Annotated in this window: 56 protein-coding genes (1 of these 56 running past the window's edge); 37 read left to right on the top strand and 19 right to left on the bottom strand. The window is 48.4% G+C overall.

From position 1 onward, the window contains the following. On the top strand, positions 1 to 210 hold the 3' portion of the coding sequence (gene ytxJ, locus HP401_RS14395) for a bacillithiol system redox-active protein YtxJ (protein ID WP_173605474.1). The gene continues 117 nt to the left of window position 1, outside the view; only the last 210 of its 327 coding nucleotides appear in the window; the start codon falls outside the window, past its left edge; it ends in the stop codon at positions 208 to 210. 72 nt (positions 211 to 282) lie between these two features. On the opposite strand, the gene HP401_RS14390 is transcribed toward ytxJ, so the two are convergent. Beyond that, the gene (locus HP401_RS14390) at positions 283 to 2,439 is read right to left on the bottom strand and encodes a cell division protein FtsA (RefSeq protein WP_173605473.1); all 2,157 of its coding nucleotides are present in this window, start codon (positions 2,437 to 2,439) and stop codon (positions 283 to 285) included. Positions 2,440 to 2,753: 314 nt separating this feature from the next. Here HP401_RS14390 and HP401_RS14385 point away from each other — a divergent pair, with 314 nt between their 5' ends. From HP401_RS14385 to HP401_RS14370, 4 genes are all read left to right on the top strand, one after another. Next, the gene (locus HP401_RS14385) at positions 2,754 to 3,851 is read left to right on the top strand and encodes a bifunctional 3-deoxy-7-phosphoheptulonate synthase/chorismate mutase (RefSeq protein WP_015892412.1); all 1,098 of its coding nucleotides are present in this window, start codon (positions 2,754 to 2,756) and stop codon (positions 3,849 to 3,851) included. Between the two features lie 126 nt (positions 3,852 to 3,977). Beyond that, on the top strand, positions 3,978 to 4,286 hold the full coding sequence (locus HP401_RS14380; RefSeq protein ID WP_007720961.1) for a metal-sensitive transcriptional regulator: 309 nt from the start codon (positions 3,978 to 3,980) through the stop codon (positions 4,284 to 4,286). Positions 4,287 to 4,403: 117 nt separating this feature from the next. Continuing rightward, entirely contained in the window at positions 4,404 to 5,414 is a 1,011-nt protein-coding gene (gene ccpA / locus HP401_RS14375; protein WP_015892411.1) for a catabolite control protein A, read from the top strand. 44 nt (positions 5,415 to 5,458) lie between these two features. Next, positions 5,459 to 6,391, top strand: a complete 933-nt coding sequence (locus HP401_RS14370) for a 5'-methylthioadenosine/adenosylhomocysteine nucleosidase (protein WP_173605472.1) — start codon at positions 5,459 to 5,461, stop codon at positions 6,389 to 6,391. A gap of 78 nt (positions 6,392 to 6,469) precedes the next feature. On the opposite strand, the gene HP401_RS14365 is transcribed toward HP401_RS14370, so the two are convergent. The 4 genes from HP401_RS14365 to HP401_RS14350 form a co-directional block, all read right to left on the bottom strand. Then, entirely contained in the window at positions 6,470 to 7,627 is a 1,158-nt protein-coding gene (locus HP401_RS14365) for an acetoin utilization protein AcuC (RefSeq protein ID WP_087346531.1), read from the bottom strand. Then, the gene (locus HP401_RS14360) at positions 7,624 to 8,268 is read right to left on the bottom strand and encodes a CBS and ACT domain-containing protein (RefSeq protein ID WP_015892408.1); all 645 of its coding nucleotides are present in this window, start codon (positions 8,266 to 8,268) and stop codon (positions 7,624 to 7,626) included. Before HP401_RS14360 ends, HP401_RS14365 begins: the two co-directional genes overlap by 4 nt. A 34-nt stretch (positions 8,269 to 8,302) precedes the next feature. After that, on the bottom strand, positions 8,303 to 8,935 hold the full coding sequence (locus HP401_RS14355; protein WP_047071930.1) for a hypothetical protein: 633 nt from the start codon (positions 8,933 to 8,935) through the stop codon (positions 8,303 to 8,305). A 71-nt stretch (positions 8,936 to 9,006) separates the two neighbouring features. Beyond that, positions 9,007 to 12,147: a penicillin-binding protein 1A gene (locus HP401_RS14350; RefSeq protein ID WP_173605471.1), complete on the bottom strand. Its 3,141-nt coding sequence runs from the start codon at positions 12,145 to 12,147 to the stop codon at positions 9,007 to 9,009. Positions 12,148 to 12,319: 172 nt separating this feature from the next. On the opposite strand from HP401_RS14350, the gene HP401_RS14345 reads away from it, so the two are divergent. Beyond that, positions 12,320 to 12,625 (top strand): GrpB family protein, encoded by a 306-nt coding sequence (locus HP401_RS14345; protein WP_309145127.1) that lies wholly within the window; start codon positions 12,320 to 12,322, stop codon positions 12,623 to 12,625. Positions 12,626 to 12,679: 54 nt separating this feature from the next. On the opposite strand, the gene rpsD is transcribed toward HP401_RS14345, so the two are convergent. Then, complete coding sequence (rpsD, locus tag HP401_RS14340; protein ID WP_015892403.1) at positions 12,680 to 13,279, bottom strand: 30S ribosomal protein S4; 600 nt, start codon at positions 13,277 to 13,279, stop codon at positions 12,680 to 12,682. Positions 13,280 to 13,571: 292 nt separating this feature from the next. Next, complete coding sequence (locus HP401_RS14335) at positions 13,572 to 15,860, bottom strand: S-layer homology domain-containing protein (RefSeq protein WP_173605470.1); 2,289 nt, start codon at positions 15,858 to 15,860, stop codon at positions 13,572 to 13,574. Positions 15,861 to 16,089: 229 nt separating this feature from the next. Between HP401_RS14335 and HP401_RS14330 the strand changes: the two genes are divergently transcribed. The 7 genes from HP401_RS14330 (at position 16,090) to HP401_RS14300 (ending at position 24,616) form a co-directional block, all read left to right on the top strand. Continuing rightward, a complete protein-coding gene (locus HP401_RS14330; protein WP_016742108.1) occupies positions 16,090 to 16,671 on the top strand; it encodes a histidine phosphatase family protein in 582 nt (193 codons plus the stop codon). Between the two features lie 38 nt (positions 16,672 to 16,709). Continuing rightward, on the top strand, positions 16,710 to 18,950 hold the full coding sequence (locus HP401_RS14325) for a sensor domain-containing diguanylate cyclase (protein WP_173605512.1): 2,241 nt from the start codon (positions 16,710 to 16,712) through the stop codon (positions 18,948 to 18,950). 66 nt (positions 18,951 to 19,016) lie between these two features. Further along, positions 19,017 to 20,015, top strand: a complete 999-nt coding sequence (locus HP401_RS14320; protein WP_015892399.1) for an MBL fold metallo-hydrolase — start codon at positions 19,017 to 19,019, stop codon at positions 20,013 to 20,015. 126 nt (positions 20,016 to 20,141) lie between these two features. Continuing rightward, positions 20,142 to 21,050, top strand: coding sequence for a DUF6612 family protein (locus HP401_RS14315; RefSeq protein WP_173605469.1), 909 nt, complete (start codon positions 20,142 to 20,144; stop codon positions 21,048 to 21,050). A 256-nt stretch (positions 21,051 to 21,306) separates the two neighbouring features. Then, positions 21,307 to 21,909 carry a forespore capture DNA-binding protein RefZ gene (gene refZ, locus HP401_RS14310; protein ID WP_173605468.1) on the top strand — a complete coding sequence of 201 codons (603 nt, stop codon included), beginning with the start codon at positions 21,307 to 21,309 and terminating at the stop codon, positions 21,907 to 21,909. A gap of 47 nt (positions 21,910 to 21,956) precedes the next feature. Further along, a complete protein-coding gene (locus HP401_RS14305) occupies positions 21,957 to 24,410 on the top strand; it encodes a septation ring formation regulator EzrA (protein WP_173605467.1) in 2,454 nt (817 codons plus the stop codon). A gap of 5 nt (positions 24,411 to 24,415) precedes the next feature. Further along, positions 24,416 to 24,616, top strand: a complete 201-nt coding sequence (locus HP401_RS14300; protein ID WP_016742115.1) for a hypothetical protein — start codon at positions 24,416 to 24,418, stop codon at positions 24,614 to 24,616. Positions 24,617 to 24,854: 238 nt separating this feature from the next. On the opposite strand, the gene HP401_RS14295 is transcribed toward HP401_RS14300, so the two are convergent. Next, a complete protein-coding gene (locus tag HP401_RS14295) occupies positions 24,855 to 26,156 on the bottom strand; it encodes a BaiN/RdsA family NAD(P)/FAD-dependent oxidoreductase (RefSeq protein WP_173605466.1) in 1,302 nt (433 codons plus the stop codon). Between the two features lie 78 nt (positions 26,157 to 26,234). Further along, entirely contained in the window at positions 26,235 to 27,074 is an 840-nt protein-coding gene (locus HP401_RS14290) for a GNAT family N-acetyltransferase (RefSeq protein ID WP_173605465.1), read from the bottom strand. Positions 27,075 to 27,227: 153 nt separating this feature from the next. Between HP401_RS14290 and HP401_RS14285 the strand changes: the two genes are divergently transcribed. After that, a complete protein-coding gene (locus HP401_RS14285; protein WP_173605464.1) occupies positions 27,228 to 28,307 on the top strand; it encodes a M42 family metallopeptidase in 1,080 nt (359 codons plus the stop codon). 19 nt (positions 28,308 to 28,326) lie between these two features. After that, positions 28,327 to 28,842 (top strand): hypothetical protein, encoded by a 516-nt coding sequence (locus HP401_RS14280; protein WP_173605463.1) that lies wholly within the window; start codon positions 28,327 to 28,329, stop codon positions 28,840 to 28,842. A 71-nt stretch (positions 28,843 to 28,913) separates the two neighbouring features. On the opposite strand, the gene HP401_RS14275 is transcribed toward HP401_RS14280, so the two are convergent. From HP401_RS14275 to HP401_RS14265, 3 genes are read right to left on the bottom strand one after another with little or no spacing between them, the layout of a single operon-like run. Then, positions 28,914 to 29,051: a hypothetical protein gene (locus HP401_RS14275; protein WP_167402441.1), complete on the bottom strand. Its 138-nt coding sequence runs from the start codon at positions 29,049 to 29,051 to the stop codon at positions 28,914 to 28,916. A gap of 21 nt (positions 29,052 to 29,072) precedes the next feature. After that, positions 29,073 to 29,219, bottom strand: coding sequence for a hypothetical protein (locus HP401_RS14270; protein WP_173605462.1), 147 nt, complete (start codon positions 29,217 to 29,219; stop codon positions 29,073 to 29,075). Next, on the bottom strand, positions 29,216 to 30,463 hold the full coding sequence (locus HP401_RS14265; protein ID WP_173605461.1) for an MFS transporter: 1,248 nt from the start codon (positions 30,461 to 30,463) through the stop codon (positions 29,216 to 29,218). Before HP401_RS14265 ends, HP401_RS14270 begins: the two co-directional genes overlap by 4 nt. Before the next feature lie 326 nt (positions 30,464 to 30,789). Between HP401_RS14265 and HP401_RS14255 the strand changes: the two genes are divergently transcribed. The 14 genes from HP401_RS14255 (at position 30,790) to HP401_RS14190 (ending at position 44,393) form a co-directional block, all read left to right on the top strand. Beyond that, positions 30,790 to 31,014, top strand: a complete 225-nt coding sequence (locus tag HP401_RS14255; RefSeq protein WP_015892387.1) for a hypothetical protein — start codon at positions 30,790 to 30,792, stop codon at positions 31,012 to 31,014. A gap of 132 nt (positions 31,015 to 31,146) precedes the next feature. After that, positions 31,147 to 31,458 (top strand): YtrH family sporulation protein, encoded by a 312-nt coding sequence (locus HP401_RS14250; protein WP_007720892.1) that lies wholly within the window; start codon positions 31,147 to 31,149, stop codon positions 31,456 to 31,458. Further along, positions 31,455 to 32,000, top strand: a complete 546-nt coding sequence (locus tag HP401_RS14245; protein ID WP_173605460.1) for a sporulation membrane protein YtrI — start codon at positions 31,455 to 31,457, stop codon at positions 31,998 to 32,000. Before HP401_RS14250 ends, HP401_RS14245 begins: the two co-directional genes overlap by 4 nt. A gap of 56 nt (positions 32,001 to 32,056) precedes the next feature. Beyond that, entirely contained in the window at positions 32,057 to 32,833 is a 777-nt protein-coding gene (locus tag HP401_RS14240; RefSeq protein WP_173605459.1) for a sporulation protein, read from the top strand. Between the two features lie 196 nt (positions 32,834 to 33,029). Beyond that, a complete protein-coding gene (gene codY, locus HP401_RS14235) occupies positions 33,030 to 33,806 on the top strand; it encodes a GTP-sensing pleiotropic transcriptional regulator CodY (RefSeq protein WP_064202195.1) in 777 nt (258 codons plus the stop codon). Positions 33,807 to 34,010: 204 nt separating this feature from the next. Beyond that, positions 34,011 to 35,504 carry a M81 family metallopeptidase gene (locus HP401_RS14230; RefSeq protein ID WP_173605458.1) on the top strand — a complete coding sequence of 498 codons (1,494 nt, stop codon included), beginning with the start codon at positions 34,011 to 34,013 and terminating at the stop codon, positions 35,502 to 35,504. Continuing rightward, positions 35,505 to 36,383 carry a MurR/RpiR family transcriptional regulator gene (locus HP401_RS14225; protein ID WP_173605457.1) on the top strand — a complete coding sequence of 293 codons (879 nt, stop codon included), beginning with the start codon at positions 35,505 to 35,507 and terminating at the stop codon, positions 36,381 to 36,383. Positions 36,384 to 36,407: 24 nt separating this feature from the next. Continuing rightward, positions 36,408 to 38,006 carry an ABC transporter substrate-binding protein gene (locus HP401_RS14220; RefSeq protein ID WP_173605456.1) on the top strand — a complete coding sequence of 533 codons (1,599 nt, stop codon included), beginning with the start codon at positions 36,408 to 36,410 and terminating at the stop codon, positions 38,004 to 38,006. 17 nt (positions 38,007 to 38,023) lie between these two features. Continuing rightward, a complete protein-coding gene (locus HP401_RS14215) occupies positions 38,024 to 38,944 on the top strand; it encodes an ABC transporter permease (protein ID WP_015892379.1) in 921 nt (306 codons plus the stop codon). A 15-nt stretch (positions 38,945 to 38,959) separates the two neighbouring features. After that, the gene (locus tag HP401_RS14210; protein ID WP_016742129.1) at positions 38,960 to 39,814 is read left to right on the top strand and encodes an ABC transporter permease; all 855 of its coding nucleotides are present in this window, start codon (positions 38,960 to 38,962) and stop codon (positions 39,812 to 39,814) included. Between the two features lie 23 nt (positions 39,815 to 39,837). Further along, positions 39,838 to 40,827: an ABC transporter ATP-binding protein gene (locus HP401_RS14205; protein WP_015892377.1), complete on the top strand. Its 990-nt coding sequence runs from the start codon at positions 39,838 to 39,840 to the stop codon at positions 40,825 to 40,827. Next, complete coding sequence (locus HP401_RS14200) at positions 40,824 to 41,831, top strand: ABC transporter ATP-binding protein (protein WP_173605455.1); 1,008 nt, start codon at positions 40,824 to 40,826, stop codon at positions 41,829 to 41,831. The genes HP401_RS14205 and HP401_RS14200 overlap by 4 nt, the downstream gene beginning before the upstream one ends. Beyond that, on the top strand, positions 41,812 to 42,924 hold the full coding sequence (menC, locus tag HP401_RS14195) for an o-succinylbenzoate synthase (RefSeq protein WP_064202199.1): 1,113 nt from the start codon (positions 41,812 to 41,814) through the stop codon (positions 42,922 to 42,924). Before HP401_RS14200 ends, menC begins: the two co-directional genes overlap by 20 nt. A gap of 32 nt (positions 42,925 to 42,956) precedes the next feature. After that, positions 42,957 to 44,393, top strand: coding sequence for a serine hydrolase domain-containing protein (locus tag HP401_RS14190; protein WP_173605454.1), 1,437 nt, complete (start codon positions 42,957 to 42,959; stop codon positions 44,391 to 44,393). Positions 44,394 to 44,463: 70 nt separating this feature from the next. Here HP401_RS14190 and HP401_RS14185 read toward each other — a convergent pair whose 3' ends face one another. Continuing rightward, complete coding sequence (locus tag HP401_RS14185; protein ID WP_173605453.1) at positions 44,464 to 45,771, bottom strand: MFS transporter; 1,308 nt, start codon at positions 45,769 to 45,771, stop codon at positions 44,464 to 44,466. Then, entirely contained in the window at positions 45,743 to 46,465 is a 723-nt protein-coding gene (locus tag HP401_RS14180; protein WP_173605452.1) for a transcriptional regulator, read from the bottom strand. Before HP401_RS14180 ends, HP401_RS14185 begins: the two co-directional genes overlap by 29 nt. 164 nt (positions 46,466 to 46,629) lie before the next feature. Here HP401_RS14180 and HP401_RS14175 point away from each other — a divergent pair, with 164 nt between their 5' ends. Continuing rightward, entirely contained in the window at positions 46,630 to 47,847 is a 1,218-nt protein-coding gene (locus tag HP401_RS14175) for an MFS transporter (protein WP_173605451.1), read from the top strand. 140 nt (positions 47,848 to 47,987) lie between these two features. Further along, a complete protein-coding gene (locus tag HP401_RS14170) occupies positions 47,988 to 49,244 on the top strand; it encodes an MFS transporter (RefSeq protein ID WP_173605450.1) in 1,257 nt (418 codons plus the stop codon). Here HP401_RS14170 and HP401_RS14165 read toward each other — a convergent pair. Then, positions 49,221 to 50,051, bottom strand: a complete 831-nt coding sequence (locus tag HP401_RS14165) for an SDR family NAD(P)-dependent oxidoreductase (protein WP_082910075.1) — start codon at positions 50,049 to 50,051, stop codon at positions 49,221 to 49,223. The genes HP401_RS14170 and HP401_RS14165 overlap by 24 nt on opposite strands. Before the next feature lie 52 nt (positions 50,052 to 50,103). Between HP401_RS14165 and HP401_RS14160 the strand changes: the two genes are divergently transcribed. Next, the gene (locus HP401_RS14160; RefSeq protein WP_015892368.1) at positions 50,104 to 50,328 is read left to right on the top strand and encodes a DUF1540 domain-containing protein; all 225 of its coding nucleotides are present in this window, start codon (positions 50,104 to 50,106) and stop codon (positions 50,326 to 50,328) included. Between the two features lie 58 nt (positions 50,329 to 50,386). On the opposite strand, the gene HP401_RS14155 is transcribed toward HP401_RS14160, so the two are convergent. Then, on the bottom strand, positions 50,387 to 50,977 hold the full coding sequence (locus tag HP401_RS14155) for a 5' nucleotidase, NT5C type (protein WP_016742140.1): 591 nt from the start codon (positions 50,975 to 50,977) through the stop codon (positions 50,387 to 50,389). Positions 50,978 to 51,074: 97 nt separating this feature from the next. On the opposite strand from HP401_RS14155, the gene HP401_RS14150 reads away from it, so the two are divergent. Further along, positions 51,075 to 51,656 carry a DUF1700 domain-containing protein gene (locus HP401_RS14150; protein ID WP_015892366.1) on the top strand — a complete coding sequence of 194 codons (582 nt, stop codon included), beginning with the start codon at positions 51,075 to 51,077 and terminating at the stop codon, positions 51,654 to 51,656. Positions 51,657 to 51,710: 54 nt separating this feature from the next. Here HP401_RS14150 and HP401_RS14145 read toward each other — a convergent pair whose 3' ends face one another. Further along, positions 51,711 to 52,241: a DUF84 family protein gene (locus HP401_RS14145; RefSeq protein WP_217366087.1), complete on the bottom strand. Its 531-nt coding sequence runs from the start codon at positions 52,239 to 52,241 to the stop codon at positions 51,711 to 51,713. Positions 52,242 to 52,383: 142 nt separating this feature from the next. Between HP401_RS14145 and dapF the strand changes: the two genes are divergently transcribed. Continuing rightward, positions 52,384 to 53,244: a diaminopimelate epimerase gene (dapF, locus tag HP401_RS14140; protein ID WP_142499000.1), complete on the top strand. Its 861-nt coding sequence runs from the start codon at positions 52,384 to 52,386 to the stop codon at positions 53,242 to 53,244. Between the two features lie 112 nt (positions 53,245 to 53,356). On the opposite strand, the gene HP401_RS14135 is transcribed toward dapF, so the two are convergent. Continuing rightward, a complete protein-coding gene (locus HP401_RS14135; protein ID WP_015892363.1) occupies positions 53,357 to 53,503 on the bottom strand; it encodes a hypothetical protein in 147 nt (48 codons plus the stop codon). Positions 53,504 to 53,780: 277 nt separating this feature from the next. Between HP401_RS14135 and HP401_RS14130 the strand changes: the two genes are divergently transcribed. Genes HP401_RS14130 through HP401_RS14120 form a run of 3 tightly spaced genes read left to right on the top strand, consistent with a single transcriptional unit; the run spans position 53,781 to position 56,994 of the window. After that, a complete protein-coding gene (locus tag HP401_RS14130; RefSeq protein ID WP_173605448.1) occupies positions 53,781 to 54,950 on the top strand; it encodes a cysteine desulfurase family protein in 1,170 nt (389 codons plus the stop codon). Positions 54,951 to 54,975: 25 nt separating this feature from the next. Then, positions 54,976 to 56,175: a tRNA uracil 4-sulfurtransferase ThiI gene (gene thiI / locus HP401_RS14125; RefSeq protein ID WP_015892361.1), complete on the top strand. Its 1,200-nt coding sequence runs from the start codon at positions 54,976 to 54,978 to the stop codon at positions 56,173 to 56,175. Positions 56,176 to 56,217: 42 nt separating this feature from the next. Beyond that, positions 56,218 to 56,994, top strand: a complete 777-nt coding sequence (locus tag HP401_RS14120; RefSeq protein ID WP_015892360.1) for a fumarylacetoacetate hydrolase family protein — start codon at positions 56,218 to 56,220, stop codon at positions 56,992 to 56,994. A gap of 67 nt (positions 56,995 to 57,061) precedes the next feature. Here HP401_RS14120 and HP401_RS14115 read toward each other — a convergent pair whose 3' ends face one another. Next, the gene (locus HP401_RS14115; RefSeq protein ID WP_015892359.1) at positions 57,062 to 57,343 is read right to left on the bottom strand and encodes a hypothetical protein; all 282 of its coding nucleotides are present in this window, start codon (positions 57,341 to 57,343) and stop codon (positions 57,062 to 57,064) included. Between the last annotated feature and the right edge of the window lie 328 nt (positions 57,344 to 57,671).

Here is a 57,671-nt window from a genome sequence, read left to right as displayed (position 1 = left end):
GAGTTTCAAACGTATTTGCAGGACAATCAAGTGGAATCTGCGGTCATTCTGGTACGGGAAGATCGACCTGTCTCCAACGCCGTTGCGGATCGTTTTTCCATCAAGCACGAATCCCCGCAAATCTTTTTGCTGGAAGACGGAGAAGTAAAGTGGCACACGTCTCACTGGAAAATTACAAAAGACGCGATTAGCCAGGCGCTCAACCTGTAATCAAAAAGCCGGGACACCCGATAAGCGAGGTGAGACCGGCTTTTTGCATGGAGAAAAAGAGCATTGGAGAAACTATTCCCAGAATAGCTCCAACTTGTCTCCACTTTTCAATTCTGTCTGGAAGTTGGCTTGTTCGCCGTTGACGAGCATCACAAATCCAGAGATACTCTCACGGTCGGGCTTTTCCAAGGAAACATCGACGAAACGGAAGACGTCGCTAAACACAGGTGTTGACGCAGGTGAGGACTTTACTATGATGTCGGCACCTTCGCTCACAGGATCAGAGGCATTCGCCGCTTTTCCGTCTACCGTAATCGTTATCTGTGCGACAGGCAATACGACCCGTTCACCATTGAAGTGGACGATCATTGTCTCCTGTACCCATTCTTCCAAGGGAATGACATCTTGTATAGGAGGGGCGGGGATTTCATCCAGTCGATAGACGAGGACATCACCTTGTCGGATGATATCTGTCAAAGCTGCTGGTCTTCCGTTCAGCTCGATCACCTCGACACGGGACGGAATCGAATAATCTTGTCCATTCATAGAAAAACGCAAGCCTGATTCCGTTGACGTTTTCAGTTCGGCGAGCTCCAGTACTTCATAGACAGTGCGAGGAAGGCGGATGTCCACCTCGGCACGATCTGTGATCAACGTATCGAGAGTAGCAGTCGCTCCATTAACATGTACGACTGGACCGAGCGAGTAGGGACGATCATTACAGACTACTTCAAGCGTGTCCAGCTCATCGAATAAATCTTTGGCAAACACACGTGCATCCTCGCCATTTGTACCAGCCACTACGGTGATTTGGTCCCCGTCATTGATTGGCGTGTCGAGACTGACGCCCTCTCCGTTGCGCTGAATCACTGGCGCTGTACCATGACCACCTGGAATCATTTTCATCCGTCCGTTTACGGTGACGGTCATCGCCAATCCGGGGCGACCATACAGACGTCGGATATCCAGTCCGGATGCAATGAGCGCATCACCCAACGTCATTTTTCGCAAGTCGAATATGCGCACAGGAGTGTCATTGACTGTAACCGTTACATAGCGCAATGGATGACGTCGAGCAGCAACAGCAATGCCGACTGGCGTTACAAACTCAGGTCCACTGAGCCCAGGATTGTCTCCGACGTATTGTTTAATCGCATCGCCGCCTCTAACGGCAACACGGGCGGCAGGAATATTCAAGACCTGAGCGACTTTTCCAGTAAGCCCAGGGGTGAGGCTGCCACCGCCGATCAGCATGACCGCTTGCGGAGCTTTTCCGTTGAGCTCCAATATTTTGAAGGCAATTTTATCAGCGAGCTGTTGGATGTCTGCTTCAATCGCACTGGTTACCTCGGCAGCGCTCATCGTATGCTCCATGCCGAGAATGTCGGTGAAGGTGACGGACTCCTCAGTGGATAAGAGACGCTTCACTTCTTCTGCCATCGGAAAATCCATGAGAAAGGCGTTCATGAGCGCATCCGTGATTTCATCGCCTGCAATAGGAACCATGCCGTAAGCAGTAATGGCCCCTTCCTCAGTCAACGCTACGTCAGAAGTACCTGCTCCAATGTCGACCAAAGCGATATTCAGTCGGCGCATCGTCACAGGAATCAGGACATTAATGGCCGCAATCGGCTCAAGCGTCAATGCCTGCATTTCCAGATCGCATCGTTTCAGAGCAGCGATCAGCGAGTCGACAACCACCCGTGGAAGGAAAGTGGCGATCACATCTGCGCTTGCTACGTCACCCCGCTGATCAATCAGACTCCCGATCAACTCTCCATCCAGATGGTAATGGACGACGCTGTAACCCACGCAATAATAGCGGGTGACGTCTTGGTCCTTTAGCTCCTGGGCTAATGCGGCTTGGGCCTCCTGTACAGCGGAAAACTCCAAAGCAACAACATCTTCACGCGAGATGAAGGCATGTCTGGCTAAGGGCATATCCACACGTACGCGGCGGGTTCGCAATGACCGACCGGCAGCAGCGACCGCTACCTGATGCAGCTTGCCGTATTTCCCCTCCAGCTCTTCTTTTATTTGTTGAATCACCTTAGCTACGGCGACAATATCGTGAATTTGCCCATCGAGCATGGAGCGTTCATCGTGCTCTCGAATGGCGCAGTCCAGTACGCGGTATTGCTCGCCGGTCGTTTCCACGATCAGGCCGACGACGCTGCGCGTTCCAATATCTAATGAAAAAATAAGCTCAGGGGCTGTGATGTCAGACAAAAGTAGGTCACTCCTTGTAAGAGGTTGTTCATGAAGTCTTTACAATACTTATCGGTAATTTTGGTCTGTATCGGAAAGGAACAATCGCTTTTAGCTAGAACATATATCCAAAACTATTCGATTTGAAAGGGAAAGAATCCTGTCGAATCAAGGAATCTTCTTCGTTTTGACGAATAATTGGAAAAGATAAAAAAACAGAAAAAATTTACTTTCGCGCTTTTTGGCGCTAAACTGCTGACAAGGGTCTTTGAATCGATTATAATTACCCTAATTTATCGATAAATCCCCATATAAAAAGAGGAGAGTGGAGAGAGATGGCACACGATCAAATCGAAACCATGCGCAAGCAGATAGACGAGATCAACCTGCAAATTCTTGAATTGATCAACAAACGAGCTACCTTGGTTCAAGAGCTCGGCAAAGAAAAAGAAAAACAGGGCAGCAACCGTTTTGACCCAGAACGTGAGCGCCAAATGCTCAATCTGCTCGTGGAAAACAATAAAGGTCCTTTCAATGACAATGCTATTCGTCATTTGTTCAAGCAAATATTCCAAGTTTCCTTAGATCTGCAAGACGACGATAAGAAAAAAGTACTCCTCGTTAGCCGTAAGAAAAAGGCAGAGGATACGGTTATCACGGTAAAAGGCGTAGAGTTCGGAGGAAAAAATCCGATTCTGATCGCAGGTCCTTGCTCCGTGGAAAGCTACGAGCAAGTAAGAGCCGTAGCAGAAAACCACGCAAAACGCGGACTGCGCACATTGCGCGGCGGTGCGTACAAGCCTCGTACCTCGCCATACGACTTCCAAGGTCTGGGTGAAGAAGGCTTGCAAATTCTCAAACGCATCGGGGACGAATTCAACCTCGTAACGATCAGTGAAATCGTGACGCCAGCAGATCTAGAGATGGCGACAAAATACATCGATGTCATCCAAATCGGTGCTCGCAATATGCAAAACTTCGAGCTGCTGAAGGCGGCAGGTCGTGTGAACAAGCCGATCCTCTTGAAGCGTGGCCTCTCCGCTACGATTGAAGAGTTCATCTACGCGGCAGAGTACATCCTGTCCGAAGGGAACTCACAAGTCATGCTGTGCGAGCGTGGAATTCGCACGTATGAAAAAGCGACACGCAATACGCTCGATATTTCTGCGGTACCACTCCTCAAGCAAGAGACGCACTTGCCAGTGTTTGTAGACGTGACGCACTCTACAGGTCGTCGTGATCTGCTCTTGCCTTGCGCGAAAGCAGGCTTCGCAGTCGGTTCTGACGGAATCATGGTAGAGGTTCACCCAGATCCAGATGTGGCACTGTCTGATGCGAAGCAACAGTTGAACATTCCGCAGTTCAACGAGTTCGTTGATGAACTGCTTGCTTCTGGCCTGTACAAAGACGAGAATGTGGCAACGAGAGTATAAGAATACCTTTCGGGTACGTTTTGAAGGTCCTTCCTGCGCGCGGGAGGACCTTTCTCATTTGACGAACCATTGGCGACCAAGTAAGCTAGAATTACGTGCTGATATTGGTGAAGGAGGATAGGCCATATGGAAGACAACCATCAATGCTGCTCGACGGATCGTTCCACTGAAAGGCCGGATAAAATCAAGTCTAATCTCATCTCCCGTCTGAATCGGGTAGAGGGACAAGTTCGCGGAATTCGTGGAATGGTAGAAAAGGATGTCTACTGCGACGACATTCTCAATCAAATTGCAGCGGTGCAGTCTGCACTGAATGCGGTTGGGAAAATGCTCCTCGAAGGACATATGAAAAGCTGTGTGATGGATCGCATTCAGCAAGGCGATCATGAAGTGATTGATGAGCTATTGAAAACGATGAACAAACTCATGAAATAACGGGTGCACAAGCCGTCAAAAACGATTGCAACGGCATACGGCTTGTCGTATCATAGGTGCATATATTTATGAAAACGCTTATGAAAACCAAAAAATAGGGAAAAGTGAGGGTGCATGATGCCGGTTACTATATACGACGTAGCAAGAGAAGCGGGGGTGTCGATGGCGACAGTTTCCCGTGTAGTCAACGGGAATCCCAACGTAAAGCCTTTGACCCGAAAAAAGGTATTGGCTGCGATTGAGCGCTTGGGATATCGACCAAATGCGGTTGCTCGTGGACTCGCCAGCAAAAAAACGACAACAGTTGGTGTCATCATCCCGGATATCTCCAGTTTGTTTTTCTCCGAATTAGCGCGGGGGATTGAAGATATCGCTACCATGTACAAATACAATATCATTCTGTGTAACTCTGACCAACGGATGGAAAAGGAATTGCAGCTCATTAATACTTTGCTCGAAAAGCAAGTGGACGGGCTTCTGTTCCTGGGGGCAGAAATCAAAGAAGATCATTTGCAGGCATTAACAAGCACGTCTGTACCGACTGTACTCGCTGCGACTCGCGATGCGGACAACGTACTCCCGTCGGTAAGCATTGACCATTTCCAAGCTGCATATGATGCAACAGAGGCATTGGTTGCACGCGGGCACAAGCGCATTGCGATGATCGCGGGTCCTGCAAACGATCCATTGGCAGGGTTGATGCGCTATGAAGGCTATAAAAAGGCGTTGAAGGATGCGGGTATCGAGCTGGATGAAGAGCTGATTGCCACAGGCAACTACTTTTATGAATCGGGCTTGTCCACTACAAAAGGGTTTCTTGCCCTTAAAAATCCGCCGACGGCGATTTTCGCTGCGAATGATGAGATGGCTATTGGCGCGATCCACGCCATTCAAGACTCTGGCTTGAACGTGCCAGGTGACATCGAAGTAATTGGTCACGATAATATTCGTCTGGTTGAAATGGTGCGTCCGCGACTGACTTCTGTCGTACAGCCCATGTATGATATTGGTGCGGTGGCGATGCGCCTGTTGACCAAGTACATGAATAACGAGAATGTCGAAGAACATGTCGTGCTGCTGCCGCATCGAATTGAGTATCGGGAGAGCACAAAACCCGAGCAAGCTTGATCGAAACGGAACGTTGGCAATTGACAGCAAGAGGGGGATGGGAAATGCGTTACGGAATTATCGGCGCGATGGATGAAGAAATCGCGCTTTACTTGGAAGCGATGCAAGAGACGACTACTGCCACCAAAGCAGGCATTACCTATTACACAGGTAAAATGGAAGGCAAGGATGTCGTGCTGTGCAAATCAGGTGTCGGCAAGGTGAATGCTGCCGTGACGACGCAAATCCTCATTGATTCCTTCCAAGTGGAACGTGTCATTTTCACAGGTGTGGCAGGAGCCGTTCACCCTGAATTAAATATTGGTGACATTGTGGTTTCGACGGATTGCATCCAACATGATATCGATGTGACACCACTTGGCTTTGAGCCAGGGCAGATTCCGTTTACAGAGCAATGGACCTGGCAGGCGGATGCTGAGCTGATGCAGCAAGCGATCGATGCGGGCAAGGAGCTGGAAGCGGGAGTTCAAGTAGTGAGCGGTCGTATCCTGTCTGGTGACCAGTTTGTTGCCAGTCGGGAAAAGGTTCAATGGCTATATGAGCAATTTGCAGCACACTGCACCGAAATGGAAGGGGCATCTGTAGGACAAGTATGTGCGATGAATGGCGTGCCGTTTGTCGTAGTTCGCTCGATGTCGGATAAAGCAGACGGCTCCGCGCATGTAAACTTCGTGGAATTTACCAAGCTGGCTTCCCAACGCTCCTACGCCATTGTCCGTAACATGCTGACAGCACCACAAGCAGCGACAGCTGCGGGAGTGATTGTCTACTCGACGAAAAACTGTGTGGATTGTGACATGGTTAAGAATTGGCTGACAGCAAAAGGTGTTTCCTTTGAAGTGCGCGATGTCATGACGAGTCGTGCCTATCAAGAGGAAGTAGAGCGCTTTGGCTTCATGGGTGTGCCTGTAACAGTCGTAGGAGACAAAGCGGTAAAAGGCTTTGCACCGTCTGAGCTGGAAGAGCTAGTGAAATAAGAGTTTGGAATAGAAAAAGCGTGCTGACCAGTACCCAAAGGTACGAGGGCAGCACGCTTTTTTTCGGTAGAGGTTTTCTTACTTCTCTGATCCAGTAGGTGCGTGCAGCATCGCACGTTCTAACGTAAGCCGATTTTTTTCCGTGATCTCTGCTCGTCGTGGGATTGTTGGGAATGGTTCGTCAAAAAGCCGTGGTGGCAAGGGTAAATCTGTCTCAGGTTGCCAGCGCTTGAGCCAGGCTTCGGGAAGAGAACCGTCCGTAAGAGGCTGGTCGCTCATCTCACTCCATACCAGTGTCCACGCCCGCGGCACCACCCGCCAAATATCGTAACCCCCGCCGCCTACTGCAATCCAGCGACCGTCACAATATTCATGAGCGAGACGGTGAGCAAGACGAGGAATCGCTTGATAAATTTTCATCGAGCAAGACAAATGGGTGAGGGGATCGTACGCATGAGCGTCACAACCATTTTGGGTCAGGATGACATCAGGCTTGAAGCCAGCCGCTAGCTTTGACACCAGCTCATCATATACTTCCAGAAAAGAATCGTCTTCTGTAAAGGCATCGAGCGGAACGTTGACAGAATAACCATAACCGCTTCCATCTCCACGCTCAGACAAATTTCCTGTTCCCGGGAATAAATACTTTCCTGTTTCGTGAATGGATACAGTTAGTACATGAGGGTCATCGTAAAACGCCCATTGTACCCCATCACCATGATGGGCATCTGTGTCGATATACAGCACGCGCGCATTCCAGTTTTTTCGCAAATAAGCGATCGCGACGGAGCAATCATTGTAGATACAAAAGCCAGAGGCACGTCCACGAAAGGCATGGTGCAGTCCGCCGGCGGGATTGAAGGCGTGTTCGGCCTGTCCACTCATAACCGCGTCCACTGCGTTTAACGTACCTCCGACGATCAGCGAGGACGCTTCATGCATGTTCGAAAAACAGGGAACGTCCTCTGTTCCTAAACCATAACTGGCAGCCTGCGGAAGCTCGTGTTCACTATGGCCCTGATCGCGAACAAATTGGATATAGCGTGGGTCATGCACCAGGGCGAGTTCTTCATCTGTTGCTGGTCGGGGTGCCAGGATATCTGCGTCTTTCAGTATTCCGTAACTGCTCATCAGATCGTGTGTGAGGAGCAGACGACGCTGGTTAAACGGATGATCATCATGAAAATAATATTGCGTGTAGTCTGGAGAGTAGATCAGACGAGCATTTCGGCTCACTGGGGTATCCCTCCTTCCGTAGGGCCGATTACGGAAAAGCCTTTTTCAAGGAGCAATTGCGTCACGATACGCGGATCAATGGTCTGTACCCGAAAAACAAGGTTCTTTTTCGCGGGCTTTTTCCCGGGAAAGACTACGACGCTCGTGACATTTACTTGTGCATCGCGAAAGACCTGACTGACTTCTGCCAGCATGCCGACACGGTCGTCTACTTCTACTTCGATATGGGAGCTAGGTTTGTTAACGCCGAACAGTTCAATCAGGCTAGAGAAAAGATCCGATTCCGTGATTAATCCTACGAGTCGATTTCCTTCGACGATGGGTAGTGAGCCGATTTTGTGCTCGTATAGTTGGAGGGCTGCGTCTTCGATGAAATCCAGTGGGTGGGCAGTGATGACTTGTTGATTCATGATATCGGCTACAGGCTTGTGCAGGACGGTGTCGTCATCGTCATGTGTCAGCAGACGAGAGGGGAGAGCGTCTCGTAGATCACGGTCTGAGACAATGCCTACGAGTGAGTCGTTTTCAATGACAGGCAAATGCCTGATTCTATTTGCACGGAGAAGAAGAAGCGCTTCTCCGATTGTAGTAGATGGCTGGATCGTAACCATTTTTTTTCGCATAATCTCTTCAATACGCATAAGAGTGACCTCCTGGAATCAAAAGGCATCCAAACTAGTAAAGAAAACGATTTTGAAACCGCATAGCATCAAAGGCAACGACTGTTTCTGGGGGTACACGCTTGCCGATTTTGGCCATGAGACAGTTGGCGGGATGCGAGCATATTTCCGGGTCGTCTGTCGCCATCCAGCTCAAGCCTGCGCTGCCCATGACCTTTTCCATGACCTTTCTGTATTGCCATACATCGAGTCCTGTTCCTTTCAGGTCCCAATGCCAATAATACTCCGTTGTAATAATGACGTAGTCTTCCATGGCGTCATCCAGGAAGGCGACTTCCAGCAGCTTTTTGCCTACGCCACCTGCTCTCACTTTATGGCTGATTTCAATCGCGCCCAGCTCCAGCAAATCGGGCAGTTGCGCTTGTGACCATCGCTCCAGAGGATCGGGGTGCAGAAAGGTTACGTAGCCGAGAACGAGGTCTCCTTCGCGTGCAATAATAATGCGCCCTTCAGGCAAATCAGCGATTTCGATGAGAGCTTCATGCTGCTGTTCAGGGATACGAAAAGCTTTCAGTCCCTCATCAAAGCGTAATGAGGCCAGATAACTTCCTGTAATCGGTCCTTCGACGAGCAGCTCCTTGTTGTTCACCATTAGGCTCAATGAATGATAGCGTTTGACGTGCTCCATCAGTTCCCCCCCTTACGATTGTAGAAAAACAGAGATGGCGTCTAACCATCTCTGTCAGTTGTCATTCCAGTTTATTCTGAGGTGTTGGCAGTTACGATGTTAGAATGTGGCGATTCTCCGTAACTGTTGACGGCTGTAATGTAATAGTTGCTGCCATTCGGTACTTCTGCTGCGTGAGTAAAGCTTGTACTAGAGACTGTACCGAGTAGCAAATAGCCGCTTGCTGAGTCTGGGCTAAAATACACGTTGTACATCTGCTCAGACGAGCTGCTTCCTTTCCACTTTAGCTGCCAACCGTTAGGCGTATTTTTGATAGACAACGATTTCGGGGCAGCAGGTAGTGAAGCAGAATCTGTGTTTGTATTCGTGCCTCCTGATCCATCTGTTGGGTCCGTCGGAGTTCCGCCTGGATCTGTTTGGCCATTCCCGTTATTGTCCATCGGATTCGGGATGCCTGTTTCCGCACCTTGATTTGGATCAGGCAATTGCCATGTCTGCGTTGAACCGACAGAAGCGATTGCGGAAGGCTGCGATTCATGGCCAGCGATATCTACAGAAGTGACATAATAGCCTAAATCCCGATGGATTGCAGTTGTATCGGCAAACGTCAATTCCGATGGATCTTTCACAGTCGCTACTTTGACAAAGCCGTTCTGCATATCAGCGCGGTAGATACGATAACCGACCAAGTCAGGCTCTTTGGCTGATTGCCAGGAAAGCGTAATTTGCTTGCCTGAGCCTGTAGCTGTTACACCACTTGGCGAAGATGGCGCTCCTCCTGCCTCTGTGCGAGGATCTTCTTTGTCAGGAAGGCGCTGCTCCCAATCTGGTGGTTGGGTGGAGACCCTACTGTTTTTCGCTTGAATTTGCTCCTTGGTAGGAAGTGGATCAGGTGAGCGGTAGAAGACGCCTTCGGTAACAAAATCCTCAGGTGTTCCTTCCTTCGCCAAATATCGTTCGCCATTATACGTAATCACGCGTGCTTTTTGGTGGGTATCGTCCACCTTCTTCGGAACGAACTTGCTGTTGAATATATCAGTGATCAAATGGCCAGCTTCTTTCGATAGCTCACTTGGCAAAAGACCTGATTTCGAGTCAACAGTCGCGCTGACAATTCCCGCCGGCTTTTTAAAGCTGGAGTCAGGAGCTGAAAGGTTCGGATGCTTTGCTATGACGTCCTTCATGACCTTACCCCATACGACCATCGGAACATATTTGTCTGCGTCTGGCATTGGATATGGCTCGTCAAAGCCAACCCATACCCCCATGGACAGCTCTGGCGTGTAACCGACGAAATAGAGGTCGTTGCTGTTGTTCGTTGTTCCGGTTTTACCTGCCACATCGACTTTGCGCGGCACGTATTTGCGGATGTGTGTACCTGTACCGTTATTGACAACGGAACGCATCATATCAGTGATCAAGTATGCTGTTTGCTCGCTGTACACTTGCACTGGTTTAGTCTCATGGCGGTAAATTACTTTTCCGGTGCTATCTTCAATTCGGTCAATCAGATAGGCATCCACGAAAGAACCATGATTTGCGAATGTCCCATAGGCGTTTGTAATTTCCTCAACAGTTGTTCCGTAGGTAAGACCGCCAATTACACCAGTTGCTGCGTAGTTGTCAGCATCTACCAATGTAGTGATTCCCATTTTCTTTACGTATTCGAGAGCCGTTGGAATGCCAACTTTCAAATACGTCTTGATCGCCGGAATGTTCCAGGACATCCGCAACGCTTCGCGGGCACTCATCATCCCTTGCCATTTGTTGTTCCAGTTCTTTGGTAAATGAGAACCGTTCTGGCCGTCAGCGAGTAGCACCGGAGCGTCATCGATTGGAGACGCTGGCTGGAGCAATCCCAGTTCAAAAGCAGGAGCATAAGCGGCAAGTGGCTTCATGGCAGAACCTGGCTGACGAGGTACAGTGGCGTGGTTTGTCTGTTCCACCGTGAAGTCCCGTCCCCCGATCATGCCGAGGATGGCTCCTGTTTTGTTGTGAATCAGCATTGCGCCGACTTCTTCCAGAGCATTTTCGATTTTTTCTGTTTTGCCGTTAGAGCGACGAATCGTATAGGTACGATTTTTACCGAAGTTTTTCGGGTCGGTTGCAACAGCCTGCATGATGTCATATACGCTCTTGTCGATCGTGGTATGTATCTTGTACCCTTTTCGCAGTATGTCGCGACGTTTCTCTTCAACCAGCTGTCGGTATTCGTTGCGGCCGATGGTTGATTTGTCACGTCCTTTTTCCAAGAGGTCTGCATCCACAAGTTGACGTGCGGCACGATCTTCAATTTCCATCATCAAGAAAGGTACTTCTCGATAAGCTTGCTGCGTCGGTTTTGCTAGCTGTGCCTTCAAATCACCGGCGATAGCTCCATCGTATTGAGTTTGTGTGATGTAGCCATTTTCCAGCATGCGATCCAGCACCATTTTTTGGCGTTCCTTCCCGCGCTGATAGCTTTCTGCACGGAATGGAGAGTAGGCACCTGGGTTTTGAATCATGCCCGCAAGATAGGAGCCCTCAGCAAGCCCGAGCTCTTTTACATCTTTGCCAAAAATCCCTTTCGCGGCAGCCTGAACGCCGTATACGTTTGATCCGTTGGCGTTTTTTCCGAAGTAAATTTCATTCATGTAGGCTTCCAGAATCTGATCTTTGGAAAACATCCGCTCGATTCGAATCGCGGTAAAGATTTCACGTGCCTTACGGGTGTGGCTAACTTCAGCAGAAAGGATTGTATTTTTTACAAGCTGCTGTGTAATTGTACTACCACCTGTTACGACAGGCTGGTTGGTAATTTCCTGAATGGCTCCGCGCATGGTAGATTGAAGCGAAACTCCGGAGTGGTGATAGTAGGTTTTGTCTTCCGTTGCGATGATGGCATTAATTAAATAGGGAGAAACGTCTGCTTTCTTCACTAAACGTCGATCGCCTTCTTCGGCCCGCAATTGGCCGATCAGAGAGCCGTCGTTGTAGTAGGCGAATCCAGTCAGATAGTTGGTGAAGATTTTATTCTCCAGTTCCTCCTTGCTGCGCACAGGCTCGTCCTTCACGAGTGCGGCAACATAACCTGTCACGATTCCTCCCGCGACTGCAGCACCCATTAGCCCTAGCACGAAGACGATTTGGAAGATGATCCAGAACGTTCTACTGCGGCTTCTGCGTCGCTTTTTCTTCGTCGGTTCAGAGGAAGATGTGTGGTTATTCGACATAATCTACGACCCCCTAGCATACCCCCTGATTATACCATAGGAGGAACCTAGAGGATAGAAAATGCGTAGGAGATAGCAAAATGTGTCAAAAATCGTTGAATGCTGTCAACGCCATGTGATGGATTGCGTTTCACAGGCATTGTTAAGCTTACAGAGTGGGATCAGACAATAGATTTCAGAGGAGGAGACAAAGGAACATAGACGAGCCGATTCATCTCGAAGGCTGTATTTTCGCAAAAGAGGTCAGCGCTCCTTTCATGCTCATGTCGTCTCTTATGAGGGAGCTTTGTGGAATGACAATCTCATCCTGCGAAATTATTTGCGGGCACATAAAGAAGAGGCCTTTCGTTACGGGGAGTTCAAGAAGCAGATTCTGCAAAAAGGGGCACAAACCCTGTTGGACTATTCCAATCAGAAAAATGAATTCGTCCGAGAGGTGTTGGCGCGGGCGAAAGCGTGGCATAAAGCAAATACATAAAAAAAGAGCAGGCCGACAAGCGGCACTACTCTTTTTCTTTTTATCCTCAGACGATTAACGGCTGTAGAACTCAACGATCAGAACTTCGTTGATTTCAGCAGGCATTTCTTCACGGTCTGGCAGACGAGTGAAGGTACCTTCAGCAGCAGCATCGTTGAATGTAACGTAGTTCGGCAGGAAAGTGCGACCTTCCAGAGCGTCCTTGATCAGTTGCAGACCACGGGACTTTTCACGAATGGAGATTACATCACCCGGTTGTACGCGGTAGGATGGGATGTTTACTTTTTTGCCGTTTACCAGGAAGTGACCATGGTTTACCAACTGACGAGCAGCTGGGCGAGTTGGAGCAAAGCCCATGCGGTATACCAGGTTGTCCAAACGGGATTCCAGCAATTTCATGAAGTTTTCGCCCACTACGCCAGCCATTTTGCTAGCATTGTCGAAAGTGCGGCGGAATTGTTTTTCGTTAAGGCCAAACATGTGGCGCAGTTTTTGCTTTTCTTGCAACTGGATTCCGTACTCGCTCAGTTTACGACGGTTGTTGTGACCGTGTTGACCTGGAGGGAAGTTGCGTTTGATGTCTTTTCCTGTACCATCGAGGGAAATACCCAGACGGCGAGCCAGTTTGTGGCGAGGTCCTGTGTAACGTGACATGTTTTCATTCTCCTTTAATATGGATTCGCAGGTGTTTACTTCCGGCAGGTTAGTTCCTACTTTATCTACACGAACTTCGGACGGTAGCGTTTCCGCATCGTGCTCCTCACAGATGATCAGCCGCAGTCTGTAAAGGGAGGGAACTAAGAGGGTACATCCTTCCGTTTTTACCTACAATCAATGCTACCCTGTACACATACATTCAATAATACTAGGCGCGATGTAGTAAAGTCAAGGGAAAAGAAGCACGCCATCCGCCGCAAGAAGTGGCATGGATGGCGCTTTTTGGGTGTTATTTTCGCAACAAAGTAGCCGGTCCGTCTTGCGTATCCCGTTTTTCGAGGAAACGGGTAAAGGTAATGGCTGCATCGGCACGAGGGACGATGCTTTGCGGCTGGAATTTCTGCTTATCGGTCGGCACAATACCGAGAGTAGTCGCGATCACGATCGAACCGCGGTACTTGGAATTGGCAATGTCTGAGAGCTCGGACTGGAACATGCCAGGGAAGTCCGTCAGTTTTTTGTAACCGAGTGCACGAACAATCATATCAGCGAGCTCTTCCCGTGTAATCGTCTCATTTGGGTTCAGCTTGGAAGCATTTTTATCGAGAAGTCCGCGATCAACAGCACCTTCTACGGCTGAGAAGAAGCGCGAACCATTTGCCACATCGCTGTAGGTGGCCTTTCGTTCCAGAGAGTACTGTGGATAGTGTCTGCCTTGGTTGAGACTGATCATGAGCATCTCAATCATTTCACCACGTGTGATCGGTTTTTGCGGCATAATATTACCGTTTTCAAGCGTTAGTGCATCGTATTCATACATCAGCGAGAGTTCCTTCTCTGCTGGATGCCCCTTCAAATCGGCAGGAGCGGGACGATGTAGCACAAGCGTTTTGCCAGTCGAGCTGGAGCTCCACTCGCCTGTTACAGCGTCTAGATAATACGGCTGCTCAAATGGCGTAATGGTCGCCCGATAAACGATCTTGGCGGTTCGTTTCGGTGTGTAGGATGGCTGCTCTTTTACGCGTTTGGCATCCTCAGGAGTAAGAGGGACGAGGGCGTATACTGCCTCCGCTTTTGTCTCGGTCCACCACTTCTCGCTCGCTTCGGCAGCAGGCAGGTGCTTGGGAACTTGTGTCGGGTATGTTTCGCTGCCCAATTCAGTACTGTAACTCATTAGCTCGCCCGTTTCTGTGTCAAACGTGAAGAAGGCAGAGCCGCTAGCTGCTGCTATTCCATTGATAAAACGCTCAAATCGGATCTGCGTCCGCTCGGAATCAACGGGTTGGTATTTGACTTCCTCTTCAAAACGCTCTGTCCAGTAAAGCTGGTGGGCCATGGTTGGCGCCAATTCCCGTATCGTTTCCATCGCTTTTGCCTTGAATTTTTCCATGTCTGGTTTTTTAGAAGCGGTTGTTTTTTCTTTATGGTTGCGGAAGTCCTTGTTCAACCGGTAGATGTCCCCAGTTACAGCATCCACAGAAACGTACGCAAACCCTTCTTCGCTGTTGCCTTTTTCGCCGAATTCGAGATCCCAGACAGGACGATTGCCACGGTTGTCTTTTTCATTGTAATTGGCAGAACGAAGCTCGTAGTTGGACAGCTTCAACGCTTTCAATGCCCATTGTACAGCCTCCTCTTGGGAGAGCGGTTGTCCGCTGCGGCGTGCAGGAAGGACTTTGCTGGTTACAGGCTCAGGATCCTTCGCTGGTTGAAACTGGGTCAACGATTGTGTCAATGCTTTGCCAGTCTCCGCATCAATGTAGAAAGGGAAGGGATTTATATACCCGAGAGATGGCTTGTTATTTTGTGTCTCCATCTGCTCCCACGGCAGCAGGTAAACTGGTTTTGGATTCGCTTGTTCTTTAAAAAGCTTCTCGGCTTCCTCTTCTGAGATTTGTGTATCCGTATCCGCGAAGGTCACGTCGTTCCAGGACAGAGAATAGTTGATCACTTTGCCGGAAGCATCTACGGTGATATCCGCGCCGTTGTCGGGAAAGAGAATGCCGTCCACATCACGAACAAAGCGGAAATTATAGTAAACTTCCGAGTTCAGCGGAGTTTTTGGTTCTGGCATATCGCGTGTATACAGTCTTGTTTCCGCTGCTTTTCCTGCATTGTTTTTCTCGAAAAAGTGCTTCGCCTGCTCTTGCGCCTCCGTATAGGAAATTCGCTTTGCATAGGGAAGCGAGGATGCTTCCTGCTCTTGACGTGAGTAGGAAGTCAGCTCGCCTGTATTAGCGTGGATACTGACGCTATAGGATAGAAGGACTCTGCCGTTTTCTGGATCCTTCTTCACCCAACTAAACGACCATTCAGGAAATGAGCGCCAGCTATCTGCTGAACGAAATGACACATTTTGCACCGTCATCCCAGCGGTAGGCACAATTTTTGTAGCGAGTGCCAAGGCCGCTTCCTTGGAGAGCTTTGCTTTGGCTTGTGCCACAGAGTCTGCTTGTGCCACAGAAGTCGCCATTTTACTGGTACTCACATGAGGTGATTGTGCATGCGCTTGTGCGACAGGCAGCAACAGACTGGCAGATAGAACAAATGAGCTAGATCGAATGATCCACGGTTTCATAGGAACCCCTCCAACGATGTCATATTCTTCTTATCACCTCTGACGAGGGGAATTGAAAGTTCGTTTCAGTTCAAACCCACGAAAAAAAGTCCTGGGTATTTGCAGAAAGAAATGAAATATAGGAATTTTGTACCAAATGTTTTTTTATCAATCTAGAATTGTGAACAGGCATCTTATATAATAAGAAATACTATCCAAAGAATACAGAACGGTAAGGAGATAAATCGTTTTGGAAACCATCATGTATCTCATTCGTCATGGAGAGACGGAGTGGAATCAGATTCGTCGTATACAAGGCCACAGTGACATCGCGTTAAACGAGCTCGGGGTACGTCAAGCCGAGCAAGTAGCAGACAGGTTGCGAGGCGAGAAGATTCACGCTTTTTATTCGAGTGATCTTAGTCGCGCGCGTGATACGGCTGCCAAGATTGCTGGTAACTTCCAATCCTCTGTTTCTACGCGGACAACCTTGCGGGAGCGCTGCTATGGGGAGTGGGAGGGGCTCACCTATGAAGAAATACGTGAGCGATTTGAGAATCAGGATGAAGCCTCCTGTGGAATAGAGACATTCGAAGACATGCAGCGTCGAGCTGTTGCTGCCATGACAGAAATAGCAGGGAGCCATCCGGGTGAGGCGATTGTCGTTGTCTCGCATGGCGGTCTCATTAATAGCTTCTTGCATTATGTGACGGTAGGAGAACAAGGAACAGGGATTACACGTATCGATAATACCGGTATTACCATATTTCGGTATGTAGATCGCAGGTGGGAACTTCTATCCGTTAATGATACAGACCATTTGAAAGCTTGAGAAAATGCTGAGAGAGGGAGTTTCTCGTGTCAAGTAAAATGTTGGGGAAGTTAGAGACAGTCTTTTCCTACACGGCCCATTTTATCTTACAATCTTGGCCGGAAAAGCGCCCAGGCATCCTTTTCTTGACAGATTCCGGGGGCCGTGTAATCAACTTCATGGAAATGCAGGTTGGTCCATCTCAGAATTCTCAAGGGCTTACCCTGCAACACGATGTATCGATTGGCAAAGTCTTTGATTTTATTGTAGAGGCACTTTCCTCCAAAGAGATCGTAGTCAAAACGAGCAGTGAAACGAACAACGTGTGTGGAGCCTTTCCTTTGTGTGAAGAAGATGGAAGGGTTCGAGCTGTCATAGGCATGTTAGTGCCCCAAGACCAAATTCATTTCGAATTGTCATCTTACATGCGCGGGTTAGAGCCGTTAATTCGCATGGGATATGATGCTTATATTCAACACGTAACAAGCCAGATTGTCATGGATTTGACGCTGCACGATACGACCAAAGAGCTGCTGCAAAGCTTGACGAGTCAGATCAGTGACATTATCCAAAAAGGCTATTGTTCCGCCGTGAAGCTCGCGGACGACGCCACGTTGATTCCGCAGGAGAGCGTAACAACGCAGGAGGTCGAAGGTGGACAAACCCACATTGCCCAACTGGTTTCGAGATTCGGTACGACGCAAATCATGCCATCCATTTTGGATGACCACAGGCTTGTCGTCGTTCCTGTCTCCTTGAATCAAACTCCGCTCTACGCACTGTTTTTGCATCTGCCACCCGAAGAGACAGATTGCGTGTACGACGAACGGGATGTGGCTTTTTTGCAGGAAATAGGCGCGAAGGCAAGCTGTGCGCTTTGGCGTTCGATCATGTCGGACGACCTGCGTCGTGAAGCGAGCAAAAAAGACTTATTGTATCAGTTGATGTCAAAAATTCAGGCATCGATTGATGTAAATGATGTTTTGCATGAAATCGTGACGAGCATTCCCAGCCTTTATCCGTACTTGTCGGCAGAGCTTTTCCTGACGGTTGAACCCAATGCAACCACCCCGGTCAAACAGCTTTCTTTTCAAGAAGTAGAGCCGTCTACCAGTACCAAGGCCTATTTAGAAGGACGTCTCATTGCCGAAGAAGTGGGAGAAGGGGAGCAGCAGGTCACGGTGATCGCAGCGCCACTCTTGGGCAAGCAAGGCATCTACGGAGTTTTGCAAGTGACCTCCGATCAACGAATTACCTTGAATCAGCATGAAAAGGACTACATCTCGATCTTGGCTGATACGGCTGGCACTGCGTTTGAAAACGCACAGCTCTATCAGCAATCGCGCAATTTAATTCGAGAATTGCGTTTGATTAATGAGATGGCACGCCAGTTGAACAGAAGTCTTGATTTAAAGGAAATTCTCGATTTTGTTACGACGATGATGCGGGCTACCTTTGATGCGGAGTTTTGTGCCATTTTGCGAAAAACGCCGGGAGAAGATTGCTTCGATGTGCTCTCTTCCTCCATACCAGCGTTCAACGGCAAGGTTATCGATTCGAAAGAAAAGCCATTTCAGCAAATCTTGCAAAACAAGCAGGCATTGTTGCTGGCTCAGCCAGGGGCAGGACCGCTCCCTTTTTCGCTCTTTTCGTGCTGTTCCTTCATGGGGGTTCCGCTCGTTGTCGAGGGTGAGATTAGTGGAGTCCTGTTAGTCGCAGATTCCCGTTATCATTTTTTTAGTTTTGACGACTACAAACTCCTCGAAATATTTGGCCAGCATGCGAGCTTGGCAATGACCAACGCCGTCCTGCATAATGAAATGGAACGAATGGTCATTACGGATAATTTGACAGGCCTGTACACGAGAAGACATTTGAATGAACGAGTAAGAGGATCCTTACAAAAAGACAACTATGGCTCGTTGATCTTGATTGATATTGATTATTTTAAAACCGTGAATGATACATTTGGCCATCAGGTAGGGGACGAGGTGCTGATTCAGGTCTCCAATCTGATTCGACATAGCATTCGAGACAGCGATATCGCAGCAAGATGGGGCGGAGAGGAACTCGCTGTTTATTTGCCTCGTGTGGACAAAAACACCGCGCATTCTGTAGCAGAGCGCATACGGGAATGCGTCGAGCAGGAGACGTCTCCACAGGTCACGATCTCGTGTGGACTAGCGAAATGGAGCAGGGAGATGGATGTAAACTTGAGTGTAGAAGCGCTGTTCCATCAAGCAGATATCGCTCTGTATGAGGCCAAAAATTCTGGTAGGAATCAAGTTGTTCTCGCCTAGAGCCAAAACAATGGCTCTTTTCTCTTTTCGGAAAAAAAGGCAATTAACTTGAGAGGTAGATAAAAAATGACAACGAACGATGGCAAGCAAAGGATCGCGACGCTGGTAGCGCCTGATATTTATTGTCTGGAGATACCCACACCTTTTGATGTAGGGGCAGTAAACGTCTACTTGCTAAAAGGGGAGCGTTTGACCTTAGTTGATGTGGGGCCATCGACAGATGATGCGTGGGCGGCCTTAACAAACGGCTTAGAATCAATTGGGGTAAGCGTGGAGGATATCGAGCAAGTCATACTGACGCATCATCATGTGGATCATTGCGGGCAGTTAGAAAAAGTACGCGAATTATCGGGAGCGAAGACATTTGCCCATCCGCAGGCAACGCCTTATGTACAGCAGGATGAGCAGTTTATGACTTTTCATGATCAGTTTTTCGAAGAGCTGTACATCCAGAGCGGTGTACCAGAAAAAAAGATGGTCATTATCTCGAAATTCCACAAGCTGATGAAGACGTTTTCTGCGCCAAGCCAGATTGACTTTCATCTCAAGCATGAGCAAAAGGTACCATACTTGGAGGACTGGCAGGTACTGTACACGCCGGGACACAGCCAAAGCCATCTGTCGTTGTATCGGGCAAAGGATCAAGTCATGATTGGTGGAGACCATATCATCAAGCGAATTTCATCCAATGCGTTTATTGAGCCACCCCGGAATCGCACGAGTACAAGACCACTGACTTTGATTCAATACCGCACAGCGCTGCAAATGTGTGCGGACATGGAGATCAAACAAGTCTTGAGTGGACACGGTGAACCGGTTTACAACCATCGAGAGCTCATACTCGCTCGGTTGCAAAAGAACTGGGAGAGAACAGACACGCTCCGCAGGCTTCTTGCAGATGGCGAAAAGACAGCTTTTGAACTGAATGCTCTCTTATTTCCAGGCTTGTACCAAAAAGAATTGCCATTGACGTTATCCGAGACATTGGGGCATATTGATTTGTTAATGATTCTCCATCAGATTGAAGTGAGAGAGCAGGATCGAGTCTTGTATTACCACCTGTAAAACGTGATTATGCAAGAGAGGCTTGCAAGTAGAATAAGCCTATTCCTCCCCGGAAACGCTAAAAGGGACTATTACCCTGAGCCCCTACATGAGGCTGACCAGGGTAGCCGAGGGAGGGTAGCATCTATGCAGAAGTATTGGCCCATTTGCGTGATGGCTCTAGTGTGCACTGTTGTTGTAGGTGGCTGTAATCAAATGCGTGTGAAGCAGGATGCGAATACAACGTTTGAGCAAGTCCGGGACAAGTTCGATGCGCAGAAATCGTATGCGTTCTACGGGCAAACCAAGCTGCTGACGGCGAACAGTGCCAATGCGAACATGGTTAACTTTTCGGGCAGAAAAGACGGAGAGGCTGTTTACATGAACGTGAAGCTCTCTGTACCAGAGGAAAACAGAGTGGACGACTTATCCTTGCTCAGACATGGAGACAAGCTGTATACCAAGGATGGACAAAACGAAGGCTGGAACCATGTCGCAGGGGACAGCCCGGCCCTGCATCAAGAAATGAACAACTGGAACCCCGTCGCTTCGTTTCAGCAAATCGACGGTATGAAACGAAACGTCCGGATGTTGCCTGATGAGAATCCAAAGGACGATTTTGAAGCGCTTGGAGTTGTATTGGATTCTGCCAAACTAAAAAGCTGGCTTGTTGCTCAAATGCAAGAACAAACAAAGTCGGGAGCAAAAGTCCAATCGATAGCAGGGCGAGAGAAACCCTACATACCGAAGCTAAAGCTAGCGATGTCACTCTCAGAAGGAAATTGGAGAGGAGCGCCTGCCCATCATTCTGGACCCACGATTCAGTCCAAGAAAAAGGTGGACGTAAATGAGCTCGTGAACCAGATGGAAGTGGAGGCAGAGTACACGATTCACTACAACAAAAAAACGATGCTCCCCACGAACATGACGATGTCCATTCGATCTGCTTACGATTTGAACGATCAGCGTGTAAAAGAGCATACGCAGGTAGAAACGTATTTGCAGCAATACGGAACAGTAGCCCCCATCACAGTTCCAGAGGAAAAAAGCAAATAGGGAGTAAGAGTAATCAAGTGAGACGTTCCTCTTGCAAAACAGACAGGAGCGTCTTTTTTTTGTCAGGGAAAATTGAGTAAATGAGGTAACGTCCTCGATGCTTTTTACGTACTTCTTATGTGGAAGAAAATCTATGCGGTAGCGGTATTTTTCGATGGAATCAGCATGATGAGAAGGAATCATGGAAAACATTGTCGAACATACAACAAGACTATCTTTTTTCGTCGAATAATCTGTACAATGGGAAAGATGCCTGATGGATCAGACGAAAATGCGTATTTTATCCGCAGCAGCGAAGCTTTTTGATGTTCATGGCTATAAAGGAACCTCCGTAAGACAAATTGCCTCTGTTGCTCAAGTAAATTCCGCGCTGATTTCCTATCACTTTGAAGGGAAGCAAGGAGTCCTGGAGACGCTGATTGCTTCTTACTTTGAGACGTTGTTTCGCCTTTTGGAAGAACTGGAAAACGAGCAGGAAAACATCCCTGCCTATCAACGATTGGAACAAGTTGTGCAGCTATATTTGCAATTTCAATGTGAGCATGCGGCTATCACGCGGTTGATTCACCGTGAGCTGAGCGTAGAATCCATGCTTGCTCGTGAAGTGATGACGCTATATATGAGCCGATGGAAGCACGGGCTTTCACGTGTAATCGAGGGCGGTGTCGTCTCCGGTGAGTTTTTGCCCGTCTCTATTGATCGTACAGTACTGGCTATGACGAGTCAGATGATATATCCATTTTTGCAACCACAAATGGTTCGCCAGGTCTATGATCTGGAGCCATCTTCCGAGGAGTTCGTCCAATGGCTGCAAACCTCGATTATGTGTTATCTGCGAGGTTCTTTGCTGCCTGCTTAGGCGTGGCCTCTCCCAATGAATGATTCTAGTAAGGGGATGTATGACAAGTGAAACGAAAACTATTCATGCTCTGTTTGGCAGGCATGTTGTTATATACGAATCCGGTTTATGCAACACCGTTTCCAGATAAAAAAGATGAAGTTGTTCAGGACGCTGACAACTATTTGAAAAAAGAAGACAGAACCGCCTTTGCAAATTCATTGAACGGCCTACCAGGCAGCTACAAAGTCGTGGTAGTGGAAAGCACTGCACCAGAAGCTGAATCTCCAGATATGTATGCACAAAAGCTGTTTGACAATTACAATTTGGCCGATGATGCACTAATGATCGTACTTGACATGAACACCGAGCAGCTGGGGATTTATGCAGGTCCTTCTTTGCAGGAAAAAGGTGCGACGATGACATTACTGCATGAAAAGATCGCGTCTTTTTATGACGCATTTCGCACACAAAAGCAGTATTTGACCGGTATACAAACTGTAATCGCGGAAGTAAACAGGGAGCTAAGCCGCATTGAAAACAAGCAAGCAACAGCAATACCGGATGCGACCGACGCTAGTAAGGCACCAGAGAGCGAAAGCAGTAGCGCACTCGGAGGTATTCCGTGGTGGATTTATCTGGTTGGGGCGGTATTTGCTGGGTTATCGATCGGCTTGATTTACGCGATGATCAGACGCCGTGCTATTTTTGCCCAAGTAGATGATGTAGAGGATTGGAAGGAAGAGCTCGTTGAGAAGATCAATGTCATCGAGGTGGAAAAACCGCTTCGCCGTTCCAGCGGCATGACAGAAGTACGTTACCACCACTTGGCAGACAAAAAAGAGAATCTGTTGCGCATTCGCATCCCTGATGTAGAAATGATGATTCTCGATGCGGAAGAGGCTTGTGATCGTTTCCGTTTTACGTTGGCACTTGGCATGTTGAATGAGGCGAGAGAGGCCATTACAAAAATTGAGGATGAGCTGGATGAGCTAAAAACAGACACATCCAAAGTGGCAGTTACCAAGCAAGAAAATAAGGTTGTTGTTCCTGAGATCGGAAAGCAAGTGGAGCAGATGGAACGACGTTTGTCCGATTTGCGTCTGGAGTACGGATTGTCTTTCCATGAATTGAAAGCATCGCTGGATGAAGTAGACACGATGCGAAAACTCGTGAAAACTGCGCGGGCAGCAGGGGACGACATTGCTGCCTACGAAACCACACAAAAAGCTCAGCAAGTACTGGAGCAGGTAGGACAAGCAATGGAGCTTATTCCAAAGCTTGTGCAACGCGTGAAAAAAGAATTGCCAGAAGAATTCAAGCATCTGGAAGAAGGAATTGAGCAGGCCGTTCGCGATGGCTTTGATTTAAAACAGGATTCCTTGGACAATGCCCTCTTGCAGGCGAAGCAATTGGTCATGTCCGCGAAGAGCGCTTTGGAAGAGGGCAGCCTGGAAATGGTGTTGACTCATGTCAAAGCGTTCGAAGTGCTCATTGATGCGACGTATCAAGCGATAGAAGATGGCGTTCTTGCACGTGATGAAGCCGCAGCGACGGTGTATGCAGAAGTTGAATTGGAACCGCAAGCAGAAGGAAATCAAGGTAAAGATGAAACAGAATTTGTGCAGGAAGAAAAGAGTGCAGAAGTAGGCGCGGTGGAACAGGATGATTCGCTACAGCAAGTAGCTGCGACGTCCACGCCTGTGGAGCCGGAGATTCGTACACCGGAGCCGACTCTAGCTAGCGAGATCGAGCATTCTGCCAGCGAAGAAAATCCAGGAATGACAACTTCTTTCCAGCAGACGAAAGTGGAAGAAGAGCGAGCGGTGAGAGGAAGATCCTCAGAGCTGAGTGAAGCTGAACGTTCCGTGTTGTTGCAAGCAATTCCTCAGCTTTTCAACAAAAAAGCAAAAAAGCCGGCTCCAGAAGTCAAAGCTGAGGAACCTGTGTACGAAGAAGAAGAGTACGAGTTGGTCATGCCGAAGAATCAGCCTGAACAGGAAGAGATGATTCCGGAAGAAGAAGAGCAAGCGTATTTAGTCATCGAAACGGAAGACGATGCGCTGGATGAACTGGAGCGCATTTCTAACACATTAGTCCGCGTTCGTCAGCAAATCAAGCGTAGCTACTTGCCAGGCATTCCGGATCAATTGAAATACATGTTTGAAGAAGTTGTGCAAACGTTGGGCCGCGTGCAAACGATCATGGAACAGTACCGCTATGATCTGGAAGAGGTCGCCATGCTGGTCCAGGACGCGAGTGATTTGGTCGGCGAAACAGAGCGAATGGCAGAACGAATTATCGCAACTTGCCAGATGGCAGAGGGTGCCATCCAGTATACAAACCGGTATCGCCGCCAAAATCGTCAGGTCAATGAGTTGTTAACGAAGGCAGAGATATCATTTCGACAACTAGCTTTCGCAGAAGCGTATCAGCTTGCCGAGGAGGCCCGGCTGGTAATTGAAGGCGCACCAGCCGAAGATGATAACGGTTGGCTTCTCCGTCGTAAGAAAAAGGGTTGAGCCAGATGATGGTCTTTCCTCTCTTCTTACTGGCAGTTGGGATTCTCGTCATGGTACAGCCGCAGACAAAACGTTGGCAATCGCGGATGAACGCTCATTTTCAGGGAGACGAAAGGCGCGTTAAGCAGCGTGCCAACACGTTTTTTCTGTTGGGCCTAGGCTTTTTACTCGCTGGATTTGCGTATTTGTTCCGCCTTGTTGGATAAACCGATCATCAATGATAAAGCACCTGCTATAAAAAGATGGATGTACCATCTTTGGTAGCAGGTGCTTTTTGTTGGGCAAAAAAAAGAAGCATCGCTCACGCAGGCGATGCCCCATCTAGGAAGATAAAGGGAGTAAGGTCTGTTAAATCAGCACATTACAACTAGGGGGGAGTAATGTGCTGATTTCTCTTTTCATGAAAAGAGAACCTGATTCATAGTTTCCCCATTCCCTGATCATCTAAACGTCATTCTCGTAAAAAAATTCAAATGCTTCCTGCGCACTATGCGTACCAGCAGAATAGCCAGACGAAAAGGCGATGGTGATGTTGTAGCCACCTGTATGGGCGTGGACGTCCATGACCTCTCCCGCAAAATATAACCCATCCATGAGCTTGGATCTCATCGAGCGTGGATCGATCTCTTTTACACTCACACCGCCACCTGTAATGAACGCTTCCTCAAGAGAGAGCGTCCCCGTAATGGTGAGTGGAAAAGCTTTGATCAAGTTCGTGAACTTGCTCCACTCTTGTTTCTTCATATGGCTGTAGGTCGTTTCATCCGAAATTCCTGCCAAGGAAAGCAAGAGTGGAATAATCCGTTCGGGGAGGAAGCCTTTTATTGCATTTTTTACTGCCTTTTTTGGCTGCTCCTCAATCAGCTGCCAGCTTTCCGCCGTAATTTCATCGGCCGTTTTGTTAGGCATGAGATCGATCGTCAGAGATAGAGGAACCGCTCCGTATTTTCGTTGCGACACAGAGACATAATGTCCCATGCGCAGGGAGGCGGGTCCTGATATTCCGAAATGAGTGAAGATCATATCGCCTTCCTGTGTATTGATCTTTTTCCCATTGGGCGCATACAACGTCATCGTGATGTCACGCAGCGACAGACCCTGGATCGATTTATCACGAATAAAAGAGTCATTGGCTGTAAGCGGTACTTCAGTAGGATACAGCTCTGTGATCGTGTGCCCGGCTGCTTTTGCCCATGTATAGCCATCGCCCGTAGAGCCTGTCTGTGGTACAGAACAACCCCCGACGGCAATAATCACACAAGGCGCGGTTATTTTCTCACCAGACTGGAGCATGATGCCACCGACTCTGCCTTCCGAGTAGAGAACTTCCTTTACAGCGGCGTTTAAATGAATGCTGACACCTCTTTGCTTCAACAAATCAATCAACGCTTGGGCGACTGTCACTGCTTTATCTGTGACGGGAAACATACGGCCCCGATCCTCTTCTTTTAGCGCGACACCCAACTCCTCAAAAAACTGGATAATCTCTCGGTTGCCGAATTGGGTGAGAGCACTGTACATGAAGCGACCATTTCCCGGCATTTGTTTGATTAATTCATCTTGTTCCTTGGCATTGGTTACATTGCAACGACCGCCGCCCGATATGATGAGCTTGCGTCCGAGCTTCGAGCCTTTTTCCACGAGACAAACTCTTGCCCCTTGACCAGAAGCAGCAATAGCAGACATCAGCCCAGAGGGGCCACCGCCTATGATAATAACGTCATACTTGTATTGTGATCGATTCATTTCATTCTCGTCCTTTGTTGTATAAGGTTGGGCAAACACCATTTTACCACAACCTACCCACCCGGCGCGCCATTCTAGCTAGGATAGAGAGGACGAGGCACCTAAAATATCAGTCAACGGCTGCTTTTCTAAGACGTAACGAACGGTGGATTGATCACGGAGGATATTCGTCACGACATATCCTTTGGCAAAATAGGCTGTGAACAATTCGCGCGTCATCTCGCGCCACATGGAAGCGACGGTCATATCAGCTCGTTTAACATCCTGGAAGAAGGCAGGGACAGGTAGCAGCACGATAGGCTCTTCGCGTGACAAATCGATTTCGATAGGATGTGGAATGCCATCTTTGATTTCCAGACGCAACAGGTCTGGTGCATGTTCAAGAGAGGGAGTAGGGTTGTTCCCTGCCTGACGCGATTCCACACGATCGCTTCCAATCAACCATTCCACGAGGAAACGGTCTGTCGGCAGTCCTCGATTGAAGTCGTCATCAAGCTGTCCGTAGCAGTTTGGCAAATACGTTCGAACGATACCTCCCAACTTGGCGATGTTCAGAACTCCGTTTACAGTCTCTAGCGGATCATAGGTCCATGTGATTTTGGAATAGCCCGCAGCAGCCGCTTCTTCTTTTTGCAGCCATTTCATTTGTACGCCCAGCCCTTGCTTGCGATACTCTGGCAAAAAGCCGAGCATGTGCGAACAAAGATGGGGTTCTCCATTGGTGAAGCCCGGGAAGCTGTACAAGAAGCCGATCATTTTCTCGTCATCGAATGCCCCTAAAAACAGACCGCCAAACTTTTGCATGGTGAGTGTCATATGGTGGGGAATAGCACTAGAAGGGTCCCATATTTTCCCCTCCATTTCTTCTAATTGTTCAATCTCACTGAATTCGGACAACTTTCGTAACGTGATTGCCATCTGCTTTTTCCTCCTCAAACCATTCGTGTTTTTTTCTTCATTCGGGAAAAGCTCTTGCATTCCTGCTTGGGAGTAGTTGCGTCTGAAATCTCTCTCGCGGATAATAGAGAAGGGTAACAGGCATGAAACTAGGGTCGAGGAGGATTTTTGGCAATGGAAAATAAATTTCAAGCTGAACTGTGGAACCGTTTGACGCAGGCACCAGGAGCGCCTGGCTTCGAAGGTCCGGTACGCGAGATTATGCGGGAATACATAAGCAGCTATACGAGTGAACTCATGTACGACAATTTGGGCAGTATTTTTGGCGTTATGCGTGGTGACGAGAACGGTCCTAAAATTATGGTAGCGGGTCACATGGACGAAGTCGGCTTCATGGTCACCCGAATTTCTGATAAAGGATTTATTTCATTTCAGACGCTGGGAGGCTGGTGGGGGCAGGTTCTGCTCGCACAACGTGTACAAATTATAACGGACAACGGCCCAGTTGAAGGCGTAATCAGCTCGATTCCACCGCATGTCTTGAGCGACGATCAGCGTAATCGCCCGATGGATGTGCGCAACATGTACATTGATATCGGCGTGGATTCACGTGAGGAAGCAGAACAGGTAGGGATTCGGGCTGGCCAGCAAATCGTACCGGTTTGCCCGTTGCAGGTCATGTCCAATCCGCGCCGTATCATGGCGAAAGCATGGGATAATCGCTATGGTTGCAGTTTGGCAGTGGAGCTCGCAAAAGAACTGCATGAAAACCCCAATCATCCGAATGTCGTCTACGTCGGGGCTACTGTACAGGAAGAATTGTCCGGGCAGCGTGGCGCGAAAACTGCCGCTGCGTCCATTGATCCGGATTTGTTCCTGGCATTGGATGCGAGTCCAGCCACAGACATACCAGGGGTAAAAGATGATGGCGGCAAGCTCGGCGGTGGACTGTTGATGCGCATCTACGATCCGATGTACGTCATGCCGGTAGGATTGCGTGAGCTTCTTATCTCCACGTGCGAAGAAGAGAACATTCCATACCAGATTTACGTGGCAAAAGGCGGGACGGATGCAGGTGTCGTTCAGTACCATGGCAAGGGAGTGCCGTCTGCCGTTATTGGAATTCCTTCCCGTTACATTCACAGCCATTCGTCGATCATTGACCGCGAGGATTACGAGGCAGCCAAGCGTCTCTTGTTCAGTGTCATTCGCAAGCTGGACCGTGCGACGTGGGAATCTATTTTGCCTAGATAAGTGAGTAGAAAGCGGAGGAATGCTTTTGAACGCGATCATATTGTATACACGGCGTCAGGGCGAAGCGACGTCGTTTGAATTTAATGTGTTTGACAATCAATTTGCTACGGAGAATCTGGCAGTGCGCAAGGTGTTGATGGCGATGCTTGCAGCCGTTTCCAACAAATTGACCGATCTGGAAGTGGAGTACAACGACAGCATCCTGGTGGAGAAGGTCGGGGCGAAGCGTGCCGGTGAACTGCTTCGTTTTCTCGGGGCAACAAAAGAGAACATGCGGGAAAATCTGAGCAATGGTGTAGTAGTCAGCCGGATCTTTCATGCGCCTTTTACACAGGAGCACTATGAATACTTTTACAACCTGACGGACATCGCACAACTGTCACACTATCGCTTACAAGAGGGCAAAGAAGATCGCATCGTGTTTTATTTCACACGCTATCTCCAACTGATTGCGCCTGATGAAAAGTCTCGCCAAGCGTTTTTGGAGGGGCTAGAAGAATTCTCCTTGCCGTACAAGCTCGTACCGATTTCGTAAAGGAAATGAAAAAAGTCATTTTGCCCTTGCATGAAGGCGCAAAATGACTTTTTTTATTGATTGCCTAAGGGTTAGGTGGAAGGACGATTTGGCCCCTCCAGTTTTTTGTCTCCATAGCCCGGCGCATCGTTTTGAACGTTTTTGGGCTGGCGATTGCGTTCGTCTGGTCGATTTTGCTGTACGGAGGAATCCTTGTTTTGCTTAGTCATGTAACTACCCCTTTCTCAGAGTCATGGCTGCCAAGGCGAATTTGTTTTTTGGCGAATGCGGGAGGATACATGGTCCTCCAGTTGGATGAACAGGGAGGTGAGCGGCACTCGCCGAAGCACTTCCATCTGCTTTTCGAGTTGATGCTGTGCGTTTTCCTCTACGTTCATGTGGCCCCTTCCTTTCTGGGAGTTTTTGAGGGGGAGTCAAGTACAGCATTTTTGTGGCGAGGGATGGCGTATAGGGCAAACAGACCAAGAATCGCCGCCAAAAACAGTGTAATTACTCCGTAGCCAATCCACGGATAGATGCTGCCGACTCCCCCAAGCTTTTCAACCATTGCTCCACCCAATCCTGTCCCAAGAGCCGTCCCAAGACCAGATACGAAATTGGAAAAGCCAAAGTACGCCCCCAGCCATTCTTCTTTTGCGAAATGAGTGACGAGACTGTCCAGCATGGGCATAAATAGCATCTCACCCAAAATGAATAGAATCGCAGCCCCGGACAGTGTGAGGAAGTGGTTTGCCCATCCCATGAGCGTTAGCCCTGCACCCAACAAGATCGTTCCCATTGTGACAGACAAGTACGGATTGATGCGCTGTAGTACAAAACGTGAGATCAGCCCTTGCAAGACGACGACACTGAGCGAGTTGATCGTCCAAATGAGGCCAATCATCGTAGCGGAATGCAGGACATGCTCTCCCCGTAGCGGCAGGATCATGGCGAATTGAGCGTAGATCGCCCAGATTAAGAGCGAGATCGCGGAAAAGAGCAGAAAGCTGCGATGGGTCAAGATGTGACGATACTCCTTGAGCGGCGTTTGCTTACAATCAGTTCCCACACAGCGATCATCGGGAAGGATGAAGCGAGAAAAAACAGCAAGTGCTCCGTACACAAAGGCAGCTACGAGAAACGGCTGTTTCCCACCCGCAGTCATCCATGTAATGATCAAGCCTGCGACAATAATCCCGCTGTGAGCGAGTATCCCTCTCCATGAGAAGGCAGCCGTTCTTTGGCCCTCATCCACTTCATCCGCGATCATGGCTTTTATGGTAGGAGCGAGCAGACCAAGACCCAAGCCGTTGACTGAGGAGAATAACAAGAAGAAACCATAGGAATGGCTGAAGTGATAGCCTGCCATGGCACATCCTTGAAGGAATGCCCCCAAGGCTAGAATGGTGCGTTTGCCCCAGCGATCTGACATCAAGCCGCCTGCCAAGCTTCCGATTTGGTATGTGATGCTTCCCGCTGCCAAAATGATGCCGACTTGAGAGAGTGAAAGAACCCGTACCTTTTGCAAAAAGACGGGGAAGACGGGAATGACCAGGTAAGAGGCCATGTGCATGAAAAAGACGACTAGCAGTAACAGCAGGTAAGGCTTGTTGCGTAACAGAGATCCAGTAGAGGCTGTCATGTTCGTCTCCTCTTTGATTCATTCCTCTCTAGTATGAGTGGAAAAGGAGTGTCCCTATGCGTCGTTTTTCACAACAAAGTAGGCCAGCACACAAAATCAATATGAAGGCAGGCAAGTGTCCAATCCAACAAGCGTGGAACCACATATACCTATAGGGAAAGGTACCATGGGCGGTATGGAATGGTGCGAGGAGCGCGGCAGGATGAAGGGGGGATCTGACGTGAGAGGATTTGGTTTCTTCAACGAGGAAGGTTTCGAAGTGATCATCTGGATCATCGTGATCGTTTTTCTCCTCGTTATATTTTTTGACGAAGGGATAGATTAAGATGAGTGGATATCGACCGGTTCGGCAATTGAATCATTATTACAAAACAAACGATGCTTTCAAGAAATGGATCCGTGCCAATGAGCAATGGTTCAAGCAAAATCCAGAGGTTTTTAACCAGATGCTGCGAAATCCGAAAATGGTCAACTTGTTTACGGATCTTATGATCATGAACTCGCCGCGCATTGAAAAGAAACTGAAAAAATGGAGAAGGAACCAACGCTGATCGACCCGGCATGCTGCCCAATCTAGCATGCCGCTTTTTATTTGAAACGCTGGCGAGTTCTGTTATAAAACCGGGATGACGAGCGTAGGGATAAGCATATACTGCTTGTTCGAAGAAAGGATGAAGCACAACATGGCACAAGTCATTTTGACGTTTTTCGTGGCTTATGGCATTGTGGTGGGCGGAGCTCTCTCAGGTGGAGTGGGCGCTTTTCTCACTGAAAAGCCTCCGCTGTTATCGATGGCCCAATTGGCTGACCAGCTCAAAATATGGGGATTGGTTGGGGCATTGGGCGGAACGTTTGATTCGTTTTTGCAGATCGAAAAAATACTGATGGGAAATTTGACACCTGTCTTTAAACAGCTCGTGATGATCGTCGTCGCATTCTTGGGTGCCCATATCGGAACGATTTGTGTACATTGGCTGGTACAGGTGCGCTCATGAAAGTGATTCTTTGGAAGCGTTACCTCGCGCTTTTGCTCATGGGGTGCGTGTTGGGCGGAACCGTGATTTTATTTACATACGGACGCGAAATGGAGCAGATGATGCTGATCAAAAAAAGCTTGGAGCTGCAAAACAAAAAACTGTACGAGGAAAATCTGGAGCTGAAGCAAAATCAGCGGGTCTATCGCAAAAAGCAAGAGACTGTCATCGAAGACGTACGCGCCTCTGTACTCACCGCAGATCAGAAGCAGCCGCTTCATGCCACCATTGTGGTACAAGTAGTTGATCGCGTGGAAAAGGATCTCGCTTTGTTAAAAGGGAAGAAGGTTGAGCAGGTTGCGGAGGTTCATCAGGTCTTGCATGAAATGCTGCGGCGCCGCGAATATATTTTGTCTGATCGAACGACAGTGGAGGTACGAATCAAAACAGTCGTGATTAGTAGAACGTTGCATGTGTTCGTGACAGCGGACGTTATACCGGATGATGTTTGGCAAAAGATTGCGCGAAACTTTCTATTTCTTCCACCGTATATTTCAATATAGAATATCTGATAGCCAGATCATGTAGGTCTGGGTCGGTATAAAGGAGAGGCGAACACATGTCCATGTTCAAAAAATTATTGGCTAGTGTAGGTATTGGCTCTGCGCAAGTAGATGCACGTCTTGAGCAGGATTCACTCATTCCCGGAGATATGGTCAGAGGTGAGGTCCATATCAAGGGAGGAGATGTCGCCCAGGAAATCGACGAAATCTACATGTATGTCGTCACACACTATGAAAAAGAAAGCAACGACTCTAAGACGAAGGAAGAATGCACACTTGTCAAATACCGTCTGTCTGAGCGGGTACAATTGAAACCGAAAGAGGAAGTCGTTCTGCCATTCGCTTTTCAATTGCCGTATGAGACGCCATTGACAATGGGGCGTCAACCCGTTTACTTGCGGACAGGTCTCGATATTAAAAATGCGATCGACCCAGGTGATTCCGATTTCATCGAGGTTCGCCCACATCCGTTAATGACCAAAGTGTTGGATGCTGTTCAACAGATCGGATTCCAGCTGTACAAGGTAGACTGCGAATACAATCGCCACCTTGGCCGCAATCATCCGTTTGTACAGGAATTTGAATTCCGTCCGACAGGGCCATACCGCAGTCGATTGGAGGAGCTCGAAGTAGTCTTCTACCTTCGCGATGGCGAATTGGAAGTTTTATTGGAATTGGACAAACGTGCGCGCGGCTTTATGGGGGCACTTGAAGAAGCGTTTAACCTTGATGAACGCTATGTCCGTTTCCGCTTAACGAATGCAGACATGAACAGACATACGCATGTCATTGCCGAAGCGATTGAAGCGCTCATCAAGAAGCAGCTTCGCTAGAGAATGATACCAAAAAGGCCTGACGGGGTGAAAATAACCACTCTGTCAGCCTTTTTTCTTTATGAAGGTCTTCTCGCTTTTCTCCCTACCTAAATTCCTGTACACAACCTTCTTTTTAATTTTTCGATTTGGATGTATAGGGCTGGATTTTTCTGACAATACTGTGAGCATGAAGAATCCAGAGGAGGATATTATAATGAATTTGTTAGAAAAAACGAGAAAAATTAATGTGATGCTTCAAAAAACAATGGGTGGCAGCGGAGTAGGCTTCCAAGATCTCGCAAGACTATTATCTGAAGTGATTTCTGCAAATGTTTACATCATTACCGCAGATGGCTCAATCCTGGGAAGTGGAATGAATCAGGAGATTTCCCTGCAAGAAGAAGGGCGTTCATCCACGCAGCTACAGGAAGGTGTACATCAGAAGCTGCTAGAAGCTTCACAAACCTTGGCCAACGAGCCGGTTACCAGCCCGTACAGCCTTGTTCCAAAAGAGTTGAATTCGATTTTCCCGCAAATGATGACGACGATTGTTCCTATCAACGCAGGGGGAAGCCGCCTTGGCACACTCGTCCTGCTGCGTGCTTACGGTCAGTTTGAAACAGAGGATCTGATTTTGGGCGAGATCGGTGCTACCGTGATCGGTATGAAAATCGTCCGGCAGCGCACAGAACAAATTGAAAATGAAGTGCGTGACAAAACCTTTGCCAAAATTGCACTCTCGTCGTTGTCCTACAGTGAACAGATCGCGATTGAAAAAATTATGGAGCAATTGGATGCACGCGAAGGCTTGCTAGTAGCTAGCCAGCTGGCAGATCAAGCAGGTCTGACACGTTCGGTCATCGTGAACGCTCTTCGCAAGCTGGCAAGCGCAGGTGTGCTAGAATCCCGTTCGTTAGGAATGAAGGGTACCTATATCAAAGTGCTGAATGACAAATTCCCATCTGAATTGGCGAAATGGAAAACCTCATAATTTGCCACGAGCTACGAGAGAAGCTCTCCCAGAACGGGAGGGCTTTTGTTTATGAATCAACAAGTATAGCAGAAGCGATAAAACGTTCATAATTTAGCGATTGAACAAATGATTTTCTTCCCTTTATAATGTCCACAAAGGTTGAAACTTCAAAAAAATGAAAAAATAAAGTTTATACTTCAAAATCGAATGGAGGGTCTAAGAATGAAGGTGATTATTGGTGGGATTGCGCATGAAACGAACACGTTTTCCAATGTGCCCACGACGCTTGAGATGTTCCAAAGCTATGAGTGGGATTATCACGAAACGATTGTGAATCGCAATCGGGGCGTTCGCAACTTTCCAGGAGGGATGGTGGATCGCGCCGAAGAGCTGGGCATCGAGCTTTTGCCGACCTTTCTCACCTTTACGTATCCAGCGGGGACGATTTTGCGAGAAGCGTATGACCGGATTAAAAAGGAGCTTCTTGACACGATTGCTGCGACAGAAGGTGCAGATGCCATTTGTCTGGGGCTTCACGGAGCGGGGGTTGTAGAAGGAATGGATGATTTGGAGGGCGACATTCTGGCGTCAGTGCGTCAGTTGGTCGGTTATGACATTCCCTTAATTGTTACGCTCGATCTCCATGCAAACATGACACAAAAAATGGTGGATGAGGCCGATGCGCTCCTGGGTGTTCATCTTTACCCCCATGTGGATTGCTATGAACGCGGTATTGAAGCGATCGATCTGGCGCATAAGATGGTTACGGAAGGGATCAAGCCAACCATGCATTTGACCCGACTGCCGCTACTGATTCCGACATCTGCTACTCATCATTCCCCGGCACGCGAAATAAACGAAGCCTGCTGGGCGTGGGAGAAGGAAGAAGGCGTCATCGACTGTGCATTCTTCCACGGTTTTCCGTACACGGACATTCCTGAGCTGGGCGTCTCCGTTTTGAGCGTGACGAATAACGATCAGGAGCTCGCCAAAAAGGTGAGCGAGGATGTCGCCTGTCTGATTTGGGAAAAGCGGGATGAATTCGAGCTGAACATGCCCACTCCTGCCGAGGGAATTGCGATGGCACTGGAAACGGAAGGCATGCCCATCGTAATCAATGAGACTTCAGATAATCCAGGCGGAGGCACACCCGGAGACGGAACGCATTTGCTGCGGGCGATGCTGGAAGCCAAGTTGACAAATGCATGCTTTGGATTTATTTACGATCCCGAAGTGGTCCAGATTGCCCACCAGGCTGGAGTAGGCGCTACCGTACAGCTATCACTGGGTGGAAAGACAGACTACCTGCATGGAGAACCACTTGAAGTAACAGCCTACGTCAAAGCTTTGACAGATGGAAAATTCATTGCGACGACGCCGATGGGGCAAGGGGGACATGAGAATTTTGGCAAGTCCGTTCGCTTGCAAATCGACGGGGTTGACGTCCTGGTTTGCTCCGTGAAATCGCAAGTGCTGGATGAGCAAATTTTTCTGTTGCACGGAATGGACGTGACCAAATACAAGATCGTGGCCTTGAAATCAAGCACACATTTCCGAGCATCCTTCGAACCGATCAGCGCACGCGTCATTACCGTCGATTCGCCGGGACTGACGACGCTCAACTTCCGCTTCTTCAAATACGAGCGCGCCATTCGCCCGATTTACCCGTTAGACCCAGCCACAGAGTGGAACCTACATCAATTGACAAGGAAGTAGATGATCATGGAATCCGTACAGGAGCGCATCCGCAAGCATTATCCGGAATTGACCAACCAACAAAAACTCGCAGCCAAATACATTCTCGCCGAGCCGAAGTCCGTTGCACTGCAACCAGCCAAAGTTGTCGGGGCATTGAGCGGCACAAGCGAGACGACAATCATCCGACTATCCTACGCTCTCGCCTACTCCGGGTACAGCGAACTGCAAAGTGAGATTCGCAGCTCCTTATTGGAAAAAGTCCCAAAAGCTGATGCCATCCACAGTTTTCGTACAGCGGCAGTGGAGATGAAGGGAAAACAAGACCTGATTTCTTATAACATGGAGCAGGATGTTGCGTATATTCGGCAAACGTTAGGGGAATTGCAAAAGAACCATCTTTTGCAAGCGGTTTCAAGTATTATGGCAGCCAAACATATACTCGTTGTAGGGTTTCGCAGCTCCTATGCTCCAGCCCACTGGCTCGCCTTTACACTGAATGTCGTCAGAGGAAACGCGCATCTGTACAATGGGCCAGTTGATGACGTCAACTATTTGTTGACCCAGATCAATCAGGATTGGCTCGTGATCGCACTCTCCTTCCCCCGCTATACGAGTGAAACGATCCTGTTTGCAAAAGCGGCCAAAGAGAGAGGCGCCAAAATCATCGGGATTACAGACGATGAGCTATCTCCGATTGGACCAGTAGCTCATCAAATTTTAAAAGTCAGCGCACCTGCTCCTACTGCCTTAAAAGGAATGACGGCGATCTTTTCCATGCTGAATATTTTGATCAGTGGTGTGGTTCAGGCAGATGGAGAACAGGTACAACAAAGACTGAAAGAATACGAAGAGACAAGTCGACAAATATACCCGTTTGCGGAAGGGACAGAAGTGTAGCGGCAATTGATAAGGGGGATGGACATGAAGATTCACAGGTGGAAGCAAGGGGCCTTGAGTGTATTTGTAGCAACGGCGTTGATTGCAGGCTGTTCCTCACAGCCGACCAATCAAGCGGGGAATGACACGTCGGCCAAAGGGAACACATTAGTCATCGCTTCCTTGACGGACCCAGACTCGCTTGATATGCACAAAACGAGCTGGCTGAGCATGGAAAACAGTCTAATATACGAGCCTCTGTTAACCCGTGATGCAACAGGCAAACTTCAACCGCGTTTGGCAGAGAAGTACGAAATCTCGCAGGACGGCAAGGTTTGGACATTTATCCTCCGCAAAGATGTCCGCTATCACTCTGGCGATCCAATGACGGCAGCATCTGTAAAAGATTCCTTTGACCGTTTGCTCACCATATCGCCTGTGAAGGGGCTTGCAGGTCCGATTGAAAAAGTGGAAGCAACAGACGAACATACGCTCAAGGTGCATTTTAGCCAGCCGTTTGCCCCGTTTGTTAACGTCATTGTCGGTGGATTAGTCTCGCCTCTTGACGCCAAAAAGGCAAAAGAATTAGGGGATGGCTTCGCAGATAACCCATCTGCAACGGGGCCGATCATTTATGACAAACGCGAGCGGGGGGCTTCGCTCACCTACAAGAAAAATCCCGATTATAACTGGGGACCGGAGTACGCTGCCAACAAAGGTCCTCTGCAATTCGACAGCATGATGTTCCGGTTTATGAAAGACGACGATACGCGCCTGATGGAATTCAAAAAGGGTACGGTCCATGTGTTGTATGATGCGCCGCCGAACTCGGTTGCGGAGCTTGAGACACTGCCCGGAGTCAAGATTGAGAAAGTGATGGACATTGGAAACAAATACATCGCATTGAACAATAAGCACCCGTTGTTTTCAGATGTCCGTCTGCGCAAAGCAGTAGCCCTCTCCGTAGATCGCGATCCACTTGTTCAGGTAGCGTTGAACGGCTTCGGCAAGCCGGTCTATGGTCCTTTGGCACCCACGATTTATGGCTACAGTGAAGCGATTGAAAGCAAGGCAAAGCAGTTGTATACGAGAGATTTAGGCAAAGCGAAGCAGTTGCTAGCAGAAGCAGGCTGGACGGACAGTAATGGGGATGGCATCGTAGATAAGGACGGAAAACCGTTGTCGGTAGAAATGCTCGTCTCTCAAGAGCCAGCATTTCAGCGAGCGGTGCAGATATTGCAGAGCCAGCTGAAAGAAGCAGGGATTGATATGAAAATTAGCGTGCAAGAAATGACAACCATCAAAGAGCGCATTTCGAAAAAGTCGTATGATATGGCTTTGATGTACTACGGCTGGTTTGATGCGGATATCTTGTACCTCATCTTTGAAAAGAGCAATTCAACAAGCCGTACTCATTACAACAACCCTGAATTGGATGTTTTACTGAACAAAGGACGTTTGGAAATGAATGAGCAGGCGCGTCTCAAGATTTACGAAGATGCACAGGAGATTTTGGTGAATGACATGCCGTGGGTTCCGTTATGGGTGAGCGAGACGGTGATAGCGACACGTGGTGTCAAAGGCTTTACGGTCAATCCGTACACGCAAAACATTACGTTGCATGATGTCACGCTTGAAAAATAGACAACGGAGGTGAAGGAATGCGCCGATATGTAATAAAAAGATTACTTTCCCTGGTGGGTACACTGCTTGGCGTATCCGTCCTGATCTTCTTGATGGTACACCTCATTCCGGGCGATCCCGCAACACAAATACTCGGACAGTTTGCAACACCAGAGGCCATCAGTCAAATGAGAGCGAAGCTTGGTCTTGATCAACCACTGTGGCAGCAATACATGCGGTTTGTCGGAAACCTGTTCACTGGCGATTTGGGAACATCGTTATTCACTGGTGAAAAGGTATGGGATCAGATCATGAACCGTTTCCCGATCACCATGCAGCTTGCCATCCTTAGTGTAATCATTGCCGCAATATTCGGCATTTTGTTAGGCACGATTGCTGCCGTCAAGCAAAACACCATCATCGATCGGCTTGTGGTGCTTACCTCCTTACTCGGTATTTCGGCACCCGGCTTCTGGATTGCCTTGTTTCTCATCTGGATTTTTGCTTACAAGCTGGCCTTGTTTCCGATTTCCGGCTACGAGGGGATTCACTCCCTGCTTCTGCCAGCGATCACCTTGGGTATGGCGGAAGCGGGGATGATCGCCCGTATGACCCGCTCCAGCATGCTGGAAGTCATCAAGCAGGATTACATGCGGACAGCCGAGGCCAAGGGGGCGGCGCTTTTCCGAGTCATTTTGAGCCACGGCCTGCCGAATGCCATTATTCCTGTTGTCACGATGTTAGGTTTGCAGTTCGGTGCGCTCATGGCTGGAGCTGTGGTGGTGGAAACGGTGTTTTCTCTGCAAGGGATCGGCAGCCTGGCGATTGAGGCGATCAGTAAACGGGATATGCCGACCATACAAGGCATGGTGTTTTTCATGGCGTTGATTTTTGCCTTAACCAATTTGATCGTGGATCTCATTTACAGCCGGATTGATCCGCGTATCCATTTCGACTAAGGAAGGAGCCGATGAATGGTGAACAGTAATCGTCCGGAGTCGTATTGGGGAGGGATGGGCAAACGGCTGAAACGCAATAAGACAGCAATGGCGGGTGTAGTCATCCTGATCGTCTTTACACTTGGATCGCTTCTTGCTCCAGTCGTTGCCCCTCATCCTGTCGAACAAATGAACTTTAACAGCCGATTAAGCGCTCCGAGTCTGACGCATCTTCTCGGAACGGATGATTTCGGCAGAGATATTTTTTCCCGTCTGTTGCACGGGGGGAGAATTTCCTTGCTGATGGGTTTGATAACGGTTGTACTTTCTACCTTGATAGGTGTAACGCTCGGTATTATCGCTGGCTATTATCGTCGTGTGGATCTGTTTATCATGCAGGGCATGGATATTCTCATGTCACTTCCTGCCCTGCTTCTGGCGATCGCTGTCATTGCGGTCTTGGGCCCTGGATTAACGAATGCCATGATCGCGGTAGTCATTGCCGTTATTCCGTCCTATGTTCGGGTAGTTCGCTCTGCGGTCTTATCCATAAGGGAGAAAGAGTACATTGAGGCTGTTCGCGCTCTGGGAATCAGGGACTGGCAGATTTTGCTGAAACATGTTTTACCCAATATTCTCTCCCCAATCATTGTGCTTTCCACCATTCAATTCGGTGTGAGTATTTTGGCTGCAGCGGCCTTGAGCTTTCTCGGGCTGGGTGCGCAACCGCCGATGCCTGAGTGGGGAGCCATGGTTTTTGTCGGCAAAGCATTCTTGAGTCAAGCCTGGTGGATGTCCATTTTCCCTGGATTGGCCATCATGCTGGTTGTCCTTGGCTTCAATCTGTTAGGTGACGGATTACGGGATGCATTCGACCCGAAAACGAGGTAATGGATGAAGGGGGGCACGAGCTGATGAAAGAGGTACTTTTGGAAGTAAAGGATTTACGCTTACAGTTTAAGACGGATAAGGGTGAGCTGCCAGCGCTACAAGGCATTTCTTTTCAACTGAAAAAAGGGGAGACGGTAGCGTTGGTAGGCGAGTCTGGCTGCGGAAAAAGCGTGACGTCCTTGGCGATTATGGGACTCTTGTCCCGGGCGAACGCACAGATGGAGGGAAGCATTCGATTTCGTGATATCTTATTGAATCAGTTGAGTACTGGTGAACTTCGCAACATTCGCGGAAAAGATATCGCGATGATTTTTCAGGAGCCGATGACGTCGCTCAATCCGGTCCATACGATTGGCCGACAGCTAGAAGAAGTGTATCAACTCCATACCGATTTATCGAAAAAAGAACGCCAAGCAAAAGCGATTGAAATGCTCAAAAAAGTGGGCGTGCCGAGGGCAGAAGACATCATGCGGGACTATCCCCATCAGCTTTCGGGTGGGATGAAGCAGCGTGTCATGATTGCGATGGCGATGGCTTGCAACCCGGATTTATTGATCGCAGACGAGCCGACGACCGCACTGGACGTGACCATTCAAGCGCAAATTTTGGAACTGATGAACGATTTGAAGGAGAACGATCATACCTCTCTGCTACTCATTACGCATGACCTGGGTGTCGTGGCTGAAATGGCTGATCGTGTACTTGTGATGTACTACGGGGAGATCGTAGAGGAAGCTGACGTTGCCAGTCTGTTTTCGCATCCAAAGCATCCGTATACGATTGGACTTTTACGCTGCATACCCGATCTGGATGAGGAGGAGAAGCTTCGCCTCGATCCGATTGAAGGCAGTGTCCCGCTACTGGGTGAGGTGACACAAGGGTGTGCATTCCGCTTCCGCTGCTCACAGGCCGAGGAGCGATGTTACAAAGAAAAACCGCCGCTGATGGCAACGGGCACAGGCACACAGGCTGTTCGATGCTGGCTGTACGAGAACAAGGAGATGGCGGTATGAGGGATATCTTGTTATCAGTAAACGATTTAAAGACGTATTTTCCAATTAGCAAAGGACTATTTCGCAATCGCGACGAAGTGATTAAGGCAGTCGATGGGGTTTCTTTCCAGTTACGAAAAGGAGAAACGCTTGGGCTGGTAGGAGAGAGCGGTTGTGGCAAGTCAACGACTGGTCGCAGCATCATGCGACTCATTGAGCCTACGAGTGGAACGATTGAATTTGAAGGACAAAACATTACGGAGATGTCGGCTGCACGTTTTCGTCCACTCCGAAAGCGAATGCAAATCGTGTTTCAGGATCCGTATGCATCATTAAATCCACGGATGACCGTGCAAGGGGCTTTGGAGGAAGCGTTAGGTGTCAGAGATCCGCAGATGTCGGCGAAAGAAAGGCGCGATCAAGTAAAAGAACTGCTTCAGATGGTGGGTCTGAATGCTCAATACGCTACACGCTTTCCCCATGAGTTTAGCGGAGGGCAGCGGCAGCGGATCGGGATCGCTCGCGCATTGGCGGTGGAACCTTCATTAATCGTGGCCGATGAGCCGGTTTCAGCACTTGACGTGTCCATTCAGGCGCAGATCGTGAATCTTTTGCAGGATTTGCAGCAGCGTCTAGGCTTGAGCTATTTGTTTATTTCGCACGATCTAGGTGTCGTTCGCCACATCAGCGACCGAATTGCAGTGATGTATCTTGGACGAATTGTCGAAATCGCCAGCAAAAAGGATTTGTTTTTGCGCCCGTTACACCCGTATACAGAAGCGCTCATGTCAGCGGTTCCCAAAGCCAATCCGTTTCGGAAAAAGGAGCGAATCGTTCTTTCCGGGGATGTTCCCTCTCCGGCGAATGTTCCCGTTGGGTGTGCGTTCCACACCAGGTGCTCATATGCTACGGAAATTTGCCGCACAGTGCGTCCTGTCGCTACATTAGCTTCGCCGCAACATTATGTCGCATGTCATTTATATGGAATAGAAGGGATGAAGTACATTGAAAATCGAACGAATTGAATTGCAGCAACTACACATGCCACTTCGTTTCCGTTTTGAAACGAGCTTTGGATATACGACCATCAAGGAGCTCATCTTGGTCAGTGTATATGGAGAGGGAGAGGTAGGGCACGCGGAAAGTGTGGCGATGTCAGCCCCTTATTATAGTGAAGAAACGACAGGGACAGCATGGCACATGATGGAAAAGTTTATGATACCGAAGCTGTTTTCGAGTGAGATCGAGACCCCTGAGGATGTGGATCGGTTGTTTGCCCCGATTCGCCGCAACAACATGGCGAAGGCGGCTTTAGAAGGCGCAATCTGGGATCTATACAGCAAGCAGAAAGGAATCTCTCTTGCCAAAGCATTAGGAGGCGAGAAAGCTGTTATCGATGTAGGGATCAGCATCGGTATTGAACCGACTGTTGATCAAGTTTTGGCAAAAGTAGAGCGCCATCTCAGTGAGGGCTACAAGAAGATCAAGGTAAAGATCAAGCCAGGCTTTGACGTAGAGGTGATTCGAGCGATCCGCGAACGCTTTGGCGAGGGTGTCCCGTTGATGGCAGATGCGAACTCCGCTTACACAATGGAGCATTTGGATGTGATGAAGGAGCTGGATCAATATGGGCTGATGATGATCGAACAGCCACTCGCCCATGACGACATTATTGATCATGCCAAGCTGCAAAGGGAGCTGTCCACACCAATCTGCCTCGATGAAAGTATTCACAATGTGGATGATGCCAGAAAAGCGATAGAGCTAGGCAGCTGCGGCATTATTAATATCAAGGTGGGGAGGGTCGGCGGATTAACAGAGTCCAAGCGCATTCACGACTTGTGTCAGGCACACGACATTCCGGTGTGGTGCGGAGGCATGATTGAGTCGGGGGTTGGCCGCGCACACAACATTGCGATTACTTCTTTGCCGAATTTTACGATCCCAGGTGATACAGCCGCCTCCAGCCGTTACTGGGAGGAAGATATCGTAGAGAATGGTGTAGAGCTGATGGCTCCCGGTCAATTGGCAGTTCCAGATAGCCCGGGCATCGGTTATACCCTGAACCAAAAGGCGATCGGCAACTATGTGATTCGCACGGAAAATTTCCGACCTTAAACCAAAGCTTAACGAAAAAGGGGAGAAGGAACATGGCGGATTGGGTACAGTCGTTTGAGGAATACGCGCAAAAGCTGCTTGCAGAGGCAAAAGTAACAGGAACAGCAGTTGGATTGGCAGAGCAAGGAGTGCTAAGGTATTTCCATGGCTTCGGTTTGGCAGACGACACAGAAGATGCAAACGCATTAACCCCTGATACGGTGTTTGGCATCGGTTCCGTGACCAAGTCCTTTACATGTGTCGCCATCATGCAGCTTCAAGACGCAGGAAAGCTATCTGTTCATGATCCGGTCATCAAGTATCTCCCTGAGCTCCGTACGCCTAATGAAGCTTATACCCGGGAGATCACGATCCAGCATCTGATGACACATACCGCAGGCTTTCCTCCTTTGGATACATTAGCGGGTGCAATGAAAAGAAGCATTGTGGAGGGAGGGGATGACCTGTCCTCTAGCTCCAGTCTTGCTTTTGATCTCGAGAAAGTGGAAGAGATCAATACAAAAGATGAATTCATGGCCTATATTGGCAAGCTAAATTACGAGTTTTTAGGTGCGCCTGGAACGGAATTTAGCTACTCCAACGACAGTTACGCCATGCTCGGACTGATTATTGAACGAGTGAGCGGGATATCTTACGAGCAGTTTGTGCAGGATCATATTTTGGAGCCTGCGGGGATGAAGAACAGTGCCTTTCTCGTCGAAGATTTGCCTGAGGAAGCTGAGGTCGCTACGCTATTCACGCGGAAAAGCCCAAAGGATGGCGGTGAGGTATACCGTTCCCCTTCATGGTGGGATTCACCATCGATGCGTGCGGCTGGTTTTCTGAAATCGACCATTCACGATCTATTGCGCTATACGGAAATATTTAGAACGGGTGGATTGGTGGGCGAGAATCGCTTGCTCTCATCGGAGAGTGTGCAGGACTTGACGGCGCCTCATGTCTCCATTTCGCCGTTTCAAGCATACGGCTATGGATTGTTTGTAGCCAATTGCCATGATGGAACACTCATTGAGCACGGTGGGGCGATCAAGGGGGTTGCGGCACAAATTTTTGTTTTACCGGAGCGGGGGCTGACAGGAGCCGTACTGATGAACACAGATGGCGGGCCAATGGCCGATTTGATGCATGGCATTTTAAACGCAACCAATGGACGCTCTCCGGATACAGTACCGTTCGAATATTCGGATTATGAAATTTCTGTAGATGCACTCGCTGCATTTACGGGGGAGTATCGCTCATCTGAAGGGGCTATTGTATCGGTAGAAATTGAAGAGAACCAGCTGGTAGCCAAGAGTAATGGAGCGAATATTCCACTTCGTTCAGTAGGAGAAGACAGCTTCGTCATGAAGCGGGGAGAAACGGATATGTTTATCCACTTCGTCCGTAATGAGGCAGGGGTAGTTACCCGGATGGGCTTTGGCGCTCGTCAGCTGATAAAGGTCCTTGTCGAAAAAGAACAAACCGTATAAATAGCAAAACGCGTACCTGCAAGAGCTCATGCTTGCGTGGTGCGCGTTCTTTTTATTTATAGGAAAGGCGTCACGAAGAAAGGGTGACAGGAAGCTGCTGCTCCTCTACCATAGGTCGCTTCCAGTTCGGATGTTGCTCCATGTTCCGGAACGAGCGGAAAAAGAACAGGCTAAGGCTGATACTTACAAAGATGATACCGCCAAAGAATAAAAGAAGCCCCGGTGTTGTGATGTGTTTGGCGAGAAGAAAGGAGCACAGTGCATAGCTGACTGGACCGAAGCCAACGGACATCAAGGAAAGCAATGACATGACACGACCGAGCATGTTGGCAGGGACGATACTTTGAATGTAGGTGATAAACGGAATATTCGTCATACTGAGCGCCATCCCGATGAGAAAATGAGAGACAAGTCCAAAGGAAAGCTCCTCAATGAAATAATACGAGCTGATTCCAACTCCCATACATCCGAGAATGACAGGGAGTAACATAAATTTTCCACGGAATCCTTTACACAATGCAGTCAAAATACCGCCGACAATCATGCCCACTCCAAGTGAGGTACTGAGTGAACTAAAAGCACTACCGTCCCATCCGAGGTCATTTACATGAATGGGAATGATCATGTTAACTGGGCCGGAGAACATCATGTTGGTGAACAGTGATGTTGTTAAAATAAGAGCGAGGATCGGGATTGAATACGTAAAACGAATACCTCCCAAGATATCCTTGAAATAGGAACTTGCCCTTGACTCTGATGTCGTGTCTTTGGAGTATGCGTGTGAATGGAGAGAGAGTATAAAGAGTGTTCCTACGAAGAAGGTGCATGCCAAGATCAAAAACATGATCGGATAACGAACGGTTCCAATTAATAAGGCAGTAACTACCGGTCCGGCAACCATGCTAATCTGATGGCATAGTTCCATTAAGCTGTTAGCTGGCGAAAGTTGTTCTCGAGAGACAAGTGAGGGCAGAATCGAGCTGCGTGCTGGCCAAAAAAATGCATCGACTGTCCCGAATAAAGCCGCCATGACGTACAGGCTCACTGGGAACCAGTCGCTATTTCCTTGAAGCATAAGCAAACTGAAGCAGGCTAAAATAATTCCCCTCACCAAAAGGGAGGAAAACATAATCCATTTTCGATTCAAACGATCAGCAGCCACCCCGCCCGCCAGCATAAAGAGGAGACGGGGGATGGACAAACAAATCAAAGTCGTGCCGAGGATTGCTCCTGAGCCCATGGCATTCACGATATACCAGTTGAGCAGGATGAAGAAAGCTCCGTCAGCCATTGCCGAAAATAAAGTGCCGCACCATAATCGCACAAACGATCCATTTTTCCAAAGGGAATTATTTGTCGCCAGAGTGCTCATCTCCATTTCCCTCCTTCTTTTTCTTCACGACAATCTTATTGAATTCAGACGGTTGGTGCTCATAGTTATCTGGCAAGGAATCGTCTTCTGCGACGTAGTAACGTTCATTTGTCATGAACCCGACCGTGACCATGAAAAAGTTTTCAACTGTATCCTCCGCTTCTCCAGCAGCTATCCGCTCTAAGTAACGATCTTCCATTTCGGATAGCTCCTCAAGTAAGGCCTTATATTTAGTGAGCCAAGCAAATATTTCTTTTCGAGGTGCTCTCAATTCGGAGCTAACTGCAATTGCAGGAGGACGATCCTCTTGATCCGAAAAGAGCATGAATGACTCGTCTGGTGCGTTATACAGGCGATTTATACCGGAGCGCAGGTGATTTATCATCGTTTCCTGCAAAAGGATACTGTCTTCGCGCAGGGAGGGTAGCAAATCATCACTAACCTTGAAGTCGTAAGCAACTGCCCGATAAAACTTTTGCACGATCCCGTTCTTTTCTTCTGTACGCACGACCTCAACGAAGCCATGGCTTTCCAATTCCTTCAGGTGATAATGCACTTTAGAGGGAGAAAGGGAGAGAAGGGTAGCAAGCTGCTTGCCTGTGTATTCCTCCTTGACCAGCATCGTGATGATCTGTAGGCGCAAGGAATCGCTGACAGCTTTTAATTGATCCAAAGTTTCCACAACTACGTATCGTTTCAAGTCGATCAACCTCGTTTCGCTGAACGTGAATGTTTTGTTATTTTTAGACGTTCAGTTTTATTTGAACGTATTGTAACAACAAAACGATCCATTTCGCAAGATGGATTTGCGCATATTTTTCGACAAGTGCTACAATATTGAAAACGGTGAGAGGGTGCATTCCTGTGGCGATCTTACAACATCCCGTCTTTCGCCGTTTGTATACGGCCCACGTTGTACACATCATCGGAAATGAATTTACATTTATTGCGGTCGTTGGACTTTTACATGATTTAAGTGGATCGGGTCTTTCCTTTGCGGCAGGTACTGTGTTTCGTATGCTCCCTTATGTATTTGCCAGCTTTTTCGCGGGGACGCTAGTGGAGAGTTGGGATAAACGGCGAGTCATGATTGTCGTCAATCTGCTTCGCGGCATTCTCGTCAGCTTGTTTTTCTTCATCACATCTGCGACCTACTTATGGGTGGCTTTTTTGTTATTGATCCTGGTCAATATTTGCAGTGCTTTTTTCCAACCAGCCATGCAAGTAGCGATCGTACAATCCGTGGAGGAAAAGGACAGGTTAGCTGCCAATTCTCTTTTGCAAGGGACGACCTCGTTTCTCATTATCGTTTGTCAGGGTATAGCAGCAGTTCTGGTTTACTTGTTCTCCTACCGTTACAACTTTTTGCTCGATGCCGCCTGTTATTTGTTGTCGCTGTTCATCTTGTTGGCGCTCCCGCATATCGCCAATTCTGTTGATTCGAAAGCGGCTGTACCTTTTATGGAAAGGCTAAAAGAGGGCTTCCGTTATATCGGTAAGCATCGGGAAATTGGCAGTGTAATCGGCTATCAGATGGCGGAACGGGTATGTGGCGCCTATTACATTATGTTGATGTACTATGTTCTTACGGAGCGGGGAGAGGGCTTGTATGTATTCGGACTCCTGGATATTCCGTTGGGACTCGGAGGTGTGATCGCTGGGATTGCCGTGAATAAGCTGTCTGACAGCCTGAGCGAGAAAGCAACGTGGCGTGTCCAAGGTTGGGCACTCGTAGCGATGGGATGCTCGATTATCGCCGTGTTTCATGCAAAACCACTACTTGGACTGGCAATCGCCATCCTCTTTGCATCAACGGCTCAGTTTAGTTCATCGATATTGTCTGTGACGAAGCTGCAACGTCTGTCTGATCCTGCTTATCTGGCTCGCGTTTTTTCCATACGGGAAATGGCGACTATGGGAAGCTTTTCTGCGAGCTGCTTGATTCTCGGATTCAGTGCGGAGCAGTTCGGTAGTGCCGCTGTCTCCGTGTGGCTTGGCTTCTTTGGGGTTGCAGCAGGATTTCTGTGGCTTTGGAGCCGTCGTAAGCTACAAAAAGATAGCAGTCGTACAGTAATGATGTAGGAGAGATTCCTCTGCTTATTTGGAGCAGAGGTTCTTTATGATACAAAACGAAACTTTTAGATTTAATAAATATAATTGTTGAAAAAGTATGAATCTGACTATACAATGAATGGAAATATAGAGAAAAAGGAAGATGCAGCATGAAAGAATTATGGCAACAGCGTTCATTTCGCTGGTATTGGCTGGGGATGTTCTTGTCTAGTCTAGGGGATCAGTTTGGCTGGATGGGCTTGACGTGGTTTGTCATGAAGAAAACAGGCTCACCTGCGGCGATGGGTGGGGTCGTTCTTGCGTATATGCTTCCTGCTGTTTTTGCTGGTTTAGTAGCGGGAGTTTTGCTGGATCGATTTGATCGCCGCAAGCTCATCATGATGGACAATATCGCGCGAGGATTTATTTTTATAGCGTTGGTCGCATTATTGCAGGTCGATCAAGTTCCACTATTTGTGATATACGTGCTGATTGTGATTGCCGGAATCCTTTCTCCGTTGAGCACAGCTGGGGCGCAGACATTGTTGCCGAGAATCGTCTCGGACAAAAATCAATTGGTCAAAGCAAATGGCGTGATGGAAACGCAATGGCAAATTGTGTATATGTTTGGACCGGCACTCGCCGGAGTTTTAATCGGGTTGATTGGGGAAGCTTATGTTCTATTGATTGATGCGGCTAGCTTTTTTGTATGTGCCTTCTGCTTCTCAAGGCTGCCTCGTGAGCTTACGAAAAGTGCGAATCCTACAACAATTGTAAAAGGTCAAATGGGAGTGTTCTTTCGTTCTCTCTGGAGTGACATGCGAACAGGGTATCGCTACATATTTGGACGCAAGCAATTGATCATTCTTGTTTTCTTTACGTTTTTGTTTAACATGTCGTATGGCCCCATTGAAATTGCATTACCCCTGTATGCGAATCAGGATTTGGCAGGGGGATCTGTTGCATTAGGGATGCTTTGGTCTTCTTTGGCAATCGGGGCATTACTAGGCTCTCTCTTTTTCTCGACGGTTACGTGGAAACTTCCGTTGGGATCGACGCTAGCAGGAATTATCGTGGCGTGGGGATTGACGACATTGCCAATCGCTTTATTCTCGCGGTTGGAGATCGCAATGGCTTCGATGGTTGTGGCGGGCTTTTGCTTTGCTCCCTATAACATCATGTATAGAAGCTACCTGCAAAAACAGGTGCCCGATGCTCTCTTGGGGCGGGTATTAACCAGCGTTCGAACGATTACGGGGACGGGAATGCCGGCGGGAGCGGCTGTCTCTGGCGTCCTCATACCCTTCCTGGGCGTTCAAGGGATCATTGGAGCCGGAGCAGCCGTATGTATCATTTTCGGTCTTCTTGCATTCGGGGCATTGAAAAACTTGGAGGATTCCTCATCACTTCCTATTGAGGAGAGGTGAGACGAGGTGTTTTAGCCACTGAGGTAATAAAAAGTAGATACGGGAGAGCGCATGTAGACGAAATGGCATGGCAACCTCCGGACGTTTTGCTTCCGCCGCTCGATAAATGGCTCTTGCCGTTTGTTCTGGTGTCAATAAATACCGACTTACTTTGCTGCGATAGCTACCTGTTTTGTCTGCCTTATCCAAAAAAGGTGTGTCAATCGGGCCTGGCATCGCACACGTCACAGCAATTCCAGTGCCTTGCAGCTCATGACGCAATCCTTCACTAAAACGGATGACGGCTGCTTTGCTGGCAGCGTATACCGCAGCTTTGGCTGTAGCGACCTGTCCGGCAAGTGAGGCAACCGTGATAATATGCCCTTGCTTTTGCTGAAGCATCATCGGCAAAAAGGCACGGGTCGTGTAGAGAACACCGGAAATATTCGTTCGCAGTGTTTCTTCCAGCTCCTCCACGCGCATTTCGATGAGTGATTCAAAGACGGCCATCCCGGCATTGTTGTAAAGAAAATCGCATCGTTCGAAGCGGATGTGCACCCATGCAGCGAACTGCCGAATGTCTTCGTTGCTGCTGACGTCTAACGGGTAATGATGGAGTCGATCCGGATAATCTTTTTGTAACGAAACGAGTTCCTGGGTAATCGTTTTCCGGCTAGTGGCAATGACACAATCTCCTTTTTCCAAATGAAGTCGTGTCAAAGCTAGACCAAGGCCACCAGAAGCTCCGGTGATGACGACAATACGGGTAATCGACATGTCATCCACTTCTTTCTTGTGTAGAGTATTGGTTTCCACTGTGAATGGCAAAGTATAAGCCCCTGAGTTGTTGTGAAGGCTAGCCTCTAGGGGGTGAATGCACATGCCAGCAGTAAAATGTTCTGTAGCAAACTGTGAGTACTGGGCGAAGGGCAATCTTTGCAGCGCCGAAGAGATCATGGTAGAGATTGACGCACACGCCACCGTAAACCTGAAAGAAGAATTCGCAGGCGAGTACGGTCAAAACACGCAGCATCAGGATAAGGCTAAGACATCGTCTGAGACCTGTTGTCTGACGTTCAAGCCGAAGACATCCGAAAAGAAATAACGCTTCGGCGCAAAAAGGACGTATCCCTTTAAGGTGATACGTCTTTTTGCTATTCAACCTATACGCTTGTCTTAGCTGGAAAAAGCTCGTTGACTTTTTGGGCAACCTCTTCCCAAGAAGTGACTCGATGGACGAGCGGAGGTAAGGCAGCTTGGTTATATGGAGTGTCAAACAAGAACACGGGAATTTGCAGCGCCTCTGACAATTGCAAAGCGTTCTCCAGACGATCCTCCAAAAATAGGTCCACGCCCCACTTGCGGGCAGCTGACAGCTTGTCGTGGCTCCCAATCAAATCCACTTCATGATGAGGGATATTGTAGCGAGCAAACCATTGTAACGTCACATCGCGGTGACGATCCTCACGAGCACTTATATATACCAGCTTGTGGGAGGTAAACCAATCGCGCAAAACCTGATCGGCTATTCCGTGAACAGGCGCACCATCATATAGGCGCTCCCCATTTTGATCCAGCCACATTTCAAACTCTGCGTCCGTGATTTGATACACGTTGGCTAAATTGTATTCCACACAATCTTCATATCGTAAATCTCTTCCAAAGCTCTCATTCATCAACGGAACAATACTGCTGGGTGATGTGACTGTACCGTCAATATCAATGCCAATGGTTAGGATTTTGTCTGGTTTCATTCTCTCGCCTCCCGTTTAAATTGTACAACGTAGGCAGACAATAAGGCTACTTCCTTCACTTAATTAATCCTTTACCAAAAAAGGGGCTGAGCATGCTATGTTGGATCGACACGAACGTAATGATGCGAAGCGGAAGGAAGACACCGGTTTTTCCGAGACGGTTGATCAGCACGACAGGGAGTTTGCAGCGAATACCTGGACACAGGCCGTCTTTGACGAAGAGGAAGATCGGTCGAGGCGCAGGGTTCACTATGACCCTCACTCCTTGACAGAGCGCTATACAGGCGAGCTGGATGAGGAGCGAAAAGACTTTTCGGAGCGTTTGGATGGCGTTGTTTTGACAAAGGAGGACCGTTCACCGGTTGCCAAAGTCAGAGATGACGACATCGAGGCGGCGGCGGAAATCGCCGAGCCGTTTCCGACGAGTCGTGCTGCCAGTGAGATCGACACAGACGAGGAAAACCGGGGAAATCGGGCCAGCGGTATCGGGATGACTGGCTTGGGCTTATCGATCCTGTCCTTGTTTTTCATGCCGTACTTGGTGGCTCCAATTGGTATGGTGCTTGGCTATCTGGCGTATCGACGCAACTCGAAGACGCTGGGAGTCTGGGCGATGATCGTAGGTGCTGTTGCCATTTTGGGCGCATTAGTCATCTACCCGTATTATACGGCTCGCTAAAAGCATCAAACCAAAACCCTCTCCGGTTCGTTTAGCTGGAGAGGGTTTTTTATGTTATTTGTACAAAGAGGAAACAAAAGGCGTAATGGCTGCGATCACGGCGTCACAAAACACATCGGAACGACGCACGCGATTATCTGTTAAAAGGGAATAGGCGCCGCCGCGATGATTACTGCCGACGGTTTTCCCCCATTCATCTATGATGGTACTGAGCTCAATTTGTTCCTGCTGGATTCGGTGAACAGCTTGATTCGGGATAGGAAAAGCCAAACCCTTTCCAATAAATAGCTCACTTCCATTCCAGGCTGCACAGATGGAAATCAAATACCACTGTTTTGTAAACCGCTCATCGTACATAAGTCCGCCTTCCAAGCCTAGCCCGATGTCTGCTTCCGGGGCTTGACTACGTGCAGCTTTTGCCCGATTGATCGCTCCTGTTATCGTTTCTTCTTCACTCATCGGTTGAGCCGCTACGCCAGAGGGGACGGATATGCAGAAAGGTTCCGTTCCCGTTGCTTTTTGTACAGCGAGGCGTTTTGCTTCATTTTTCGTTCCGAGTGCATAGCGGAAAATATGAAAATCCAATGCTTGTTCCACCTCTTCCCATCATCGATGCTAGTGGTAGTATACCACCTTTTGATTCGACCGCGATTCTCTGGGGTGTGATAAGATAATAGGCATAGAAAAGAGTCAGACCTAGCATACGAAAGAGAAAGAGGAGTGGACGATGAAATTTACAAAGCTGCATGGCTTGGGGAATGATTACGTTTACGTCAACTGTTTTGAGGAAGACTTATCACGTGTAGATTTACCCGAATTGGCACGAAGAGTGAGTGATCGGAATTTTGGCATTGGGGGCGATGGACTGATCCTCATTATGCCATCTGAGCGAGCAGATTTTCGCATGCGGGTCTTTAACAATGATGGCAGCGAAGCAAAAAATTGCGGAAACGGCTTGCGCTGTGTGAGTAAGTACGTATACGATCACGGTTTGACGGAGCAAACAACGTTTACCGTGGAGACATTGGGAGGGACCGTCACTCCTGTCGTATCGCTAGGAGCAGATGGTAAGGTCGATCAAGTAACAATCGATATGGGAGAGCCTCGTTTTGAGCGAGCAGCAATTCCGATGACAGGCATTCCAGAAGAGCAAGTAAAAGAAGAGGGAATCGAAGTCGGTGGAACGGCGTTTACGATGACGGCTGTTTCGATGGGGAATCCTCATGCCATCCTTTTTGTGGATGAAGTGAAGGAAGAAGATGTTCGTCACTACGGGCCAATGATCGAGTATCACGAGTGGTTTCCTGAGCGAACCAACGTCGAATTTATCCAAATATTGAATCACGAGGAAATTCTTTTCCGGGTATGGGAGAGGGGATCAGGTGTAACGCTTGCCTGCGGGACGGGAGCTTGCGCTGCTGCAGTAGCTGCCCACTTGAGTGGAAAGACAGGAAGAAAAGTCACGGTCCACCTGGCAGGAGGCGATCTCTTTATTGAATGGAAGGAAGCGGATAATCGCGTCTATATGACGGGTCCGGCTACTGAAGTTTTTTCTGGCGAGTATGTAGGGGAGATTCCGTTTAAATAGAAGCAAGCCAAAACCGTTCCGTCGAACTGACAGGAGCGGTTTTTTTACAAAAAATAGCGTGGTCACGGCGAATCCTTCATGCCGTCACCACGCTATCGAATTCGAATAAGTGTCACGCGTTGTACACCTCATTTAGGTATGCGACATCCGTGCGGTCGTACTGAGGGATATTTTTGTTCATCTTCGCCAGTTCCGCTTGCAGTCTTTTCAATTCGGCTTCCATCTTCTTGATTTCTTCTTGCATAGCTTGTGCTGTCATGGTGGTTCTCTCCTTAGTTGTTGTTTTTTATCTAAATTTATTGACTATTCTAACGAAAGGCCAAACCAATGTAAATAGCCTATATCTGGATGTAAGCGCTTTATCCGTGAATAGTCTGTGAACGGTTGTTCAGATTGTCTGATTTGGCCTTTTGAGAGCAATGCACTCGGGGAAAAATAAGGTCGAGAAGTGTAATACTTTGTATGTTCTTTACGAAAAGTCATGTTATGATGAAGCGTAGTATTCGGGCATCTTGCCCTTAGGAAGGTGTGTACTGGTGATTTATTTGGACAACAGTGCGACTACCCGGCCTCATCCTCAAGTGATTGAAACCGTTAGACGCGCGATGGAAAGCTACTATGGAAACCCGTCTTCTTTGCATCAAAAAGGAGTAGAGGCGGAAAATGTACTGAAGCAGGCGCGAAAGGTTGCCGCTCAGTACTTGGGCTGTAAAGAAAGTGAAGTTATTTTTACTTCAGGTGGTACGGAGAGCAATAATACGGCGATCAAGGGTGTAGCCTTTCAATATCAAAACAGAGGGAAACATATTATTACAACGCAGATCGAGCATCCGGCTGTTTACGATGTTTGTAAACAGTTGGAAGGTCTGGGTTTTGCTGTGACATATCTGCCGGTAGATCGTGAAGGTCGCGTATCGGTAGAAGCTGTTCAGAAAGCAATGCGTCCGGATACGATTCTCGTTTCGGTCATGCATGTGAACAACGAGCTGGGAACCATTCAACCGATCCTAGAAATCGGACAATGGTTGAAGCAATTCCCGAAAGTCCTGTTTCACGTCGATGCTGTCCAGGGAATTGGGAAAGTTCCTTTGCGCATCAAGGATTCAGGGATCGATCTGCTGAGCGTCTCTGCGCACAAGTTTTACGGGCCCAGAGGAGTTGGCATTTTGTATAAACGGGAAGGCTTGATTATTCACCCGTTGATGATGGGTGGCGGTCAAGAAGGGGGAGTTCGCTCAGGAACGGAAAACCTCCCAGCCATCGCTGGTATGGCAAAAGCAATCCGGATTCTAGAAGAACTGGGCAGCGTCGAGATGATCAGGCTGCAAAAATTGAATCAACAGCTTCGTGAGGGGATTGCAACGATGGAAGGTTGCGTCGTGAATACCCCGGAATCGAATACGGCTCCTCATATTATGAACTTGTCAGTACCAGGAGTAAAAGCAGAAGTCCTGTTGCATGCTTTGGAGGAAAAAGGTTTTCTGATATCCACCAGGTCGGCCTGTTCATCCAAAGTCAATGAGCCGAGCAGAGTTCTGACTGCGATTGGCATCGAGCGGGATTGCGCGTTGTCATCTCTGCGGATCAGTCTGGGTCGGGAAAATACAGCGGACGACATTCAGCAGTTTTTGAAGGCGTTAGAGGAATGCGTTAGTGTGCTTCGGACTTATATCAAACAACAACCTGCCCCCGCTCATAGAAAATAGTGTGGACAACTAAAAGGAGATAATCATGAACTACGATGTTATTTTAATTCGTTATGGTGAGTTGGCGCTTAAAGGGAAAAACCGCGATCAATTCGAAGAGGCCCTTGTAAAAAGCGTGAGAAACGTACTGCGCTCGTTTTTTAAAGTAAAAGTTCGACGCAATTACGGCCGGATGTACGTGGAGCTACACGGCGAGGACGCTTACGCGGTTATGGAGCGTTTGAAGCGCGTTTTTGGGATTTCTTCCTTTAGTCCGACGATCCAGGTAGATCCTGATATTGAAACGATCAAGGAAAAAGCGCTGGAGTTGGTTCGTCAATTGAATCCACAGCCACGTACGTTCCGTGTGGTTTCCCGTCGTGCGGATAAACGCTATCCGATTCAATCGATGGAGGTCAATCGAATGGTGGCAACGCACATCCTGCGTGCTCTGCCAGCTATCAGCGTAGACTTGCACGAGCCAGATACCATCGTGAATGTAGAAATTCGCACAGAGGGTACTTACATTAGCTGTGAAACCATCAAGGGACTAGGTGGCTTGCCAGTTGGGGTGAGCGGAAAAGTTCTGTTGCTTCTATCTGGGGGTATCGACAGTCCTGTAGCGGGTTGGATGATGCTGAAGCGTGGTGTGACACTTGAAGCGATCCACTTCCACAGCTATCCGTTTACGAGCGAGCGCGCTTTGCAAAAAGTACGTGACCTGGCTCATAAGCTGACGAAATGGGGAGGAACTGTCCGTCTCCACGTTGTACCGTTTACCGAGATTCAGACCGCCATTCGTGAAAAATGTCCAGAAGACTATTTGATCACCATCATGCGTCGCTTCATGATGCGCATTTCGGAGCGTGTTGCGGAAAATACGAATGCCAAGGCACTCGCAACAGGAGAAAGCCTCGGTCAAGTTGCATCGCAAACCTTGGAAAGCATGGACACGATCAACAAGGTGATTTCAATTCCGATCCTTCGACCACTCGTCGCGATGGACAAGGTAGATATCGTGGACATTTCTCGTCAAATCGATACGTACGAGCTTTCTATTTTGCCGTATGAAGACTGCTGCACGGTGTTTACACCGAAAAATCCTGTAACGCGACCGAAGCCTCGCCTCGCTGCAAAATTTGAGGAAGTGCTGGATGTAGAAGCGTTAGTGGAGGATGCTGTAGCGCGAACTGAAATCGAAGAGATTACAACGAAGCCAAAAGAAACGACAACCGACCTGTTTTAACTATAGGTATAGAGAAACTCGCGACACGGGGGAGAAGGAATTATGATAATCCGTTATGAGCGAAATGGTAAGGTGAAGCATGGCTGGATGGTGGAAGAGGATCACAAAGTACGCGTGATTGAAGGGGACATTTACAAAATCCATACGGCAAAGCCGATCATGACGGGCCTTGAGCTACCTTTGGATGAGGTCACGTTAAAGGCGCCAAGTGATCCAAGCAAGGTTGTATGCATCGGATTGAATTACCGGGACCATGCGGCTGAGATGGGGATTGACCTGCCAAAAGAACCGTTGATGTTTTTGAAGCCGTCAACAACTGTCATTGGACCTGGTGAGCCTATCGTTTATCCAAAGCTGACGCAGAACCTTCATTATGAAGGCGAACTCGCCGTGGTGATTAAGAAAGAGGCCAAGAAGATCCAGGCTGCGGATGCAGACGATTATATTTTGGGATTTACTTGTGCGATTGATGTGACCGCGCGCGATCTGCAGATGAGCGATGGGCAATGGACTCGGGCAAAAGGCTTTGATACATTTTGTCCGCTTGGACCTGCTATTGCAGCCAAACTGGATTATCATCATTTGCGTATCGTGACACGAGTAAACGGGGAAGTTCGTCAGGATGCTTGCACAGATCAATTGATTTTTTCGATTCCGCAGCTGATCGAGGCTGTATCTGCGGTCATGACGCTTCGCCCCGGCGATGTTATTTTAACCGGGACGCCATCTGGTGTAGGTGAGCTTGTTCCAGGTGATGAAATTTCGGTAACCATTGAAGGAATCGGAACCTTAACGACTCATGTAGTGGCTGAGGAGTAGTCATACATTCTTTGATAAGATCGACCAAGCCCCCTGCTTGTTTGAAGTGGGGGCTTGGTTTTTTTATTTATTCTTCTTCGTTCGGATCATCATGAATGGGGTGCGCGGATGGGTCTTGTCTAGGAAGGTCTTGATGCATTAGCCTTGTTTCATAAGTGAATCGAGTGGTGGTGGAATGCTGTCCGGGCTCCCAGCCTGTTGCTTTCCCTAAGCGAGCTTCGTTCGTGGCAGCTCCAAATGGCCCCTCAGGGAATTCTTCCTGAAGGATTTCATTGCGTTGTGACTCTACAGTAGATAATTCACTGTAATGATCGTTTTCGTATTCTTCATAGGTTGGTTTTGGATCCATAGTAACACCGCCGTTTAATTGTTGGATACTTCACGGGTACGCAGCTAAAGCGCCAAGCGTTTATAGTGTGAAATAAAAAGAGAATCGCTATTCGTTTTTCCTGTTGACTCCGTGACTCGTTTCATTTATATTTAAATTCTGCTCGAAACAATCAATGCAAATAAAAAATCATCAATAAAAAAGTGAGAGAAACACTTGACTTATACCTGGTGATTTTGTTATATTAGATCTTGTCGCTGCTGAACGAAGCGAAATGGTTTAAAAAACCTCTTGCAAAAACAGTTGCGATATGATAAGATAGAAAAGTCGTCTTCGGACGAATTGCACA

This window comes from Brevibacillus sp. HB2.2, assembly GCF_013284275.1.
GTDB lineage: Bacteria > Bacillota > Bacilli > Brevibacillales > Brevibacillaceae > Brevibacillus > Brevibacillus brevis_D.
This window is presented reverse-complemented; position numbering and strand designations above follow the sequence as displayed.

Bases quoted from the DNA above. Each gene is read 5' to 3' on its own strand.
- HP401_RS14120 (WP_015892360.1), top strand. From the start codon at position 56,218: ATGATAATCCGTTATGAGCGAAATGGTAAGGTGAAGCATGGCTGGATG.
- HP401_RS14275 (WP_167402441.1), bottom strand. From the start codon at position 29,051: ATGACTAAGCAAAACAAGGATTCCTCCGTACAGCAAAATCGACCAGAC.
- HP401_RS14185 (WP_173605453.1), bottom strand. From the start codon at position 45,771: ATGGAGATGAGCACTCTGGCGACAAATAATTCCCTTTGGAAAAATGGA.
- HP401_RS14200 (WP_173605455.1), top strand. From the start codon at position 40,824: ATGAGGGATATCTTGTTATCAGTAAACGATTTAAAGACGTATTTTCCA.
- HP401_RS14355 (WP_047071930.1), bottom strand. From the start codon at position 8,935: ATGGAGCACGTCAAACGCTATCATTCATTGAGCCTAATGGTGAACAAC.
- HP401_RS14225 (WP_173605457.1), top strand. From the start codon at position 35,505: ATGATCATGGAATCCGTACAGGAGCGCATCCGCAAGCATTATCCGGAA.
- HP401_RS14270 (WP_173605462.1), bottom strand. From the start codon at position 29,219: ATGAACGTAGAGGAAAACGCACAGCATCAACTCGAAAAGCAGATGGAA.
- HP401_RS14325 (WP_173605512.1), top strand. From the start codon at position 16,710: ATGTTGGGGAAGTTAGAGACAGTCTTTTCCTACACGGCCCATTTTATC.
- HP401_RS14265 (WP_173605461.1), bottom strand. From the start codon at position 30,463: ATGACAGCCTCTACTGGATCTCTGTTACGCAACAAGCCTTACCTGCTG.
- HP401_RS14245 (WP_173605460.1), top strand. From the start codon at position 31,455: ATGAAAGTGATTCTTTGGAAGCGTTACCTCGCGCTTTTGCTCATGGGG.
- HP401_RS14215 (WP_015892379.1), top strand. From the start codon at position 38,024: ATGCGCCGATATGTAATAAAAAGATTACTTTCCCTGGTGGGTACACTG.
- HP401_RS14255 (WP_015892387.1), top strand. From the start codon at position 30,790: ATGAGTGGATATCGACCGGTTCGGCAATTGAATCATTATTACAAAACA.
- HP401_RS14360 (WP_015892408.1), bottom strand. From the start codon at position 8,268: ATGCGTATTGAAGAGATTATGCGAAAAAAAATGGTTACGATCCAGCCA.
- HP401_RS14155 (WP_016742140.1), bottom strand. From the start codon at position 50,977: ATGAAACCAGACAAAATCCTAACCATTGGCATTGATATTGACGGTACA.
- HP401_RS14230 (WP_173605458.1), top strand. From the start codon at position 34,011: ATGAAGGTGATTATTGGTGGGATTGCGCATGAAACGAACACGTTTTCC.
- refZ (WP_173605468.1), top strand. From the start codon at position 21,307: ATGGATCAGACGAAAATGCGTATTTTATCCGCAGCAGCGAAGCTTTTT.
- HP401_RS14350 (WP_173605471.1), bottom strand. From the start codon at position 12,147: ATGTCGAATAACCACACATCTTCCTCTGAACCGACGAAGAAAAAGCGA.
- HP401_RS14285 (WP_173605464.1), top strand. From the start codon at position 27,228: ATGGAAAATAAATTTCAAGCTGAACTGTGGAACCGTTTGACGCAGGCA.
- rpsD (WP_015892403.1), bottom strand. From the start codon at position 13,279: ATGTCACGTTACACAGGACCTCGCCACAAACTGGCTCGCCGTCTGGGT.
- ccpA (WP_015892411.1), top strand. From the start codon at position 4,404: ATGCCGGTTACTATATACGACGTAGCAAGAGAAGCGGGGGTGTCGATG.
- HP401_RS14295 (WP_173605466.1), bottom strand. From the start codon at position 26,156: ATGAATCGATCACAATACAAGTATGACGTTATTATCATAGGCGGTGGC.
- HP401_RS14280 (WP_173605463.1), top strand. From the start codon at position 28,327: ATGCTTTTGAACGCGATCATATTGTATACACGGCGTCAGGGCGAAGCG.
- HP401_RS14335 (WP_173605470.1), bottom strand. From the start codon at position 15,860: ATGAAACCGTGGATCATTCGATCTAGCTCATTTGTTCTATCTGCCAGT.
- HP401_RS14190 (WP_173605454.1), top strand. From the start codon at position 42,957: ATGGCGGATTGGGTACAGTCGTTTGAGGAATACGCGCAAAAGCTGCTT.
- HP401_RS14320 (WP_015892399.1), top strand. From the start codon at position 19,017: ATGACAACGAACGATGGCAAGCAAAGGATCGCGACGCTGGTAGCGCCT.
- HP401_RS14210 (WP_016742129.1), top strand. From the start codon at position 38,960: ATGGTGAACAGTAATCGTCCGGAGTCGTATTGGGGAGGGATGGGCAAA.
- HP401_RS14385 (WP_015892412.1), top strand. From the start codon at position 2,754: ATGGCACACGATCAAATCGAAACCATGCGCAAGCAGATAGACGAGATC.
- HP401_RS14380 (WP_007720961.1), top strand. From the start codon at position 3,978: ATGGAAGACAACCATCAATGCTGCTCGACGGATCGTTCCACTGAAAGG.
- codY (WP_064202195.1), top strand. From the start codon at position 33,030: ATGAATTTGTTAGAAAAAACGAGAAAAATTAATGTGATGCTTCAAAAA.
- HP401_RS14370 (WP_173605472.1), top strand. From the start codon at position 5,459: ATGCGTTACGGAATTATCGGCGCGATGGATGAAGAAATCGCGCTTTAC.
- HP401_RS14290 (WP_173605465.1), bottom strand. From the start codon at position 27,074: ATGGCAATCACGTTACGAAAGTTGTCCGAATTCAGTGAGATTGAACAA.
- HP401_RS14115 (WP_015892359.1), bottom strand. From the start codon at position 57,343: ATGGATCCAAAACCAACCTATGAAGAATACGAAAACGATCATTACAGT.
- HP401_RS14150 (WP_015892366.1), top strand. From the start codon at position 51,075: ATGTTGGATCGACACGAACGTAATGATGCGAAGCGGAAGGAAGACACC.
- HP401_RS14160 (WP_015892368.1), top strand. From the start codon at position 50,104: ATGCCAGCAGTAAAATGTTCTGTAGCAAACTGTGAGTACTGGGCGAAG.
- thiI (WP_015892361.1), top strand. From the start codon at position 54,976: ATGAACTACGATGTTATTTTAATTCGTTATGGTGAGTTGGCGCTTAAA.
- HP401_RS14250 (WP_007720892.1), top strand. From the start codon at position 31,147: ATGGCACAAGTCATTTTGACGTTTTTCGTGGCTTATGGCATTGTGGTG.
- HP401_RS14315 (WP_173605469.1), top strand. From the start codon at position 20,142: ATGCAGAAGTATTGGCCCATTTGCGTGATGGCTCTAGTGTGCACTGTT.
- HP401_RS14300 (WP_016742115.1), top strand. From the start codon at position 24,416: ATGATGGTCTTTCCTCTCTTCTTACTGGCAGTTGGGATTCTCGTCATG.
- HP401_RS14240 (WP_173605459.1), top strand. From the start codon at position 32,057: ATGTCCATGTTCAAAAAATTATTGGCTAGTGTAGGTATTGGCTCTGCG.
- HP401_RS14220 (WP_173605456.1), top strand. From the start codon at position 36,408: ATGAAGATTCACAGGTGGAAGCAAGGGGCCTTGAGTGTATTTGTAGCA.
- HP401_RS14205 (WP_015892377.1), top strand. From the start codon at position 39,838: ATGAAAGAGGTACTTTTGGAAGTAAAGGATTTACGCTTACAGTTTAAG.
- HP401_RS14170 (WP_173605450.1), top strand. From the start codon at position 47,988: ATGAAAGAATTATGGCAACAGCGTTCATTTCGCTGGTATTGGCTGGGG.
- HP401_RS14135 (WP_015892363.1), bottom strand. From the start codon at position 53,503: ATGACAGCACAAGCTATGCAAGAAGAAATCAAGAAGATGGAAGCCGAA.
- dapF (WP_142499000.1), top strand. From the start codon at position 52,384: ATGAAATTTACAAAGCTGCATGGCTTGGGGAATGATTACGTTTACGTC.